The sequence below is a fragment of the Cryptosporangium minutisporangium genome (assembly GCF_039536245.1).
GTDB lineage: Bacteria > Actinomycetota > Actinomycetes > Mycobacteriales > Cryptosporangiaceae > Cryptosporangium > Cryptosporangium minutisporangium.
This window is the reverse complement of record NZ_BAAAYN010000005.1, coordinates 1-57,671: the sequence shown is the minus strand read 5'-3', so window position 1 is coordinate 57,671 and position 57,671 is coordinate 1. Positions and strand designations below refer to the sequence as shown.

Annotated in this window: 50 protein-coding genes and 6 pseudogenes (1 of these 56 running past the window's edge); 25 read left to right on the top strand and 31 right to left on the bottom strand. The window is 68.9% G+C overall.

Annotation, left to right across the window (positions count from 1 at the left end):
• The 4 genes and pseudogenes from ABEB28_RS04355 to ABEB28_RS04335 all read right to left on the bottom strand — a co-directional run.
• Nucleotides 1–174, bottom strand: partial view of a tetratricopeptide repeat protein gene (locus ABEB28_RS04355; protein WP_345726643.1) — the start only. 1,959 nt of this gene lie to the left of the window's left edge; the window shows 174 of its 2,133 coding nt (coding positions 1–174); its start codon is at nt 172–174; its stop codon lies beyond the left edge, outside the window.
• Between the two features lie 1,591 nt (nt 175–1,765).
• Nucleotides 1,766–2,567: pseudogene (locus ABEB28_RS43040) on the bottom strand (IS701 family transposase); the annotation flags it as partial.
• Nucleotides 2,568–2,630: 63 nt separating this feature from the next.
• Nucleotides 2,631–3,437 (bottom strand): SAM-dependent methyltransferase, encoded by an 807-nt coding sequence (locus ABEB28_RS04340; RefSeq protein ID WP_345726641.1) that lies wholly within the window; start codon nt 3,435–3,437, stop codon nt 2,631–2,633.
• A 78-nt stretch (nt 3,438–3,515) separates the two neighbouring features.
• Nucleotides 3,516–5,204, bottom strand: a complete 1,689-nt coding sequence (locus tag ABEB28_RS04335) for a ribonuclease J (protein WP_345726640.1) — start codon at nt 5,202–5,204, stop codon at nt 3,516–3,518.
• A 128-nt stretch (nt 5,205–5,332) separates the two neighbouring features.
• On the opposite strand from ABEB28_RS04335, the gene ABEB28_RS04330 reads away from it, so the two are divergent.
• Nucleotides 5,333–5,527, top strand: coding sequence for a DUF952 domain-containing protein (locus ABEB28_RS04330; RefSeq protein WP_345726639.1), 195 nt, complete (start codon nt 5,333–5,335; stop codon nt 5,525–5,527).
• A 160-nt stretch (nt 5,528–5,687) separates the two neighbouring features.
• Here the strand turns inward: ABEB28_RS04330 and ABEB28_RS04325 are convergent, their stop codons facing one another.
• The 6 genes and pseudogenes from ABEB28_RS04325 to ABEB28_RS04300 all read right to left on the bottom strand — a co-directional run bounded on the left by ABEB28_RS04325 (nt 5,688) and on the right by ABEB28_RS04300 (nt 11,539).
• Nucleotides 5,688–5,927, bottom strand: coding sequence for a transposase (locus ABEB28_RS04325; RefSeq protein ID WP_376980618.1), 240 nt, complete (start codon nt 5,925–5,927; stop codon nt 5,688–5,690).
• A 1,518-nt stretch (nt 5,928–7,445) separates the two neighbouring features.
• Nucleotides 7,446–8,952: pseudogene (locus tag ABEB28_RS04320) on the bottom strand (ISL3 family transposase).
• Between the two features lie 185 nt (nt 8,953–9,137).
• The gene (locus tag ABEB28_RS43035) at nt 9,138–9,635 is read right to left on the bottom strand and encodes a recombinase zinc beta ribbon domain-containing protein (protein ID WP_376980630.1); all 498 of its coding nucleotides are present in this window, start codon (nt 9,633–9,635) and stop codon (nt 9,138–9,140) included.
• A pseudogene (locus ABEB28_RS43030) lies at nt 9,613–9,708 on the bottom strand (recombinase family protein); the annotation flags it as partial. The pseudogene ABEB28_RS43030 and the gene ABEB28_RS43035, both read right to left, overlap by 23 nt.
• Before the next feature lie 230 nt (nt 9,709–9,938).
• Nucleotides 9,939–10,472, bottom strand: a pseudogene (locus ABEB28_RS43025) (recombinase family protein); the annotation flags it as partial.
• Nucleotides 10,473–10,612: 140 nt separating this feature from the next.
• Nucleotides 10,613–11,539, bottom strand: a complete 927-nt coding sequence (locus ABEB28_RS04300; protein WP_345726637.1) for an AraC family transcriptional regulator — start codon at nt 11,537–11,539, stop codon at nt 10,613–10,615.
• A 435-nt stretch (nt 11,540–11,974) separates the two neighbouring features.
• Here ABEB28_RS04300 and ABEB28_RS04295 point away from each other — a divergent pair, with 435 nt between their 5' ends.
• From ABEB28_RS04295 to ABEB28_RS04285, 3 genes are all read left to right on the top strand, one after another.
• The gene (locus tag ABEB28_RS04295; protein ID WP_345726636.1) at nt 11,975–13,105 is read left to right on the top strand and encodes a glycosyl hydrolase 53 family protein; all 1,131 of its coding nucleotides are present in this window, start codon (nt 11,975–11,977) and stop codon (nt 13,103–13,105) included.
• 486 nt (nt 13,106–13,591) lie between these two features.
• Nucleotides 13,592–14,977: an ABC transporter substrate-binding protein gene (locus tag ABEB28_RS04290; RefSeq protein WP_345726635.1), complete on the top strand. Its 1,386-nt coding sequence runs from the start codon at nt 13,592–13,594 to the stop codon at nt 14,975–14,977.
• A 109-nt stretch (nt 14,978–15,086) separates the two neighbouring features.
• Nucleotides 15,087–15,299, top strand: a complete 213-nt coding sequence (locus ABEB28_RS04285) for a flavin reductase family protein (RefSeq protein ID WP_345726634.1) — start codon at nt 15,087–15,089, stop codon at nt 15,297–15,299.
• 561 nt (nt 15,300–15,860) lie between these two features.
• Here ABEB28_RS04285 and ABEB28_RS04280 read toward each other — a convergent pair.
• Entirely contained in the window at nt 15,861–17,957 is a 2,097-nt protein-coding gene (locus ABEB28_RS04280; protein WP_345726633.1) for an NACHT domain-containing protein, read from the bottom strand.
• A gap of 853 nt (nt 17,958–18,810) precedes the next feature.
• Here ABEB28_RS04280 and ABEB28_RS04275 point away from each other — a divergent pair.
• Both ABEB28_RS04275 and ABEB28_RS04270 read left to right on the top strand, forming a co-directional pair.
• A complete protein-coding gene (locus ABEB28_RS04275; RefSeq protein WP_345726632.1) occupies nt 18,811–19,530 on the top strand; it encodes a hypothetical protein in 720 nt (239 codons plus the stop codon).
• Nucleotides 19,527–19,886 carry a hypothetical protein gene (locus ABEB28_RS04270; protein WP_345726631.1) on the top strand — a complete coding sequence of 120 codons (360 nt, stop codon included), beginning with the start codon at nt 19,527–19,529 and terminating at the stop codon, nt 19,884–19,886. The genes ABEB28_RS04275 and ABEB28_RS04270 overlap by 4 nt, the downstream gene beginning before the upstream one ends.
• A 30-nt stretch (nt 19,887–19,916) precedes the next feature.
• On the opposite strand, the gene ABEB28_RS04265 is transcribed toward ABEB28_RS04270, so the two are convergent.
• The 3 genes from ABEB28_RS04265 to ABEB28_RS04255 form a co-directional block, all read right to left on the bottom strand.
• Nucleotides 19,917–20,879: a hypothetical protein gene (locus ABEB28_RS04265; protein WP_345726630.1), complete on the bottom strand. Its 963-nt coding sequence runs from the start codon at nt 20,877–20,879 to the stop codon at nt 19,917–19,919.
• Nucleotides 20,872–21,579, bottom strand: a complete 708-nt coding sequence (locus tag ABEB28_RS04260) for a hypothetical protein (protein WP_345726629.1) — start codon at nt 21,577–21,579, stop codon at nt 20,872–20,874. Before ABEB28_RS04260 ends, ABEB28_RS04265 begins: the two co-directional genes overlap by 8 nt.
• Before the next feature lie 80 nt (nt 21,580–21,659).
• Nucleotides 21,660–22,526, bottom strand: coding sequence for a hypothetical protein (locus tag ABEB28_RS04255; RefSeq protein WP_345726628.1), 867 nt, complete (start codon nt 22,524–22,526; stop codon nt 21,660–21,662).
• 151 nt (nt 22,527–22,677) lie between these two features.
• Here ABEB28_RS04255 and ABEB28_RS43020 point away from each other — a divergent pair.
• Nucleotides 22,678–23,181, top strand: a pseudogene (locus ABEB28_RS43020) (ATP-binding protein); the annotation flags it as partial.
• 12 nt (nt 23,182–23,193) lie between these two features.
• Nucleotides 23,194–25,515, top strand: coding sequence for an ATP-binding protein (locus ABEB28_RS04245; protein WP_345726626.1), 2,322 nt, complete (start codon nt 23,194–23,196; stop codon nt 25,513–25,515).
• Nucleotides 25,516–25,541: 26 nt separating this feature from the next.
• Here the strand turns inward: ABEB28_RS04245 and ABEB28_RS04240 are convergent, their stop codons facing one another.
• From ABEB28_RS04240 to ABEB28_RS04200, 9 genes are all read right to left on the bottom strand, one after another.
• Nucleotides 25,542–25,817 (bottom strand): nickel-binding protein, encoded by a 276-nt coding sequence (locus ABEB28_RS04240; RefSeq protein WP_345726625.1) that lies wholly within the window; start codon nt 25,815–25,817, stop codon nt 25,542–25,544.
• A 198-nt stretch (nt 25,818–26,015) separates the two neighbouring features.
• Complete coding sequence (gene mnhG / locus ABEB28_RS04235) at nt 26,016–26,411, bottom strand: monovalent cation/H(+) antiporter subunit G (protein ID WP_345726624.1); 396 nt, start codon at nt 26,409–26,411, stop codon at nt 26,016–26,018.
• Nucleotides 26,408–26,668 (bottom strand): monovalent cation/H+ antiporter complex subunit F, encoded by a 261-nt coding sequence (locus ABEB28_RS04230; protein ID WP_345726623.1) that lies wholly within the window; start codon nt 26,666–26,668, stop codon nt 26,408–26,410. The genes mnhG and ABEB28_RS04230 overlap by 4 nt, the downstream gene beginning before the upstream one ends.
• On the bottom strand, nt 26,665–27,300 hold the full coding sequence (locus ABEB28_RS04225; RefSeq protein ID WP_345726622.1) for a Na+/H+ antiporter subunit E: 636 nt from the start codon (nt 27,298–27,300) through the stop codon (nt 26,665–26,667). The genes ABEB28_RS04230 and ABEB28_RS04225 overlap by 4 nt, the downstream gene beginning before the upstream one ends.
• Complete coding sequence (locus tag ABEB28_RS04220; protein ID WP_345726621.1) at nt 27,297–28,865, bottom strand: Na+/H+ antiporter subunit D; 1,569 nt, start codon at nt 28,863–28,865, stop codon at nt 27,297–27,299. Before ABEB28_RS04220 ends, ABEB28_RS04225 begins: the two co-directional genes overlap by 4 nt.
• On the bottom strand, nt 28,862–29,311 hold the full coding sequence (locus ABEB28_RS04215; protein ID WP_345726620.1) for a Na(+)/H(+) antiporter subunit C: 450 nt from the start codon (nt 29,309–29,311) through the stop codon (nt 28,862–28,864). The genes ABEB28_RS04220 and ABEB28_RS04215 overlap by 4 nt, the downstream gene beginning before the upstream one ends.
• On the bottom strand, nt 29,308–32,172 hold the full coding sequence (locus tag ABEB28_RS04210) for a Na+/H+ antiporter subunit A (protein ID WP_345726619.1): 2,865 nt from the start codon (nt 32,170–32,172) through the stop codon (nt 29,308–29,310). Before ABEB28_RS04210 ends, ABEB28_RS04215 begins: the two co-directional genes overlap by 4 nt.
• A 90-nt stretch (nt 32,173–32,262) precedes the next feature.
• The gene (locus ABEB28_RS04205) at nt 32,263–32,745 is read right to left on the bottom strand and encodes a cation:proton antiporter regulatory subunit (RefSeq protein ID WP_345726618.1); all 483 of its coding nucleotides are present in this window, start codon (nt 32,743–32,745) and stop codon (nt 32,263–32,265) included.
• A gap of 48 nt (nt 32,746–32,793) precedes the next feature.
• Complete coding sequence (locus tag ABEB28_RS04200) at nt 32,794–33,093, bottom strand: hypothetical protein (RefSeq protein ID WP_345726617.1); 300 nt, start codon at nt 33,091–33,093, stop codon at nt 32,794–32,796.
• 127 nt (nt 33,094–33,220) lie between these two features.
• Between ABEB28_RS04200 and ABEB28_RS04195 the strand changes: the two genes are divergently transcribed.
• Nucleotides 33,221–33,724 (top strand): MarR family winged helix-turn-helix transcriptional regulator, encoded by a 504-nt coding sequence (locus ABEB28_RS04195; protein ID WP_345726616.1) that lies wholly within the window; start codon nt 33,221–33,223, stop codon nt 33,722–33,724.
• On the opposite strand, the gene ABEB28_RS04190 is transcribed toward ABEB28_RS04195, so the two are convergent.
• Nucleotides 33,678–34,016 (bottom strand): MFS transporter, encoded by a 339-nt coding sequence (locus ABEB28_RS04190; protein ID WP_345726721.1) that lies wholly within the window; start codon nt 34,014–34,016, stop codon nt 33,678–33,680. The genes ABEB28_RS04195 and ABEB28_RS04190 overlap by 47 nt on opposite strands.
• Before the next feature lie 11 nt (nt 34,017–34,027).
• Here ABEB28_RS04190 and ABEB28_RS04185 point away from each other — a divergent pair, with 11 nt between their 5' ends.
• From ABEB28_RS04185 to ABEB28_RS04155, 7 genes are all read left to right on the top strand, one after another.
• Nucleotides 34,028–34,366 carry a choice-of-anchor X domain-containing protein gene (locus tag ABEB28_RS04185; RefSeq protein WP_345726720.1) on the top strand — a complete coding sequence of 113 codons (339 nt, stop codon included), beginning with the start codon at nt 34,028–34,030 and terminating at the stop codon, nt 34,364–34,366.
• A gap of 213 nt (nt 34,367–34,579) precedes the next feature.
• On the top strand, nt 34,580–34,939 hold the full coding sequence (locus ABEB28_RS04180) for a hypothetical protein (RefSeq protein WP_345726615.1): 360 nt from the start codon (nt 34,580–34,582) through the stop codon (nt 34,937–34,939).
• Nucleotides 34,940–35,037: 98 nt separating this feature from the next.
• On the top strand, nt 35,038–35,700 hold the full coding sequence (locus ABEB28_RS04175; protein ID WP_345726614.1) for a GntR family transcriptional regulator: 663 nt from the start codon (nt 35,038–35,040) through the stop codon (nt 35,698–35,700).
• Between the two features lie 141 nt (nt 35,701–35,841).
• Complete coding sequence (locus tag ABEB28_RS04170; RefSeq protein ID WP_345726613.1) at nt 35,842–37,200, top strand: MFS transporter; 1,359 nt, start codon at nt 35,842–35,844, stop codon at nt 37,198–37,200.
• Between the two features lie 26 nt (nt 37,201–37,226).
• Nucleotides 37,227–38,078, top strand: coding sequence for a transketolase (locus ABEB28_RS04165; RefSeq protein ID WP_345726612.1), 852 nt, complete (start codon nt 37,227–37,229; stop codon nt 38,076–38,078).
• Nucleotides 38,075–39,064, top strand: coding sequence for a transketolase family protein (locus ABEB28_RS04160; protein WP_345726611.1), 990 nt, complete (start codon nt 38,075–38,077; stop codon nt 39,062–39,064). The genes ABEB28_RS04165 and ABEB28_RS04160 overlap by 4 nt, the downstream gene beginning before the upstream one ends.
• Nucleotides 39,061–39,822 (top strand): SDR family NAD(P)-dependent oxidoreductase, encoded by a 762-nt coding sequence (locus ABEB28_RS04155; RefSeq protein WP_345726610.1) that lies wholly within the window; start codon nt 39,061–39,063, stop codon nt 39,820–39,822. The genes ABEB28_RS04160 and ABEB28_RS04155 overlap by 4 nt, the downstream gene beginning before the upstream one ends.
• Before the next feature lie 203 nt (nt 39,823–40,025).
• Here ABEB28_RS04155 and ABEB28_RS04150 read toward each other — a convergent pair whose 3' ends face one another.
• Entirely contained in the window at nt 40,026–41,030 is a 1,005-nt protein-coding gene (locus tag ABEB28_RS04150) for an NADP-dependent oxidoreductase (protein ID WP_345726609.1), read from the bottom strand.
• Nucleotides 41,031–41,066: 36 nt separating this feature from the next.
• Nucleotides 41,067–41,753, bottom strand: coding sequence for an SDR family oxidoreductase (locus ABEB28_RS04145; RefSeq protein ID WP_345726608.1), 687 nt, complete (start codon nt 41,751–41,753; stop codon nt 41,067–41,069).
• 88 nt (nt 41,754–41,841) lie between these two features.
• On the opposite strand from ABEB28_RS04145, the pseudogene ABEB28_RS04140 reads away from it, so the two are divergent.
• Nucleotides 41,842–42,411 (top strand): annotated as a pseudogene (locus tag ABEB28_RS04140) (TetR/AcrR family transcriptional regulator); the annotation flags it as partial.
• Nucleotides 42,412–42,432: 21 nt separating this feature from the next.
• On the opposite strand, the gene ABEB28_RS43015 reads toward ABEB28_RS04140, so the two are convergent.
• Nucleotides 42,433–42,975, bottom strand: coding sequence for a transposase (locus ABEB28_RS43015; RefSeq protein ID WP_376980614.1), 543 nt, complete (start codon nt 42,973–42,975; stop codon nt 42,433–42,435).
• A gap of 209 nt (nt 42,976–43,184) precedes the next feature.
• Between ABEB28_RS43015 and ABEB28_RS04130 the strand changes: the two genes are divergently transcribed.
• The 4 genes from ABEB28_RS04130 (at nt 43,185) to ABEB28_RS04115 (ending at nt 48,708) form a co-directional block, all read left to right on the top strand.
• Entirely contained in the window at nt 43,185–44,084 is a 900-nt protein-coding gene (locus ABEB28_RS04130) for an ABC transporter ATP-binding protein (protein WP_345726607.1), read from the top strand.
• Entirely contained in the window at nt 44,081–44,905 is an 825-nt protein-coding gene (locus ABEB28_RS04125; protein ID WP_345726606.1) for an ABC transporter permease, read from the top strand. The genes ABEB28_RS04130 and ABEB28_RS04125 overlap by 4 nt, the downstream gene beginning before the upstream one ends.
• A gap of 428 nt (nt 44,906–45,333) precedes the next feature.
• Nucleotides 45,334–47,640, top strand: coding sequence for a hypothetical protein (locus ABEB28_RS04120; RefSeq protein WP_345726605.1), 2,307 nt, complete (start codon nt 45,334–45,336; stop codon nt 47,638–47,640).
• Nucleotides 47,641–48,042: 402 nt separating this feature from the next.
• The gene (locus ABEB28_RS04115; protein WP_345726604.1) at nt 48,043–48,708 is read left to right on the top strand and encodes a response regulator; all 666 of its coding nucleotides are present in this window, start codon (nt 48,043–48,045) and stop codon (nt 48,706–48,708) included.
• Nucleotides 48,709–48,814: 106 nt separating this feature from the next.
• Here the strand turns inward: ABEB28_RS04115 and ABEB28_RS04110 are convergent, their stop codons facing one another.
• Nucleotides 48,815–50,020 (bottom strand): monooxygenase, encoded by a 1,206-nt coding sequence (locus tag ABEB28_RS04110; protein WP_345726603.1) that lies wholly within the window; start codon nt 50,018–50,020, stop codon nt 48,815–48,817.
• Nucleotides 50,021–50,210: 190 nt separating this feature from the next.
• Here ABEB28_RS04110 and ABEB28_RS04105 point away from each other — a divergent pair, with 190 nt between their 5' ends.
• Complete coding sequence (locus ABEB28_RS04105) at nt 50,211–52,358, top strand: MMPL family transporter (protein ID WP_345726602.1); 2,148 nt, start codon at nt 50,211–50,213, stop codon at nt 52,356–52,358.
• A 123-nt stretch (nt 52,359–52,481) separates the two neighbouring features.
• Here the strand turns inward: ABEB28_RS04105 and ABEB28_RS04100 are convergent, their stop codons facing one another.
• From ABEB28_RS04100 to ABEB28_RS04090, 3 genes are all read right to left on the bottom strand, one after another.
• Nucleotides 52,482–53,933, bottom strand: coding sequence for a HAMP domain-containing sensor histidine kinase (locus tag ABEB28_RS04100; protein WP_345726601.1), 1,452 nt, complete (start codon nt 53,931–53,933; stop codon nt 52,482–52,484).
• Nucleotides 53,930–54,622 (bottom strand): response regulator transcription factor, encoded by a 693-nt coding sequence (locus ABEB28_RS04095; RefSeq protein ID WP_345726600.1) that lies wholly within the window; start codon nt 54,620–54,622, stop codon nt 53,930–53,932. The genes ABEB28_RS04100 and ABEB28_RS04095 overlap by 4 nt, the downstream gene beginning before the upstream one ends.
• A gap of 375 nt (nt 54,623–54,997) precedes the next feature.
• The gene (locus ABEB28_RS04090; RefSeq protein ID WP_345726599.1) at nt 54,998–55,636 is read right to left on the bottom strand and encodes a hypothetical protein; all 639 of its coding nucleotides are present in this window, start codon (nt 55,634–55,636) and stop codon (nt 54,998–55,000) included.
• 312 nt (nt 55,637–55,948) lie between these two features.
• On the opposite strand from ABEB28_RS04090, the gene ABEB28_RS04085 reads away from it, so the two are divergent.
• The 3 genes from ABEB28_RS04085 to ABEB28_RS04075 all read left to right on the top strand — a co-directional run bounded on the left by ABEB28_RS04085 (nt 55,949) and on the right by ABEB28_RS04075 (nt 57,617).
• Entirely contained in the window at nt 55,949–56,782 is an 834-nt protein-coding gene (locus tag ABEB28_RS04085; RefSeq protein ID WP_345726598.1) for a hypothetical protein, read from the top strand.
• Between the two features lie 96 nt (nt 56,783–56,878).
• Complete coding sequence (locus tag ABEB28_RS04080; RefSeq protein ID WP_345726597.1) at nt 56,879–57,250, top strand: hypothetical protein; 372 nt, start codon at nt 56,879–56,881, stop codon at nt 57,248–57,250.
• A 154-nt stretch (nt 57,251–57,404) separates the two neighbouring features.
• Nucleotides 57,405–57,617, top strand: a complete 213-nt coding sequence (locus ABEB28_RS04075) for a nitrilase-related carbon-nitrogen hydrolase (RefSeq protein ID WP_345726596.1) — start codon at nt 57,405–57,407, stop codon at nt 57,615–57,617.
• Nucleotides 57,618–57,671: the final 54 nt, after the last annotated feature.

Below are 57,671 nucleotides of genomic sequence, written 5' to 3'. Positions count from 1 at the left end.
CCAGTCCAAGACCATGTCAGGGTCAGCAAGGTCATCCAAGACGACTAGCCAGCTGTGCTCGGTCGTACTCGCCCAGTCGAGGAAGGCGTTCGCGTCGGCTTCGGCGTCGGCAACTTGACCGGTAACATTTGGTGCCTCTACAGCGATCGCTGCACGAGCAAGAGCCGTGACCAACCCGTCAGAGGTCAGGGCGTCAGCCCAGACGACTAGGTCGACACCATCCCGGATGGCTTCCTGAGCATAGGCCGCAGCTAACTGAGTCTTCCCGACCCCACCACCACCGGTAAGAACTTGGGTCAGAACTACGCCCGACGCAGAGGCTCGTGCAGACGCAACGCGATCCCGGACCCCAGAACGGTCTTGGAATGCGCTGGCTAGGGCGGGTACGCGGCCGACTCGCACCGGCCACGCAGGTCCGGCCGGAGCAGCGTGTTGGTGGTATTGAATTGATATGTCACCGTGTTGGATGCCCGTGATCGCAATGCCGCCGTCGCTCGCGATGGCGTCTCCCGAATGCGTAACTCTGGCGCCATCATGCGGTCCCGGATCCCTCGCTAGGGACTCGCCCTTGGGTAGGCCTGGGGAGTTCACGGTCGAGGACGGCGTCGAATACCGGAGATCGCGGTGGAACCGCTACCCCGCGCTTCTGCATCGCCGGAGTCACTAACCTGGGCCGGTCGGGAGTCTGCCTCGCCGAGATCTAGACCAGAGATTGCCTCGCCCCCACCGGTCGCGGTCGCACGGCCCGTGCCGCGCGCAACATCCAATTCCGATGGTTCCGGTGAATCGACGGCGGCCGATGACGGCGCTTTGGGAGTCGGCAACAAGTATGGGGCCAGCAAAGCGACTACGGCGACCACAAGGCCGAGACAACTAGCCAATTTGTCGGCTTCGTCCAGTCCGACATGGAGCATATAGGCCCCTAGTCCAGTGAGGATGGACAGCGCTGTCAGTCGTCCTGCCCATAGCCAAACTCGACTCCGAGGAGGTAAAGCCACCGAGACCCCTTCCCGATCGCGCGATCGCGGCGCATGGGTGAGCGGCATGGCGCTGTCACGCCGCCGTTTCTCCCCGACGACACTAGCCGAACTCGGCGGCATCCCCGTCGACTAACAGCCATCGCGTCCGCGGCTGCGGGGGTTGTTTTCCTACTTTCTCTAATGAGTCTTATAGGCGCGGAATGGTCCAGGCTGTGCTCATGACGCAAGCGCCGACCGCATCGGCATGATAGATCGCCTCCATGCTGGCTGATTGCTCTGGGCAGAACATCCGATCATCGGCAAGAGCGGACGTTGGTGCGCATCCGGGTGACAACGGCTGGTCCGGCCGTGGGTCGTGTTCGATGCGCCTGTTGGCGGAGCTCTGGGGCCCTCGGAAATGGCCAGCTTCGCCAGACGGTGAAGGGGTTGCGGAGGGCGCTCGACCGTGCAATAAAGAGGTCATGGATACCTGCTTAATGCAGGTATGCACGCCGTGGGGGTTCAAGTCCCCCTCGGACACAGGAAGCCCCACGAGGGATCGTTAGAGCAGGTCAGCGGTGGTGCGTTGAGTGATCCGCACCGTGGGGACCTCCTCCGTTCGGTTGATCTTGCTCGGCCCGGCGACCTCGGGGCGGATCTCGTATGCGATCCGGTGTCGCCGCCGCCCAGACGGTGGACTGCCTGGCTGTTGAGCGGGACCTTGAGTTCCTGCCACTCTCCGTCGCTGAAGCCCCACCACCGCCCGTGGTCGCCCCGCGAAGACTCCACGAATACTGGACGCCGTGTTCGTCGCGGGGCAGGCGGTGTCCGGCCGGGCGGGCCCGCGCGAACACGAACTCTGAGGCCAGCACGCCTCGGGAGCCTTCGCGGCAGGCGATCGGCAGTACGCCCTCGCGGCCTGCGGTCAGGACATGCGTGGCCAGGCCGCGGGCTGGGGCGGGGTAGCGCGGGACCGTCGGTGGTCGCCCTCCCGATGGGGCGGCGATCACCGGGACCGCGTCGGTCGGCTGCACAAGAGCGTCGCCCTTGACTTGCAGGATCAGCGGTCAGCACCGGGGGGCGCAGGCCCTGATCGGCCAGGGTGTCTAGCATCTCGATCACCAGCATCCACTTCGGCCGGTGGCCCGCCGTATCGGGGATGGCGCACCGGTCCCGCCGGGCCCCGGACGGCGGCCGCGGTGTCGGTGACCGCGTGGACACTGACCCCGACCTGGCAGTTACCAACCTTCCCCAGCGTGCCGGAGTACTGCCGAGCCACTCCGGGTGAACCCGTCCCGTCCTTCGGGAAACCGGTGTCTTCGACCACCCATGCCAGCGGATCGATCAGCGCGACCGCCCGCGCCGCGAGCCGGGTCCCCACCACCCCGGCGTCCCACGTCGAGGACGTCACGAACTGCTGCAACCCCTGATGATTGACCCCCAGACGACCGCCATCGGCTGCATCGACTTCCGCCGCCCATCCAGCAGCAGCCCACGCAGATACGTCTGCCCCTTCAACCGCTGATCTGTACGCGCCAACGGCGCGAACACCTCCACGCCGAACGACTCCAGCCGTTCCCGCACCGCATCAAGCTCCTCGGGAGTCACCGAGGAAGGAAGCTACCCGACCAGCCGCCAACCACCCCGACACTCCGACCTAACGAAGTACTACTAGGGGACGCGGGCGACGGCGCCGTAGGCGGAGATCTCCCAGGCCTCGGGCAGCGGCAGATCGGCGGTGTCATCGCGCCGCCACTCGCTGAGCACGACGACGCCAGGGTCGACCAGCTCCAGGCCGTCGAAGAACCGCGTGAACTCCGCCCGTTCGCGGCACTGACCGTCGTCCTTTACCGCCGACTCCAGCGCGGCGCGCTTCGTCGCGGGCAGGTAGTCCCAGGTGTTGTGGCTGATCGCGAGATAGGAGCCGGACGGAAGCGCGCCGACGAGCCGCCGCACGATCCCGTGCGGATCCTGCGCGTCGTGGAAGAAGTGCAGGACCGCGATCAGGCTCAGCGCTACGGGCTGGGTGAAGTCGAGGGTGGCAGCGACCTCGTCGCTGTTCAGGATGGCGTCCGGATCGGCGAGATCGGCGTCGAGGTACGCGGTACGCCCCAGCGGGCCGCTGGTCAGCAACGCCCGCGCGTGCGCCAGCACGATCGGGTCGTTGTCGACGTAGAGGACTCGGCTATCCGGAGCGATGTCCTGCACGACCTCGTGCAGGTTCGGGGAGGTCGGGATTCCGGTGCCGATATCCAGGAACTGCCGGATACCGGCCTCGCGCGCGAGGTAGGCCACCACCCGGCGCATGAACCACCGGTTCTCCCGCGCCCACGTCGGAACCAGCGGCGCCAACCGGGCGATGGCATCCGCGGACCGCCGATCCGCAGCGAAGTTGTCCTTCCCGCCCAGCCAGTAGTCGTACCGGCGAGCAGGGTGCGCTGTCGACGTGTCGATGAGCCGCTGAGCGTCCTCTGGCACGTCCCTGCTCCTCGATCGGTCGGCCGTGGCTGCCGATCGTACTGACGCCCGCACGAGACCGATCCCTCGACGTGGAAGTCAGGCGTCGATCACCACCGGAATGACCAGCGGGTTGCTGCGGAGGGCGCGATGAGCCCAGCGGCCGACGGCCCGGCCGATCAGCCGTTCGAGTTGCCGAGGATCACCGACGCCGTCTTCGGCCGCCGCGGCCAGTGCCTTCTCGATCGCCGGGATCACGGCGTCGAAGCTGGTCGCGTCGTGGATGAAGCCGCGGGCGAGGAAGTCCGGTGGCTCGGTCAGCCGGCCGCTCTCGGTGTCGACGATGGCGATGACCGTGATCACGCCTTCCTCGGCGAGCGTCCGACGATCGCGGAGCAGAGCTTCGGTGGCCCCACCGACGGTCTCCCCGTCGACGTAGACGTAGCCCGCGGTGACCTTGCCGGTGATCTGTGCGCGTCCGGCCACCAGATCGACCACGAGACCGTCCTCGGCGACGACGACGCGGTCCTCCGGGACGCCGGTGGCGATGGCCAGATCGGCGTTGGCCCGCAGGTGGCGCCATTCACCGTGAACGGGCATGACGTTGCGTGGCTTGATGATGTTGTAACAGTAAACTAGTTCGCCGGCGCTGGCGTGCCCGGAGACGTGGACCCGGGCGTTGCCTTTGTGTACGACGGTCGCGCCCCACCGGGTCAGCCCGTTGATCACCCGGTAGATGGCGTTCTCGTTGCCGGGGATCAGCGAACTGGCAAGCAGTACGGTGTCTCCCGGGCCGATCCGCACCTGGTGGTGATCGCGGTTGGCCATCCGGGACAGCGCGGCCATCGGTTCGCCTTGCGAGCCGGTACAGACCAGCACGATGTGCTCGTCCGGCAGCTCTGCCAGCTGCTTGGGATCGACGATCAGCCCGTCCGGGACCTTCAGGTAGCCGAGGTCGCGGGCGATTCCCATGTTGCGCACCATCGATCGGCCGACGAACGCGACCTTCCGGCCATGCGCGGCCGCCGCGTCGAGTACCTGCTGGATGCGGTGCACGTGGCTGGCGAAGCTCGACACAATGATCCGCCGCGGGGCGGTCCGGAAGACGGTCTCGATCGCCGGAATCAGGTCGCGTTCGGAGATCGTGAAGCCGGGAACCTCCGCGTTGGTGGAGTCGATGAGCAGCAGATCGACGCCCTCCTGCCCCAGCCGGCCGAACCCTGGCAGGTCGGTGAGCCGCCCGTCCAGCGGGAACTGATCCATCTTGAAGTCCCCGGTGTGCAGCACCATGCCCGCCGGAGTGCGGATCGCGACCGCCAAGCTGTCCGGGATCGAGTGATTCACCGCGAGGAACTCGCAGTTGAACGGCCCGAGCTGTTCGCGCTGGCCCTCGCGCACCTCGGTGGTCACCGGCGTGATGCGGTGCTCGACGAGCTTGGCCTTGATGAACGCCAAGGTCAGCGTCGAGGCCACCAGCGGGATGTCAGGCCGCTCACGGAGCAGGTAGGGCACCGCGCCGATGTGATCCTCGTGGCCGTGGGTGAGGACGATGGCCACCACGTCGTCGAGGCGGTGCCGGATGGAGGTGAAGTCCGGCAGGATGACGTCGATCCCCGGGTGGTGCTCCTCCGGAAACAGCACCCCGCAGTCGACGACGAGTAGCTTCCGGCCGAACTCGAACACGGTCATGTTGCGCCCCACTTCGCCGAGCCCCCCGAGCGCGGTGACGCGGAGTCCCTTTTCCGGCAGCGGGGCGGGCGCAGCGAGGTTGAGGTGCGGATGGCTCATACCAGCACGTTAACCGGGCTCTCGGCGGCCGGTTCAGCCAGTCGGGAGGGCCCGTTCCGGGCGCGACCATCTCGGAGACCGTCCGTCCCGCAGCGGTATAAGCGTGCGCTTAGCGTTGCGCCCGGCGCGTGTTTCCGGCGGAGGCCGCGCTGGTCGTGGTCGTCGCGCTCGATGAACAGAGACTGGACGACGTGCGGTGGGAGCCAGCCCTCAACGGCGGACCCTTTCCGCATGTCTACGGCAGCTTGCCCTGGACCGCGGTTGTTGGCGTCTACCCGGTCGACGGCGCTGCCTACATCGACGACGCACTGCCGACCGAATAGCAACCTGCATCCGCACGCGGCATGAGAGCAAGTTTCAGCGCGCGGCCAACAAGGTGTCCTTTTCATCGGTCGGCGCCGCCGATGTAGGCTCACCATCAACTCCCCCAGTCAATGCGGCACGGAAAGACCCGGAGCCGGGCACCGGGTGCGGCGAGTTCTGTCACGAGCGGGTAGAGCCTTTTCCCGGCAGCTGCGCCTGCGACAAGTACGCCGCGGCCCGTCGGAGGACTTCGTTTTCCTGCTCCAGCAGCCGGTTGCGGCGCCGCAGCTCACGCAGCTCCGCGGCCTGATCGGTGGTGACGCCGGGCTTCACGCCGTCCTCGACGTCGGCCTGACGCATCCACTTCGACAGCGTCATCTCATGGACCCCGAAGTCCCGCACGGCCTGCGCCAGCGTCACACCTGGACCCCGATTCCGGGCGACCCGGACCACGTCCTCACGGAACTCACGCGGATACGGCTTCGGTACAGCAACATCCTTCCAGCCCGGCCGACGGCCAAGCGATCTCACATGTCATAGATCCGTGCAGCAGCCCCATCGCCGAGCCGAAGAACTCCGGGGACAGGGTCACGACCGAGGGCATCAGCATGGCCTTGACGCTGCGGGTCCTCTGACCACCACAGGTCGTAGCTGCTGGCCACGTTGAGCCGCCGGCCGGCTTGGCCGCTCGCGTCGCCTCCAGCGGATCGTCGGCGTGGCCAGGAACAGCCGTTCCATCTGCTTCTTCAACCGTGTGAGGTTCGCCCGGTAGCTCGGAGAGAGCGATCATGGCCAGCGAACCGTGACGAGAGCTCGGTGGCAGTACCACAGAAGTACCCGGACGAGCTGCGCGAGCGCGCGGTGAGGCTCTACTCGGAGTTCGATTCAGCGACATGAGGGTGCCGAACGTGTGTTGGCAGCTAGCCAACCTGGGAGCACAAGCCATCGAGCATGATCGATGACGTGAGCCCCACCTGGTCGGCGGCGAGCGCCCGGATCCGCTGGATCACGGGCGGCCAGGATCGCCGATGCCGGTATTCCACCGAGGAGCGCGGCGGCTTACGAACACATCCACTCCGTCATGACCCTCCGGGCCTCCAGCCAGGGCGCTGATGCTCGCTCGTTCGGCCTCGAGATGCGTCGTCGTGAACGACGCGTCACGTCCAGCTCGCACCAACGCGCGAGCTGCCGACAGCGGGCCTTGCAGCCGAGGGTGGGTTCAGATTTTCGGGTGTTCCCGCTGTTCGCGGCAGCGATGTCTTCCGCACGGCGGAATCGGAATGTCGGAGTCTGTCAGTTCTGTCGTTTTGACAAGCGTCCGGCTCCCCGGTGAGCTGCGCAGCAGCAGCTCAAAGGCCTGTCGCTCCATCTGGGAGCGGTCTGCCTACCTGGAGGACGTTGTGGCTGCTGGTACTGCTCCGGACCTGGGGCTCCATCCCGACGCCATGGTTCGTACTCATCGTCGTCCTGGTTGTCGTCGCGCTCGTGTGCCGCCGATGGCCCCACTGGGCGGTACCGCTCACCGTCGCGTTCGCTGCCGGTGGCCTAGTGGCGGTCCTCTTTGTTCTAGTCCGAGGCGGCTCGGGCGAGCGCGGAGCCTGCTGCCGAGCGGTCGCTGATCCATGTCAGCCGGCAACCGCCAGCTCAACGCGGCATTGAACCGCATGGCGATGACCCAGGCACATTGGCACCCACCGGCCAAAGCGCTAATGCAGCGGCGCAAGGCCGGCGACGACAGCGGCCTCGAAGCGCTCCGCGCCCTGAAGCGACGCCTCTCCGACGTCGTCTACGCAGCGTTACGGACAGACCTCACCGTCAGGCTCCCTACCGCCGTCGTTTGACAGAGGAGCTAGAGACAGTCCCCCGCCGGGCGACGCCCCGCATGTCGGGACTGTCTTTCTAACGGTTCTGGCGCAAAGTCGGTGGTTCGGCTGGTCGTCAGGCCAGCAGGATCCGTTGGCGGAGGAGCGGGAATCCGGCGCGTCCGAACATCTGTCGTTTGAGTAGCTTGACCTTGTTGTTCGCGCCTTCGATCGGCCCGTTGCTGTGGGCCAGCGTCAGACCGGCGATCACTGCCGGAAGGTCGTTGCGTAGCCCGTCGACGTAGCGGTGCAGGGCGGGCAGGTCGTCGGCCAGGACGGCGGTCATCCACGCTTGGAGGTCGCGTCCGCGCCGCTGGGCGAGGATTGCCGCGAACTCGCGGATCCGCGCCGCGAGGGCGGTCATCTGTGGGCAAGCGCCGGTCAGCTCATCGAGATGGCGCTTGCGGTGGTCGGGCAGATCGCCGGGCCGGGTGAGCAACCATCCGACCAACCGCCGCGGTGAAGGCGGTGTCTTCTCGGGGTCGGCCCGGCCTTGCTTGAGATAGCGGACGAGCAGGTTGGCGCTGCCGGGATAGCCCAGCTCCCGGATCTCGGCGAGTAAATGCGTGACCGGCACGCCGGGCTGTTCGGCGAGCCGTTTGCGCAGGTGATCCCGGTAGGGATCAACCATCGTTCGGCGATACTGCGGCGGTCGGGCCAGCGCGTCGGCGGCCTGGACGCGGGCATAGCGTTTGACGGTGTTGAGGCCCCACCCGAGCCGGCGAGCGCATTCCAGCAGCCCAACGCCCTCCTGGAGGAGAGCGTGAACAGCGGTGTGTCGTTCCCGGGTGCGTTTCTCACGGGCGGTCGTCACGCGGTCGGGCCCGTCGTGCCAGCAGGCGCTATGAGCGACGACGGCTTTCCCGGCAGCGACGGCCAGGCCGTGCCAGAGATGCCAGCGGTCGCTGACCTGGATCGCGTCCGGGGCGCCGTCGCGGATCGCTTCGGCATACGTGCTCGAGCCGTCCCGGCACACGATTCGCGTTCCGGGATGTTCGCGCAGCCAGTCGGCCAGGGTGGCCGCGGTCCGGTCGGGCAGGACGTCGATCCGGGCGTGGGTAACCGCGTCGATCAGCAACGTCGCGTACTGGTGACGCGGCGCAACGCGAAGTCGTCCACGCTGAGCACCGCCGGAACCGACCGGTTCGGGACGGGCAGGGCATCAGGTCGCGCAGCACTGTCGAGCGCGATATCTGGACGCCGAACCGGGCGAGCACGGCGGCACCAGCACGGCCGGCGAGCGTGATCGCGATCGAAGCCGCCAAGGCGGTGACCGCCTGGGTCCGGCGCGCGAACCGTGCCGCCACCTGAGGAATCTGCTCTCGGAACGTCCTGCGTGAACAGACGCTGTTCACGCAGGCCAGCCGCCGGATCCGCAGCTCCACCACCACGCCACGCCCACCGACGGGAAGATTAGTTAGACGCCGTCGGTGATACGCATGCACGCGCCCGGTGGCGTGACCACAGACCGGGCACGCCACGTCGTTAGCCGCAGTTCGCGCCTGAACGAGGATCCCGTCGTCCCGCTCCACGACCTCGTCGATCACCAGCGCGGACAGATGCGGAAACAGCACCTTCAGCAGGTCAGCGGCGCACCAGACTCACCTTGCCGCACGGGCAATCTCCACATGCGACCGGCATCGGACCGCCGACTTGCGCCAGAACCGAAAAACGGACACTCCCGCGTAAGGTGCAACTCGATCCTCGGACACGTCAGAACCCCACGGCGTTTGCGCTGGTCAGAGGACCGCGCAGACGCCGTTCGTGTTCAAGGGCGCAGAACGACCCGCCCGGGACTGCAGATGATCACCATTCCGGCGTCTCGCACTCTTTGAGCCAACTGCTTGGGTTCGGCATCGCCTCCGTGAGGGCGGATCGCGGCGAGGATGTGGTCCTCACGTTGGTAGACGGCGATGGGGCGATCGCCGGCGGGCCAGGCGCTGGTGCGGCCGTGCCGGCAGCGGTATGCGGCGCGGTGATGAGCCCAGTAGGGTTCCATCCGTCGGCCGCAGACTTGGCAGCGCACCAGTCCGGTGAGCAGGTAACGACGGCGGGTGTCGCGAGCGGGGCCGGGTGACGCGGCGATGTTCTGGACGGCGAGGAACTCCGCCTCGGAGACCAGCGGCTTGTGAGCGGCTTTGCGGGAGACGACCCAGTCCGCACGGTCGTTGCGGCGCCGTTGGCCGTGCCCGGGGGGAGTGGTCGGTGGTCTCGCGGTTCCAGACCTGGCGGCCGGTGTAGCGGGGGTTGGCCAGGATGCAGGCAACGGTCCGGACGGTCCATCGGCGTGCTCGCCGGTGGCGGTTTCGTTCCGGGTCGGCGCCGGAGGGGCACGGCACGCCGCATCGTTGATTTCACGCGCGATGCTGGCAACGCTGCGCCCGGTCAGCCGCTGGGCGAAGATCCACCGCACGCGCCGCGCGGACTCTGGGGCGGGCTCGAGTCGACGGAGACGCCGTCCCCATCGGGCGTGCGCGAGGTTCGGGTGCGGGCCGGCGTCGGCGAGCCGGTAGCCGTAGAGTGGGCGGCCGCCTTGATAGCGGCCCTGTTCGACGACTTGGGTGCGCATCGCGGCGGAGACCCGGAACCGGGAGCGTTGGGCTTCGCGGGTGGCTTGGGAGCCGAGCAGCAGCATCAATGCCTGGTGCGCCGGATCGGTCCGATTGACGGGGCCGTGGAACTCCGGCAGCCACAGCTGGACTCCATGGCCGGCGAATACCGGCAGGAGATCGCGCAGCTGCTGACCGCAGAAGGCTCGCTCGTACTCACCGACGACGACCGCGTCGAACTGCCGGTTCTGGTCTGCTGCGGCGTCCAGGAGCGCGGCGGCTTCCGGGCGGCTCGTCCAGGAACGGCGGCGGGAGCAGCCGACGTCGATGAACTCCGCGGTGATCCGTCCGTGGCCGGTGCTCAGATCGGTGGCCACCTGCCGCTGCCAGCCGGTCGAAGACTCCGGGTCTGCAACTCTCTTGTGGACATGCGCGCGTAGAACGCGAATCGCAGGCCGCCGCCGTCCTCGGGCTGAGCACGGCTGGACCGGACTGTGCTGCAGCCACGCGCCGAGCGGACGTCTGCCATGGTCGATCGGGTGAGGCGTAGGCACTACGGGATGTGCTCCTCTGGCGGGGCGACAGGCAGAGACCGTAGGTGAAGAGTGGAGACAGGTGCTGCCGTCTTCTTGGGGCCACCGAGAAGGATGCGCTACGCCCCAACACGCTCAGTCCCGCGACACGCCGGAAAGATTCAGTCGACGAGCAGGGGGCGGAGTTTGGCGGCCATCGCTCCAGCATCTGCCCGGAATCGGCGTCGGTACTCGGTGGCGTTGAGCCCGAGGTGCGCGCGGAAGCGCCTGGCGAAGTAGTTGGGATCCGACCAGCCGACAGTTCGGCCGATCTCGGTGACCGGTAGGTCCGTGGTGAGCAGTAACGTGGCAGCGGCTTCCGCGCGCTGTCGCGCCAGGTAAGCCATCGGTGGCATGCCGACGGCCGATCTGAACAGCCGCACCAGGGAACCGGGCGCGAGATGAAGGTCGCGGGCGAGGTCGTCGAGTCGCCATGGGTAGGCGAGCCGCTGTTCGAGCAATCGCATGGCGGCCACGACGGTCGGATGTGCCGACGCTCCGGTCCCGGACGAACCGGCGTCCTGCTCGACCGCACGCGCGAGCTCGTTGAGGAAGAGACACAAGCGGCCGACGACGGCACCTCGGTGCCGTGTCAGAGGCTTGGCGTGCAGTTCGGCGAGCGCGTCCAGGTGTGGTCGGCTGTTCTCGAGGGCTCCCTCGTCGAAGCGGGCTGCCAGCATGCCGTGTCGTCCGCGTGTTTGAGGGCCGGTCCACAGGAGGTGACCCAGCAGCGGATCCTCCCGCGTCCAGGCCAGCTCCCTGTGCAGCAGGTCGGGACTGAAACAGCAGTTGAACAGCACCAGACGACGGCAGTCCCGGTACTCGTGCCATACACCGGGGCGCAACAGGACCGCATCGCCGCGCGAAAGCGGCTGCGCACCTGCCAGCGAGTGGTGGGTCCCCACGCCGTCGAGCACCAGCGCGACCTCGAGGAAACTGTGCGAGTGAACGGGGTAGCCCAGCTCGTGACGGTGCTGACCGGCGTACACGAGTGAGCCCTGCGTGAAGTGGACGAGTCCGTCAGTGTCTTCGACGGGCTGCGCGGTCATCCCGCCACCATAGCCAAAGCAACGGGACTGTTAATTCCGTGCTACATGCTGTCAACTTCGGTCTATTAGTCGGGCGACGGCGGGCGGAACATCCTCTGCACAGCGAGACGCCGGCCCTCACTCGGTGAGCTCCACACCCCAGCCGCAGGCGCGAAGTGTCTCTGCCACGCATGCGTGGCGAGTCTGCGGTGCGTCGGGTCGGTGCACGGCGTGCTCGCGCTCCTGAACCGCGACGAAGGGTTCGAGATCGTGGACAAACCAACCGCTATGAATCGACGCAGCTTCCTGGCCGCCTCGACGGCACTCGGAATCGCCGCCGGTGTCGGAGGGCTTTCCCCGTCCGCCGCGCAGGCCGCGCCGCATCCGGCCGGGAGAACGCGATCCTTTCGCACGGCCCTGTCTGTCAGTCCGTTCACCGAGGCCATGCTGCGAACGGTGTCGTTCACGGATGGACGCCGCGTCGCGCGCACCGTCGACCAGATGCAACAACTATTCGTGGCCCACGGCTCGACCGAAGTGTTCGCGCGCATCGCGACTCGGCGCAGCGCGGCGTCCGGCGACGCTGAGCACGGATTCGCCCGCGGGCTCGAGCGAGCGCGTCTCGCGCGGCGCTTGCGCCTACCGTTCAACCCGGAGCTCGGTCTCTGGGCGGTCTACGGCGACATCGCCTACCAGCCGGAGCCCGACTTCAGGGACTATCCGGGACTCGGCCCGGCTGCACCGTGGACGTCGCTCACGATCGATCAGATGCTTCCGGTGCTCCGTCGCTACGGTGCCGTGGTGGCCACGCAGGTTCTCTCCACGGGGGCGACAGTCAACGTCTGGGACCTGGGCAACGAGATCGAGTTCGGCATGGCCGGCGTCGCGATCCGGGGCGCGGTTACCGAGGCCGACGGGTGGACCTATGCGCCTCCGAACGCGGTGGACCCGGCGATCGGTCAGATGGACTTCGGCGCGCTGCTTGCGATGACCGAGCCGGACCGGATCGCGTGGCTGCGTGCGCATCTCTGGCCGCACCTAGGTCGGATGCTCGCGGCGACCGCGGCCGGCATCCGATCGGTGCACCGCACGGCGAAGTTCAGCGCCCATACCAGCACGATCGCCGCGGGGTCGCCGACCTTGTCGTCGGCGTTCTGGTCGGCGATGCGGACGGCTGGCTTTCTGCCGGACGAGTTGGGCACCTCGTTCTATCCGACCAGCTACGACTACGGCGACCGCATGGCGACCTTCAAGACGCTGGCTACCACTCTGCGCACGACGTTCGGCAAGCCGGTGTTCGTCGCCGAGTCCGGTTACCCGTCGGCCACCATGTCCCCGCCCTACGCGTGGAACAGCCCTCTGCCGGGTTACCCGATCTCGCCCCAGGGCGAAGCGAACTTCTTTCGGGACCTGGTCGCCTGGGGCGCCGGCAGCGGCCCTCTCTCGGGTGTGCGTCCGTGGGCGCCCGACTACTGCGTCGGTGGCTGGCAACCGATGAGCTTCTTCACGGTGTCGGGTGCTACCGCAACGGCCGAACCAGTGTTGGACGCCATCACGGCCGGCCTGAAAGCCGTCCCGGCCAGCTGACCGGTCCGTCCCGCCTGCGGCAGGAGGCGGGGGTGCGCCGGAGTCGCAGGTCGCGGCTCCGGCGCACCTCCGCGCGGAGACGGCGAGTGTGCGGCGCTCGGGAGCGCTCGGGTGGCGATGACCGCGGTCGTACGGAATTGACCGACGTGTCGGCGCGACCACGATCTCGGAGCGCTGGGACGGTTGGACCGCCGATCGGGCTTCCAGACCGCCCAGATGAACTGTTCAGCCACTACAGGCTGGGCTCGGTCGGCGACTGGCTCTACGGCGGCGTCGCCGGAACCGAGCAGGCGCCAGACTCGGTCGACTACCAGGCGCTCATGCTGCGCCCCACCGTTGGTGGCGCTTCACCTGGGCCAGCGCGAGCTAGGAAACGATCCGCGGCCGGGTCGCCTGCGGGTGGCGCCTCGACGGCGACCAGGTCGTCGACGCCGAAATTCCCCGGCGCCACCGCCAAGCCTTGTTCCCGCCGCGGACCCCACCTCCATGCGCGACGAGACCGGCGCATGCGTGCCGGCGGACCCACGCTGCGGCTCGGGTCTGGCTCCTACCCCTTCGCCGCGCCGCACTCCGATAGCCAACCCCACCAGGAGGTCATTGATGTTCCGAAAGCGATTGTTCGCCTCTGCTGCGGCCATGGGAGTCGCGCTCACCGTATTCACCACGGCGTGCTCAGGCGGAACCAACGCCACCGACGGCGGCGGCGAAACGCTGCGGATCGCCTCGGTCGCCAGCGAGCGAGCCGGCACCGAGGCGCTGATCGCCGCGTTCAAGAAGACCCACCCGGACGTGGAGTTCACGACGTCCTACGCTGATACCGACCAGTACCAGGGCACGCTCCGCACGCAGTTGGCCAGCGGCACCGCCCCGGACGTGTTCTTCGCCTGGCCCGGCAACGGCAACCCTGGCGCGATCGAGGTGCTCGCGCCTAGCGGCTATTTGGAGGATCTCTCCGACCGCGCTTGGGTCAAGGACATCCCGAGCGGCATCAAGCCGGTCACCCAGGTGGGCGGGAAGACCTATGTCGTCCCGGAGACATTCGCCGGTATTGGCGCGCTTTACAACAAGAAGACCATGCGAGAAATCGGTGCCACCGAGCCGAAGACCTGGTCGGAGATGCTGAAGTTCTGCGACATAGCCAAGTCGAAGGGCAAGGTCGCGTTCGCGCTCGGTAACCAGACCAACTGGGTCACCCAGCTCGCCGACTATGCATTGGCCGCGACGCTGGTTTATGGGAAGACTCCGGACTTCGCCGACCGGATGCGCGACGGCAAGGTCACGTTCGCCGGTTCGGAGTGGGAGACCGCGCTGAACAAGTACTTGGAGATGAACGAGCGCGGCTGCTTCTCGGCCAACCCGCTCGGCACGTCGGTGGAGAACTCGATCTCGCAAGTCGCCAGCGGCAAGGCGGTCGGCACGATCCAGGTCACCGCGACGTTCAACCAGCTGCAGTCCGAGGCGCCCAGCGGGACCGAGTTCGGCATGTTCGCGGTGCCCGCTACTGACAACGCGGCCGACACCCGGATGCCCGGCGCCGCCGGCGGTTCGTACGCGGTGAACGCGAAGGCGAAAGACAAGAAGCTCGCGTTGGAGTTCATCGACTTCTTGGGAACTGCAGAGGCGATTAACGCGTACGCTCAGGCAACCGGCAGCCTGCCAGCGATCCCCAACGACCAGTTCAAGTCCAATCCGGCGCTTCAGCCGCTGGTCGACGCGCAGAAGGTCGGCCAGACGGTGCCGTTCATGGACCAACTCTGGCCCAACCCCAAGGTGCAGAACGTGCACTTCGCAGCTATCCAGGACATGTTCGCCGGTAAGGCCACGCCGGATCAGGTACTGACCCGGATGGACGAGGCGTACAAGGCTGGCTGACCGGCGGTCGACACAGGCGGGACGGCGCCCGGAGGGCGCCGTCCCGCCGACGACTCCCGTTCGCCGAGCTGGTCGGGCGCCCCCGGCGCAGTGTCCCGGTGACCGGGAGGTGACCTCGATATCGCTGCGATCCCGCTCGCAGCATGCGTTCGTGCTGGGCGGGGCGATCGCCTGGGTGGACTGCGACATCCACGCCGTCCACGACGGCGGCGACCACCACATCGTCGTCGGGGCCGTGCGCGAGCTCGCGGTTACCCGCGATCATCCGCCGCTGCTGTTCTTCCGCGGTGCCTACGGCGGACCGGGCGCCGACCCGGCGTGAGGTCGACCGCACTCGTCGGACTGGACACCTTGGACCATGGGCACACCTCGCACGCACCGCTGAGCCCGGCAGGCTCGACGCGTCGGTCCTCACCGGGAGGTCGCCGCCGACGCCACCAACCAGCCAACCCGACGGCGATCCCTGGAGATCGGGGCCGCGCGCACTGGCGGCTCGCGGTGCTCTGCCGGCGATGATTTTGACTCGCTTCTATCCAGATGAATGGACCTCGGCACCACCCCTCGTCCCGGTGAGTGGGAACCGTATCGATGCAATATTTCTGCCTTTCCGCGACTACTTAAAGAATGTCTGAAGACGTTATTGCCAGTGCTTGACGGCAACGTTTCAGGACTCCTATCCTCCGCCCAGTAGGGCGGAGGAGAAACGTTTCATGGCGCGCGATGTTCGCGGCCCGGTCCGCCCTCGATCGGATCGGTGACGTGGATTCGCTTGGAGCCGTGCGAAGCGCCGATTTCGGAGAAAGGTTCGTATCTGCGATGCGCCGATGTGGTGGGGGCGGGCTCGCAGCTGACCGGCCTGATCGCGATCGGCGGATAGATCCACCTAAGCGGGCTCTGCGGGTGCCGGACGGTAGTGCTCTTGGTCGGCCGAGGCTTCGCTCGTCGGTTCGGTGCTCGCGAGACGGTCCCGCAACAAGGCATGTCGGAACTGATAGACCGCGCCTGCCTGCTGCAGGACGCCGCGCCGGTGTGCGTCTGCGAGGAAAGCCATGAGCCGCCAGGGCAGCTCTTGTCTGCCGCTCCACCACAGCCTGGCCATCTGGAGCCAGCCCCATCCGCTTCGTCCGAGAGCGCTGACCAGCGGTCCCGCAACGGCATAGGCCAGACCTGCCGTCAGTCCGACGGTTGGCTCGACCCAGATGCCCAGGGGGACGCCTAGGACGAGGGCGCCGAGCAGGCCTCCGACCATGCCCATGCTCAGGTGGCGGCGCCGGTCGCTTCGGAGGAGGTCGGCGGGGGCGAGAACGACTGGTCGTTCGGCGTCGTCTTCGCGCGAGAGGGTGGTGAACTCGCCGACCAAGCCGATGCCTGCTGTCGCCATGAGTCCGTAGACCAAGCCCGCCATCGCTCCAATGTGGAACCCACCAGCAATTCCGGCCGCGAGTCCGATCGCCAGGCCGCCCGCGATTCCTGCAGGAAGAGCCTCGGCGAGGCCCGCGAGTACACGGACCGGCAGCCGTCGATGGGTCCGGCGCCAGCGCAGCCGATGGCGAGACGGCTGGGGCACAGTCCGGCGCCAGGACAAAATCCCTCCCACGAGTCCGACGCAAAGCCCGAGCACGACTGCAGTCAGCGAGTTGGTCGCTAGTCCGAGCACCAGGCCGACGGCCAGGCCACCAGCAATGCCGACCGTCAGCAGGTAACAGGCGCGGACGAATCGCGGGACCGCGGTGGCCAGCTCCCACCACGCGATGTCCTGGGTGCGGCGTGCGCACATGTCAGCCGCGAGGAACCGCAGCCATCGCTCGGCATGGGTGCGATGCCACCGGTCTCCGTCGGAAGGGTTACTGGAGGGATCGACATAGAGCGCAGGGACCAAGCGATCGAGCAGGCGAGCGTGAACGGCTTCCCGATTCGGGAGTGTGAGCAACTCGGCCAGCTCGTCACCTGCCTGACTCGGTCGGTTGTAAGCCTCGCGGGCCAGGTCCACCCAGAGTGGTTGGTCCAGGGCGGCAGCCAGGTGCCCTCCGTTCTCTGCATCGCGCCGGAACAGTTGGTGCCAAGCGACACCGTGGTGTCCGGTGTGCTGCAGGTAGCGCCGAACCAGCGCCGCTGGCAACGGTGTGAGCTCCACGATCGCCGCAGCCGCGAGAGGACGCGGCCTGGCTACGCCCAGTGCCTCGCAGAACTCGCGCGTCCGACTGGTCAGGAGGAGCGGTGCGTCCGGGTCGAAGGTGTTACTGATCGCGGCCAGTGCACGAGGTCGTCGCGCGGTGGGCATCTCGTCCAGACCGTCGAGCAGTGGGAGGAGAAGCCGACGAGGAATCCGTGCGCGTTGGCCGTAGTCGACCTCGAGCCGTGCGGCGATCCACTGGTCCAGGGACTGCTGGTCGGGATCCCAGGTCGACAGGCGCAACAGGACCGGCACGCGGTCAGTCGCCGCCCGCTCGTCGATGAGTCGCACGACGGCGCGCAGCATCAGTGCGGTCTTGCCTGATCCTGGCTCGCCGAGGACGACGATTCGGCCACGAAGCCGTGTGTCTCGGACAATCCGATGCAGGGCGTCAGGATGGTCTCGGTCGACCACACCGTCGAGATCAAGCGATTCCTCGCGGCCGTCGCTGCGGATGTTGGCCCAATGGTCGGAAAGCGGCGGTCCGAGCGTGTTCCAGGCCGTCGGAAGCGGGTGGGGATGGTGAAGGCGGCGTCGCCGTAGCTCGGGTTCCCATACCACTTGGACTGCGGCGGCCAGTGCCTTCAGCGTCTCGGCTTGGTCTGCGGGTCTGGCCTGGGCATTGGATTGCTCGGCTCGCAGGTTCTGGGGCCACGTGAGATATCCGCCGACCATCGCGACCGCGACTGCGAACAGTAGCCACACCCATTTGATGCCATCGCCGTCGAGAACTTGGTTGATCGCGACACCGGCGGCAACTGTCAGGGCTGCGGTGGCTGCAAGGCGGCCCCAGTCGGGCCGAGTCACCGCGTTCCGCCGCTGAGCAGCCTGTCCCGTCTGATGTTCCGGGAGCGCACGCAGAGGGGGGTGCTGTCGGTTAGCGCTCGGCGTTCGCCGGAGCAGGTCGGTCGCTGAGTCCGATGGTCTTCCGCGGAGTCAGATCGTTCGCCCGTCATGTCAGGGCACCGTAGTCAGTCTGTGGCGCGTCAAACAGCCCGGAAGTAACTGATCTCCCGGAAGGTCTGGAGACCCCTTCCAGCCCGGCACATAGCCCAGCGATCCCACATGTCACAGATCCCTGCAGCAGCCCCCGGAAATTACGTGGCCCTGGGCGCGCAGCGCCCCTCCGAGGCACCTGGTCCCGTTGTCCCGGTGGTCACGGGTCCAGCGCGTGCCCGCGCGGCTGGATGCGGTGTCCCCTGGTGTCCGAGGTGCTAGCCGCACCACCTTCCCTCGCGTAGCGGAGAGCCGGAACGTTCAGGGGCGCAGGCGAGGGCCGTGCCCGGGGGTCTGCCAGGGTCGCGGGAGTTTCATGAGCGGCGCCGGTGTACGCCGTGGTTGGTCGGCTGGCTTACGCGAACGGCCGGTCACGGTATCGGCACGTGCCCGCTGGCGACCGTCGTCGGCCGGCGCGCCGCGGGAACCGGTCCGGCCACGAGCCGGTGGGTCCGCTGTTGCGTCAACTCGTGCGGCCAGGTGTCCGCGCTGGGCGAGCGCGCTTCGCAGATTGGCGGCGTAGATCGGCTGGGTGACAAATGCCGAGAGCGCCGTCGCTGGCGTGAGATCGCCACGCACACCGTGAAGGCAGGCCTCCCAGGCAGGTAGCGGGACTGCCCCAAGTTCGGATCCTCGGTGTGACTGCGTTGATACGTTCGCGATTGTGTTCAGCCGACCGCGGCGGTCGCTGCTGCTGGTTCACCGAGGCCGCTCGGTGCCGTTGGGCCTGCTCAAGATGGTCCTCGGACTCGCGATGACGGCCGCGGCGATCGCCGGAGGGTTCGTTATCCATGCCGCCGGCGGCGGCATCCCGGCGATGTTGCTGTGGGCCTTGCCCGGGCTTTACCTGGTCGATTGGGGCGCGCCGATGATCGCGGACGGCGCCACCGACCTGTGGACTCGGTACGGGTGGCGGGAGCTCCGGAGCGGCCGCGCGCTCGAATTGCGCCCCGACGGCGTCCGATACACCGCGGCGCTTCCGCTCGACGCGGGCGCGGACGTCCCGCCGCCGGACGTCGTCGCCGGCTGGGACCAGGTCTCGGCAGCGGCGTTCCGGCCGGGCGCGGCGCAGTCGTGGTGGTTCTGCCTCGACCTCGCTGACGGCGTCTGGCCGGCCGAACGAACGCACGCGCTCGTCGCCACCTACCGCGCGGGCGGCGGCGACTCCCGTCCCAGCCGGGCGACCGCCGATCGGCGACTCGGCGAGACCCTCGACTGGTTCGGAACCCCGCTCGCCGTGAACACACTGATCTGCCCCGGTGGACATGTGCGCCGCATCGACCGGGCGCTGCGCAAATGGACTGGCGGACGACTCCGCTGCCGGGCCGCTGAACCGCCGTGGTGGCGGCCGCCGCACGTGCCCGGCGGCTGGAAGACGCGGTGACAGAGGTCGCGCGAACACCGGCGCTCGACGTGGCATGGGAACACGACGGTGAGGACAACCCGCTGACGGGCAGCCGGGCGTCGGGCTGGCCGGCCGCGCCTACGCCCAGCAACGCCCGGACTGGATTCCCGATCTGGCCGCCGACCTTCGCTCGGTCCAAAGCGCTGCTGCCCGCGGTCGCTGAGCAACCTGATTCGTTCTTCGTCGTCGAGCTTCACTACCGCAGGGTGGCGCTGCTGCGGCCACGGTCCGGGAGCATCGAGTTCGGCCGGCAGAACTTCCGGGGGACGCTCCGAGCGGAGCACGTCGGCGCGCTGCTGGAGTTGCATCCACACGATCCGTGGGATGCGTGGTGAGCAGGTCACCGCGCCCGGCACTATCGGATCTCAGGGGGCATCGTTCTGGAACTGGAACTGCATCCGCATGGACTCGTCGATCGGGACGATGATCGTTGAGTTGCTCGCTGACCAGACGTCGGGTACCAGGAGCATTCGGTCCTCGCCGATTACCAGCAGCCGCAGTCGTCGGTAGCGGTAACGGAACTCCTGGTGTTCCGCGTTGGGCAGTTGTGTCTCCTCGACGATGCCGTTGCGCAGGTAGAGCCGCTCCCGTGTGTCGAGAATGACGCGGGGGAGGCGTTCGGGGTCGGCCGCCACCTCGCGGGCCAGACCACGGCCGGTCAGCTGGGCGACCGTGGCCGTTGCCCAGAAGATCGCGGTCACCAGGAGCAGGTACACGAGGAAGCGCGCGGAGCGACGGAGCCCCGGTGCGGGGTCGGCGTCGACAGGTGCTGGTGCTTCGGAAGCCGGGGCTGCGGCCGTGATCAGGTCGGCGAAGCGCCACGCGTACGCGACGAGGCTCGCGCCGCAGATCAGCAGTGCCGGCGTAACCAACGCGTAGGCTGGCCATTCCTGGAGCGTCTCGTACGCGAACAGCAGTGCGATGCCGGATGTCAGCAGGAACGCACCCAGCGTGATCGCCGCACGGGTGATCCGGCGAGCCTGGTGGGCTCGCCGCGTTCGGACGACGTCGCTGACGGAAGGCGAGGCCAGCACTGCCAGGACGCGTCGATGCAACAGCAGGTGCACCAGCAGGCCGCCCGCGCCAAGGAGCGTCAGGGTTAGCAAGGGCACGAGCAATGGCTGAGGGCTGCGCATGATGTAGTCCCGTGTACCGAGCCCGATGACGTCTACGTCGACACCGAAGTACTCGTACTGGGCACGCGAGGAGACGTACCCGAAGTAGAACAGCACCGCGCTGATCAGGGTCACCGGTCCGATCGCCGCAGCCCACGCCGGCAGCCAGCGGGGGAACCCACCGGGTTCCGGCTCGGTGCCGGCGTCAATCATCGGAGGCCGAACTGTGGTCGCTCGGGGTAGGCGGGGAACCCTCGGGGTGGGGGTCGTCGTCAGGCTCGGGGCTCACGTCCTCCCGCGGCGCGTCCAGCCCCACAGTGGCTTCGCGCGTCCTCGCGTCCTCGATCCAACGCGCGCAGGCCTCTCGGGCGTCGGGGCTGCACGAGACGTGCCCGGCCAGGGTCAACTGCGCGTCCGAGCCGTCTTTCGTTCGGTCGTGGAGCGACCTCGCGACCACCTTCACCACGCATCGGCCACCCTCGGCGGTGAACGTGTAACCGCGGCAGGACGGCGGGCCTCCGCAGGCGCCGCGCCGTAACTCGATCACGTTGGTGGGAGCCAGCCCGATCTCGGTCACCGTGGCGGTGAGTCCAGCAGGTACCTCCTCGAGCATGGTGATCGAGACACAGTGGGCGACGTCGATCGCGGGCAGATCCGTGCGGCGGCCGCCGGCGGGCAGTTGAGGGACGTTGACGTAGGGCCTCTCTTCCTCACCCGCCGGTTTTTCCGGCCCTTGCCCCTCGGTGTTCGGCTCGTCGCCGTCGCTCTCAGTCTCCGGCGTCGGATCGCCCCACGAGGCCGCCGTGGTTGTGTCCGATTCCGGGGGCGGCTGATCGCCGTTGTCGCCGCAGCCGAACGTGGCGACGAGGACCAGGCCGATCAGACATAGGAGATGATGAGTTCGGTGCGGCATGAATGACTCCTCGGTCGGCCGGACGGCGATGCCACCGGGCGAAGCGCCGCCCGGTGGCGTCCTCGTTGAGGACCGATCTCTCAGTCGATGTCCGGATCGGTCGGGGGCATCCGGCGCAGCAGAACGTGGAGTCGGTAGAAGCCGCGGTTGTCGTCGAACTTGTGATCCCACGGGTAGATGAGGAAATCGCCGTCCGAGGTGGCGCGCCGTTTGTGGTGCGGGCGCGGCCGCAAATAGAAGGCGTTGCGCACGTGGCTGGGGCGGTGGGCGTCGTCCCGTGTTCCCGGTTCCTTGATCCAGCGATTGCGGTGGTCACTATCGCCGCTGTAGAAGGCTCGACCGGCTGCGGGAAGGCTGATCAGGACGCCGCCCTCCTGCTTCGCCTTGTGGCCGTCGGACGGCTGTTCGCCGAACGGATCGCGGATTCCGGTGCGGACCTGCTTCTCCTTGAATCGGTCTTGGGCGTAGGCGCTCGCCGCGCTGATCGCCGGGGCGAGTTGCGGCGCACCGAACGCTGCCGCCGTGACGCTGGCGCCTGCCGCGACCAGGCCGATGAGCGATGCGACTCCTTCGTTCTGGACGCTCTCTTTGAACGACGCCAGGCCGGTGGCGCTCGCGAGTTCGATCTGGTCGCCATCGGTGACGCCGCTGATCATCAAGCCGATGGGATCGGCCGCGTTGAGGAAGATGACCAACGCGAGACTCGTGTCCTGGCTCGCCCATTGCACGGAGTTACCGAAGCCGTCGGGCTGCTGTCCGGCCGTCGTGACGGTGGAGCGCGCCTTGGCGTTACCGGGCAGAACGAAGCGGGATGCGAGCGTGCGCTCCGCAGGAATGACCTTTCGCGGCCCGAAGAGAGCGGTGCTCCGCTTGTCGAACTGGTTCTTGTCGAGGGCGAGTGCCGCGCGATTGGCAATGATCTGTGGCAGGTCGAGGGGCAGGACCATGAATCTCTCCTGAATGTAGGTTTCTTTACCTTCTCGACGGTAGGAAGCACCGGGCATGTGCACATGACATGATTCCGCCGACATTCGCCCTCGGCTTCCTAGTGATTTCTTGTCATCGACATCGCGGCGTGCCGGCGCGTAGCGTCGGAATGTGTCGTTGTCGTGGGAACGGCCGGCGTTGCCGGGACAGTGGTCGGCCACCCGGCGTCCGGTGTTCGTGGGGCGGACGCCTGAGCTGGCGGTGATCGAGGAGGCGTGGACCTCAGCCGTTGGCGGCGCTCGGCAGGCTATTTTTATCGGCGGCGAGCCTGGCGCGGGGAAGACGCGGCTGATGACTGAGATCGCGCTCGAAACGCACCGGCTCGGCGCCGCGGTCCTTCATGGTCGTTGCGTGGCGGACCTCGGCGTTCCGTATCAGCCTTTCGACGGGCCGGCCCGCGTGCTGGGGGACGCTGTGACGTCCGGCGCGCTGCGGGCCGAAGGCGCCGCGCGTCATCTGGCGGTGCTCGCGGACGACGCGGAGCCGGCCGCGGCTGCCGAGCCCCGGATCGACGAGCGTCGCGCTCGCTACGAGGCGTTCCTGTGTTGCCTGCGCGCCGTCGCAGAGCACCAGCCGCTCGTCCTTCTGCTCGATGACCTGCATCGGGCCGGAACGACGGCGCTGCAGTTGCTGGACTACGTCATCGAGCACAGCGAGAGCCTGCCGCTGGTCGTCCTGGGGGCGCACCGAACCACGATGCCGGACCGCTCGCAGGCGCTGGTCGATCTGATCGCCGGGCAGTACCGACTCGACGGCGTGCGTCGGCTCGACCTGGCGCCGCTGGACACGGAGAGCATCGCCGACTATCTCGTCGCGACGTCCGGTGTACCGGTTCCGCGCGCGATGCGGACCGCCGTTCTGCTCCGCGACCGCACCGGGGGAAACCCGTTCTATCTGCGCGAGCTGTGCCGTGAGGCCGGTGCTGTCGAAGCGCGCGCCCCGCAGGCGGTGACCGACGCGCTCGGACAGCGGATCCGTGGGCTGTCGGCGCAGCAACGGACGACGCTGACCGTCGCCGCTGTCCTCGGGGAGGAGGTCGACGCGAGCGAAGTTGTGCCGCTGGTGCGTGGTGCCGACGGCCTTCCTGCGTTGGACGATTTGGTGGACGCCGGGCTGCTCGACGTGGCGCGGGACCGGACCGAGGTCTACCGCTTCGTCCACGAGCTGGTCCGGCAGGCGGCTCTGGACGCGCTCCCGTCGCTCGAACGCGCCGAGCACCACGAACGTGCCGCGCTCTTGCTTGAGGCTCGGGGTGCCCCCGTCCGCCGCTTGGCGCATCACTTCGCCGGGGCGAGCCTGCTCGGGCACGGCGACGCCGCGGTGCGGTACCTCGCCGAGGCGGCCGACATCGCCGATCGCTGCCTCGCGCACGCGGAAGCCGCCGGGTTGTTCGAGCAGGCAGCCGCGCACAGCACGGACGCGCCGCGGCGCGACGCGTTGCTTGCCAGGGCGGCGCACAGCCATCTGCTCGCCTGCGAGTTCGCGGAGGCCCGTGACCTGTACCGGCGCCTGACCGACGCGGGTGACCCGGAGCGGCGGCTGGTAGCTACGATGCTGTTCGAGGAGGTGGCCTGGTACACCGCCGACTCCGGCCCCGCCGTCCTGGCGCTATTGCGCCGCGCGATCGCGGACGCACAGGTGGACGAAGCGCATCCCCAGTACGTGGCCGCGCTGGCCAGCCTCGCCCGTGCGACGTCCCAGAGCGGAGCCGCGGACGCCGCCGAGGCGCTCGCGGCCCAGGCCATCACGGCTGCGCGTGCCGCCGGTGACCCAGTGCGACTCGGCACGGCCCTCGCCGCGTCGGTACAGATCGGCAACCATCCCACGGTCAACGACGTCAAGCAGGCCCGCGCGGAGGAACTCGCCGACGTCGCCGCGCAGACCGGGCAGTGGCTTCTGCTGGGCCCGTCGGCGTACCACCGTTGTACGCTGGCCTACCAGCGAGGGGACGCGGGCGAACTGGCCGCCGCCCGCGTCGACGTCGAGCGGACGGCGGTCGCCGCGGGACATCGCTACTGGAGCCACATCGCCGGGTGCGCCGCGTACGGCGTCGCGGTCATCGAGGCCCGCTTCGACGACGCGATCCGGTTGACCGAGGACCTGCTCGCGCTCAGCGGCACGTTCACCGGCTCCGAGGCGGACGGGCTGTACGGCGTCCAGTCATTCGTGGTCCGGCGGGAGACCGGCGGGGTGGAGCCGGCGCGCGCGTTCGTCACCGGTCGTGAGTCCTGGGAGGAACACTGGCCGCCTGCGCTGCTCGCCCTCTACGTCGAGCTGGGTTTGGACGACGCCGCCCGCCGGATGCTGACCCACCTGCGGAACATGTCCGCGGAACATCGAGACTCCGCCCGGCGCCCGGCGACGTTGGCGTTCGTTGCGGAGGCCGCGTTAGCGCTGCAGGACCCGGACGCTGCCGCGTGGGTGCGGCCGCTGCTGGCCGACTACGCGGGGCTCAATCTCCTGATGGGCCCGTTCGCCGCAGTGTTCGGCGCCGCCGACCGGTACCTCGGCGCGCTCGAGAGCCTGCTGGGCAAGGAGTCCGCCGGACGGCGGTTCGAGGCGGCGCTCGACCTCGACGACCGGACCGGCAGCGTCCTGCACCGCGCCTACACGCTCGCCGCGTGGTCGGCCCACGCGCGGTCCCGAGGTGACGGAGCCCTCGCGGTCCGGCTCCACCGGGAAGCCGCAGCCCTCGCCGACCAGCACGGAATGGTGCGGCTGCGGTCCCGGCTGGCCCAGCGCGTCGGGCGTCCGGCCGGTCTCACTCGGCGCGAGCAGGAGGTACTGCGGCTGGTCGGAACCGGCTGCAGCAACCGCGAGATCGCCAGGGCACTGACGCTCAGCGAGCACACCGCCGCGAATCACGTGCGGAACATCATGACGAAGACCGGCTGTGGGAATCGGACGCAGGTGGCCATGTTCGCCTCGGCGCACGGGCTGCTCGACTAACGGCCGGGTGGAATCGGCAGGCCGGCTCAGGACTCCACCGGCACCATGCGACCGGTCGCTTCGATCCGGTCACCGAGCTCGACGACGACGTCCGCGGGCAGCCCCGCGCGAGCCGCTGCCCGCCGGATCGCCTCGGCCGACTCCGCCTCGTAGAGGCAGTAGGTTTTGCGTTTGTCGGCCGCGAGGAACGAGTACAGCCAGCGCACTTTTTCTTCGTCGTTGATCAGGTTCACTTCCGCGGCCCCGTGGAGCGTCGGCTCGAACTCCTCGGCGAAGCGTCGTTCGATCATGAAGATGGGCATCATGCCCTCCAGGTCGAGTCTCGACGGTAAACGCTCGGCTACGCTTCGCCGCGGCCAGGTTATCGTCTGCTCGCGACAGGAGTACTCAGCGCGCCGGCGGGGACGAGCAACCACGCCGACTCGGTGACCGCACCGAAACACTGATTCCGCACCCCTCTAGGACTCCGCGGCCAGCACAGCGAACGTGGGCGCTGTCGTTCAGTCGTCCCTGGTCGAGGGCTCGCGAGGGGCGGGATCCGGCTCGGAGACCTGATCACTGGTGTGATCGGTCAGCTCGTCGAGAATCAGGACGTCCTGGCGTACCCGCCCGGCACGGTAGACCGCCCGGCCGACCATGTGGGCGCTGACGGGAGCCGTCGCGAGTTGGAACACGCCGACGAGGACGAGGGTGGTGATGTCGATCGTGTTCTGCAGCCGCAGGGCGGCGCCGGTGAGGATCAGCAGCAGCCCGAGCACCTGGGGCTTGGTCGCGGAGTGCATCCGGGACAGCAGATCCGGAAAGCGGAGGAGACCGACCCCGGCCGCCACGCTGAGGACGGCGCCGGAGATCAGACAGGTGGCGGCGAGGACGTCGGCGACGGTTTGAATGGTCATCGCCTGCTCCCCGGGGCGAACCGGCCGACGCTGACCGAGCCGATGAAGCCGAGGATCGACAGTCCGACCAGGATCGGCAGTGAGGTGGCGTCGCGCGTGTAGGCCGCTTCGGTGGCGATCGCGCAGACCACGATGGCGAGTAGCACGTCGGCGGCGACGATGCGGTCCAGCGTCGAGGGGCCGCGGACCAGTCGTATCAGCACCAGCACGGCCCCTGCGGCAAGAAGTGCCGTGACGGCCGCCGCGACGATGATCATGTGGGGTCTCCCTGGCTCGCGGTGGGCGGGGTGTCCAGCTGACGTATCTCGGCGTCGGAGCCGATGGCCCGCACGATGCGGGCCTCGACCTCGTACACGGTTCGGCGGAAACGCTCCACCTCCGCGCGATCGGCGACACCGATGACGTGGATGTAGAGGGCAGTACTGGCCTGGTCGGTGTCGACGATCAGGCTGCCGGGGACCAACGAGACGACCTCGCCGGTGAGAGTGAGAACGAGGTCGGAGCGCACTCGCAGCGGTACGCGAATGATGGCGCTTCGTGGCTGGCGGCCGGGCCGGAAGGCCATCCAACTCAGCTGTGCGCTCGCGCGCACGAGATCGACGAAGAACTGCAGCGAGAAGCGTGCCAGCCCCAGTGGCCGTAGCCGGCCGGCGAAAGTGACCGGCGGCAGGGGGAAGACGGTCAGCACGACGGCTGAGACCAGCAGCCCGCTCAGGAGATTCGCCCAGGACAACACGCCCCACAGCAGAGTCCACACGGTGACCAGGACGGCGACCGCGACCGCCCGGTCTCGCCAGCGGATCCGCCGAGACAGCCCACCGGGCGCGGCCGAAGTGGTGTCGGAGCGGACGTCGTCCGGAGTTTCGATCCGGTCGTTGCCCGCCGTCACGGCGCACCGTCCGGGAAAACGGCCCGAACGTACGGTTGGCGATCCAGCAACTGGGTGGCGGCGTCGGTGCTGATGTCGAACAAGGGCCCGGCAACCACGGTCAGGCCGACCCCGAGCACGACCAGCGCGAGCGTTGCCGCGACCATCAGCCGCGGCAGTCGCGGACCGGTTTCACTGTCCACCGCTGTGCTAGCCGGCGACGCCTCGCCTTCGCTGGACGCCTCGGGGCCGCTGGTGAGCGTGGTAATCGGGGTGCGCCAGAAGGCCAGATTCCACACCCGGGACACCGCGTAGAGAGTCAGCAGGCTGGTGAGCACTCCGCCGGCGACCAGTAGCCAGCCGAGCGTCCCACCGTCGCTGACTCCGGCTTGCAGCAGCCCGAGTTTGCCGAGGAAGCCGGAGAACGGCGGGATGCCGGCGAGGTTGAGCGCCGGGATGAAGAACAAAACGCCGAGCAACGGTGCCAGCCGGGCCAGGCCACCGAGGTGCTCCAGATTGGTCGTGCCTTCTCGTCGCTCGATCAGGCCGGCGGCGAGGAACAGCGTCGTCTGGATGACGATGTGGTGCACCACGTAGAAGATGGCCGCGGCGAGCCCGGCAGTGGAGGCGAGCCCGATCCCGAAGAGCATGTAGCCGATGTGGCTGACGAGCGTGAACGACAGCAGCCGTTTGATGTCCGACTGGGCCACCGCGCCGAGGATGCCTACGAGCATGGTCAGCAGGGCGGCGATCAGGAGCACATCCGCGCCCCTGCCCCCGGGGAACAGCAGCGTCTCCGTTCGGATGATCGCGTAGACGCCGACCTTGGTGAGCAGGCCGGCGAAGACAGCGGTGACCGGGGCGATGGCCGTCGGGTAGCTGTCGGGCAACCAGGCCGACAGGGGGAACACGGCGGCCTTGATGCCGAACGCCAGCAGCAGCGTGCTCTGGAGCACCAATCGCACGCCGTCGGGCAGGGCGTCGAGGCGGCCCGCCAACTGGGCCAGGTTGAGGGTGCCGGTGGCCGCGTACACCAGGCCGATGCCGATCAGGAAGACGAGCGACGACAAGAGACTGACCACCACGTAAGTGGTGCCGTCGCGGATGCGGCCCTCGGTGGCGCCGAGGGTGATCAGGACGTAGCTGGCGGCGAGCAGGATCTCGAAGCCGACGTAGAGGTTGAACAGGTCACCGGCGAGGAACGCGTTGGTGACACCGGCCGTGAGGATCAGGTACGTCGGATGGTAGACCGACACCGGCGTGACTCGGTCGTCGCCCTGGGTCACGCCCTGACCGATCGAGTACACCAGCACGCTCAGCGTCACCGCGGAGGAGACCACGAGCATCAAAGCCGCGAGCTGGTCGGCGACGAGCACGACGCCGATCGGGGCGGCCCATCCGCCCACGGAGACGACCATTGGACCGTCTGCGGTGGTCAGCGCCAGGAGCGCCACTGCGACGGCGAGCGTGGCGGCCAGCACGACCAGGCTGACCGCCCGCTGAACCACCGGCCGTCGGACGATCACCAGGATCAGTGCCGCGCCGAGCAGCGGCATCACCACCGGCAGCGGGACGAGCCACGTCATCGCGGTCTTCCCTCCTCGTCGGCGGTCGGCACCGGAGCCACGAGCGCGGACTCGCCCTCCGTGTCGTCCTGGCCCTCCGGGCCCTGGTCCTGTTCGGCGCGCTGCCTGATCCGACGGTCCTCGATGTCGTCCTGCACCTCGTCGTGTCCGGTCAAGACCCAGCTGCGATAGGCCATCGCCAGGAGCAGGGCGGTCATGCCGAGCGTGATCACGATGGCGGTCAGGATCATGGCCTGGGCGAGAGGATCGCTCATCTCGGACTCGGGAGTGACCCCCACGATCGGCGGTCCGCCGTACCCGCCGCCCAACAGAATCAGCAGATTCGCTCCGTTGCCGAGCAGGGTCACCCCGAGGATCACCCGAGTCAGAGTGCGCTCGAGCAGCAGGGTCACACCGCAGGCGAAGAGCACTCCGATGACGATCACCAAGAGCAGATTCGGCCTCACACCAGCTCCTCCTCGTCGCGCCGGGCGACGGCCTCGGTTTGGGCCCACTCGGCCTGCTCCTGGCGGTCCACCTCGCTGCCGAGGCTGCGCAGGATTTCCAGGATCACGCCGATCACGACCAGGTAGACGCCGACGTCGAAGATCATGGACGTGACGAAGTGGACGTGCCCGAGCACCGGCACGTGCGCGTCCAGCAGTGTGCTCTGCAGTACCTCACCGCCGAAGAGCATGGCCGTCACGCCGGTGCCGACGGCGATGAGCAGGCCGGTGCCGAGCATCAGACCGGCGTCGACCGGTGCGGCCACGTTCAGCTCGTGGCGGCCGCCCGCGAGGTACCGCAGGACCAGGGCCAGCCCGACCACGAGTCCGCCCGCGAAACCACCGCCGGGGGCGTTGTGACCGGAGAACAGCAAGTAGACGGAGAACAGCACGATGGTGTGGAACAGCAGCCGTGTGACCACCTCGAGGATGGGTGAGCGCAGTCCGGCCTGGACGGTGTGCCCGGCCATCAGCCAGATTCGCCCCGGCGGTGGCGCCAGCGGCGGTGGTCGGAGGAGCCCGCGGCGCAGCTGTCCCGAACCGGCGAAGACGAGGCTGGCCAAGCCGGTGGCGGCAGCCACCAGCACCGAGATCTCACCCATGGTGTCCCAGGCCCGGATGTCGACGAGGGTCACGTTGACCACGTTCCGGCCGCCGCCGTAGGAGACGGCGGGCTCCGGAAAGCCGGTAGCGATGGACGTCGCCTGACGGGCGCCGGTTGCCACGTATGCCATGCCGGCGACCACCGTGCCCACCGCGACGCCGATGGCAACTCGCATCCATCGGCTGGCCACCCACGGTCGGCGGGAGAAGTGCCCGGGCAGCCTGCGCAGCACCAGCACGAACATCACCAGGGTGCACGTCTCGACCAGGAACTGGGTCATGGCCAGGTCCGGTGCGCCGTGCAGGACGAACAGCATCGCCGTCGAGTAGCCCGTCACTCCCACCAAGACGACGGCGGTCAACCGGCGATGGGCCCGCACCGCGAAGACCGCAGCGATGACCAGAGCACCCGCCGGAACAAGCTGTAGCGGCGTGTCCCATAGCCGGCCCTGGGCCGGAAAGGGTCCGCCCAGGAGCAACGCGCTGCTGCCCAGCGCCGTCAGGACCAGGAGGATCGTGCCCAGATAGAACGGCAGTGAGCCGCGTTGGGTAGCCCCGGTCACCTCGACGGCGAGCCGCCCCACCCAGCCGATGATTCGCTCGTATGCGGTGCTGCCCGTCACCGGCAGCCGCAGCCGCTGCCACCCGCCCGGCCGGACCGTCCACTTGAACACCACGGCGCCCGCGGCGAGCGCGAGCGCGGACAATCCCAGCGCGGGCGTCAGGCCGTGCCACAGTGCGAGGTGATATCCGTCCGTGTCCGGGAAAGCGTCGGCGTATCCGGCAAACAGTCGGTCCAGCCCTGATGCGCCGAGCCCGGCGGCGAGACCGGCCACCGCGAGCAGCGCCGCCGGGAGGAGAAAGACGACCGACACCCGGTGGGCAGGAGGCTTGGCGAACGCACCGCCGCTGGCCGTCCTCGTTGGTGCTTTGTCGGCGAACGCGCCCCAGAGAAACCGCAGGCTGTACGCGACCGTCAGGGCCGACCCGGCCACAACGCCGACCAAGGTCACCCATCGCCAGCGGTCAGCTGCGAAGAACGCCTCGAAGGTCGCCTCCTTGCCGACGAATCCGGCCAGCGGCGGTACGCCTGCCATCGACGCCGATGCGAGGACGGCCACCGCGAACAACAGCGGCTCTCGGCGCCGGAGCCCGGTGATCCGGCGCAGATCCCGGGTGCCCGCGGTGTGGTCGATGATGCCGACGACGAAGAACAGCGCGGCCTTGAACAGCGCGTGCGCCAGCAGCATCATCACCCCGGCCAGCGCGGCGGCCCGGAAACCGGCGCCGAGCACGACGAACAGCAGCCCGAGCTGGCTGACCGTGCCGTACGCGAGAAGCAATTTCAGGTCGTGCTGGCGCAACGCCGTCCACCCACCGAAGAGCATCGTCAGGATTCCGGCGATCAGGACGACCGGTCGCCAGATCGCAGCGTCGGCGTAGACCGGCGCGACCAGAGCAAGTAGGAAGACACCCGCCTTGACCATTGCGGCAGCGTGCAGATAAGCGCTGACCGGCGTGGGAGCGGCCATCGCGGCGGGAAGCCAGAAACTGAACGGGAAGATCGCGGACTTGGACAGCGCACCGGCCAGCAGGAGGACCAGCGCGATCGAGAGGTAGCCGCCGGTCGGCGGGTCGGCGGCCATCTGCGACCACCGATAGCTGCCGGCGTGTTCGCCGAGCATGATGATCCCGACCAACATGGCCAGGCCGCCCAACGTGGTGAGGATCAAGGCCTGGGTGGCGGCCGTCCGGCTGGTTCGGCTGGCTGGGTTGTGCCCGATCAGCAGGTAGGACAGTACGGTCGTCAGTTCCCAGAACGTGTACATCACGAGCAGGTTGTCGGAGACGACCAGGCCGAGCATCGCGCCGGCGAATCCCACGAAGACGCCGGCGAAGAGGGCCAGGCCCGGCTCGTCAGCAGTGAAGTACCGGACGCAGTAGACGAGTGCCAGGGCTCCGACCGCACCGACGAGCAGCACCATCAACCACGAGAGCGTGGTCATTCGCAGCGCCAGGTCGATTTGCAGCTGGCGTACCCAGGGGTACACCTCGACCACCGCGCGACCGTCGAGCATCCCGGCCGTGTGCGCCAGCGCCCACGCGACCGCCGCCGCCGGAACCGTGGCCAGCAGATAGAAGGCGCGCAGCCCTAGCCGTTGAACCAGGAGGGGAGCGAGCGAGGCGGCGATCAGATGGACAACCAGCAGGACCAGCACTCGCCCCTCCTAGGAGTTCCGGCCGGGGGACCTACGCGAGGCGTGCCGTATCCGGCCCCGCGACGGAACAACCACCCTGAGGCTCACTGCTCAGCCGGTGATGAGCAACTCACGGATGCCCGCTATGCCTGGATCATCGCCCACCACCACTACCGAATCACCGTGCTGGAGTACGAAGTCCGGTGCGGGCCCCATCACCGTCTGTCCGTCCCGCAGCACCGCGACGATGGACGCGCCGGTACGGGTCCGCGCCCGGGTCTCGCCGAGTGCACGTCCAGCGCACGGCGAGCCGACCGGCAGTGGGATGCGCACGGCGTTCATCCCGTCCATCCCCGGCACCACGTTCGCGACCCGGTCGGCGACCAGGGGCAGACCCAGTAGCTCAGCAACCGTCCGTGCTTCTGCTTCCTCCAGGTCCAGCGCGTGCAGCACCTGCTCGGAGTCGTCGGACTCGTAGACGACGAGGGAACGATCACCGGATCCGTGCACGATCACCGCGGCGCGCTGCCCGCTGGCGGTGACGAAGGAGTAGGAAACTCCTATCGAGAGAAGAACTGTCCGCTCCAGATTCATGCCCCACCTCCGATGGGTGTCGCGGGACGTGCCGGTCGGGTCCTGCGGTCAAGCTGCCTCGTCCTGGGACGCCCGCGGGGCGCGAGCAGCGGCTGCGCGGGTGTTCGAGGCCGGGATGCGCTTCACCGGGGCCGGGCGCGGCTCAGAGGCATAGATCGTGTGCTGCCGTGCCCATTGCTCGAGCCGATAACTGCCGATCAAAACGCCGACCAGCAGTGCGCCGACGATGGCGGCGGTGAGGCCGCCGGTCGTGAGGAGCACGATGACGAATGCGGCCAGCAGGACGTAGATGCTGAACCAGGAGAGTGCCTGCAGGCGATCGGTTGACGTGGACGGACGTTTTCGCATCTTAGGTTCCTTCCGTGGGAGCCACGACTGTGGCTGTGCTAGTTTGGTCCGACGAACCAAACTATATCCTGCTGGTTGGTTTGATGCAACAAACCAATTGGCGAGGGTCGCTGTGGAGGGAACGATCGTGGTGGATTCGACCGAGGTGGCGGCCGCTGCCGCTCGAGTGCAGCAGGCAACGGCGCGACTGACCTGGTGGACCAGCCGAGGCGACGTGCGCCGCCGCCTGCTCGGCGCTGCGGGAAAGCTGTCGCCCAACGACGCATGGCTGGTCAGGACGATCGTCGCGGCGGGCACCGTGCGCGTCTCGGATGCCGCCCGCATGCAGGGCGTGGACAAGTCCACGATCTCGCCGCAGCTCCGGCGCCTGGAAGCGCACGGGCTGCTCACGAGAGAACCCGATCCCTCGGACGGCAGGGCGACCCTGCTGCGCGCCACCGACGAGGGCTGTCAATGGCAGCGTGAGTTCGATGCCGGCGGCGCAGCCGTTTTCGCTGACGTCCTGAGCGAATGGTCACCCGACGACGTAGCGACTCTCGCCACGCTGCTGACGCGGTTCACTGATCAGCTCACGCTCGACGGCGTCATGGAAACCCCCGGCTCGGGTGGCTCGCAGGATCCGAAAAGCTGAAACCTCGCCCTGATCTTCGAGGCTTGGCGCCCGTCGGCGATCGAGGCCGAGGACGCCGGGTTATTGGGTGGTGGTGACGGCCCAGGCGACCCGCGGGCTCATCGCGGCCGCCAGGCCGGCGAACTGTTGGCACTGCTCGACCACCGTGTCGTCCCCAGATCAGGATCAGGAGGAACAGCGTTCCGGCCGCCGCCGCGCTGATTCCCACCACGTCGGTGTAGTAGATCAGCAGGAAGAACGACGTTATCGAGAACGCCAGGTTGTTCGCCGCGTCACCTACGGCGTAGCCCAGGTCTCTATGCGCTGGCCGTCTGGCAGGCGCCGGGCGGGCGGCTTTTCCAAATCCCGATCACTGACGACGGCATCGGAGCCGATCAGCAGGCGGGCGACGGGGTGTACACCGGCTCGCTCGACCTAGTGCAAGCGGCGAACGAGCTGCGGGAGCTCGGGGAGGAGATCGCCGGCCTCTGGAAAGTGCTCGTCTTCGCGCAGGAGGTCAACCGGACCGCACCGGGAACACCTCCGGAAATTGCCGCCCAGACCATCGGCGGTCAGCTGGTGGTGAGTGCCGTGTCGATCACGTTCGATCCCACGCTCCCGTGCCCGGTGAATGCTCAGTCGACGACGGTCGTTGACGCCTGACCCTTGCTCGCTCCGCGTTCGACCGGGATCCCGGGAGATCGAGCCGCTTCTGACTACGGTCGTGCTGCTCGCAGAGCCTGCCGAGACGCGCGGCTTGCCGATGCGGATCGTGCTGACGCCCGGCCAGGGGACAACCCGCGGTTGCTGCCGCTGATCGATTCCCTTCGGGTCGCCCGGATCGGGCGGGGCCGGCCCCGCATACGTCCGGACCGGGTGATCGCCGACAAGGCCTCCTCACACGATCCGACCCGGGCCGCGATGCGGGTTCGGGCTGACCGTGGTCGTGCTCGACATCACTGTCCTCGGCTGCGTGTACAACGGGCAGCGCGGGCGCGTCATCGCCTCGAGTTCGACAAGAATTTCGACTACGTGGCGATCGCGGCGGCGATCGGCTGTATGGCGGTCAGGGTGAGCACCGTCGATGATTTCCGACGGGCGATCATCGACTCGCGATCCCGCGTCGGTGTCTCCGTGGTGGTGGCCGCTACCACTCCGGTAGATCGCTATCAGGACACCATTGCTTCGCTGCACTCCCACGACGTCTACGCGGTGCGGGAGCATCCCGAGAGCTGAGGACCGTTTGCCGTTCCGGCCCGCGCACGAATGGCGGAAGGCAACCCGAAGGGCTCTTCCTGACCGCGGGTAGTCTGTGATCAGTCGGAGGGAGCCCCGTGTCCGTCGAGCCGTTGCCGAACATCGATCGCAGCACGTTGCGGGAACGGTCTCTTCAGGCGCTGCGGTCGGCGATCACGTCGGGCGCGTACCGGCCGGGAGACCACCTCGGTGAGGTGGAGCTCGCGGGGCGTCTGGGTGTCAGCCGCGGCACCGTGCGAGAGGCGCTGCGCCACCTCCAGCAGGAAGGTCTAGTGACGGTCAGTCACCGGTCGATGTTGCGGGTGAATTCGCTCTCCGAGGACGAGATCCGCGGCCTGTTCCGGGTTCGGGCGGCTCTGGAGGGCCTCGCGGTCCGGGAGATCATCGCGCTACCGGACCGATCGGCGGCCGTAGCCGCGCTGGAGGTGGCGATCGAGGCGATCGCGGCGGCCGGGGACGATTTCTCGGCCCGTGTGGAGGCCGACCTCGGTTTCCACGTGCGGCTCTGTGAGCTGTCAGGGAACGCGATGCTCGTCGAGTCGTGGCGGCATCTGGAGGGTCGGATCCGGGTGACGATCATGAACCGTGATCCGGAGGATGCGCCGACGATGATGACGCCGGGTCGCCATGCCCTGATCGTCGAGGCGATCGAGCGGGGAGAGGCCGACGCGGCGGTCGCGGTCGTCGAGGAACACATGGCGGGTGCTGCCGAGCACTTCGCCGCGGCTCCCGCGCGCTGATTCGATCCAGGGGGAGATCCCCCAGGCCACCTGTTGACAGTCCGCGGATCTCGGGTCACCGTGTTGGGACTGTCGACTGTTAACAGTCAACAGTCAGCACCGCCACCGTCTCTATCACGACGACGATCCGCGGAGATCCTCATGTCCGGACTGCACACCCCCCGTGCCGCGGTGCACGGCACGCCCGCGCGACGCCGAGTCGCGATCGGGTCCTCGGTCGGCGCGACGATCGAGACATACGACTTCATCGGCTTCGGCACCGCCGCAGCGCTCTACTTCAACGAGGTCTTCTTCCCCTCGTCCGACCCCCTGTCCGGCACGCTGCTGTCGTTCGCGACCCTCGGGATCGGATTCGCGGTCCGGCCGCTCGGTGGTCTCGTGGGTGGCTACCTCGGGGACCGCATCGGCCGCAAGCCGGTGCTCGTAGGCTCGCTCCTGCTGATGGGGGTCGCCACTGTCCTGATCGGCCTCTTACCCACCTATCAGCAGATCGGCGTCTGGGCCGCAGTACTGCTGGTCGCGGTCCGGGTCGTACAAGGCCTGGCGTTCGGCGCCGAGTGGGGTGGCGCGATCCTGATGACCTTCGAGCACGCGCCGTGGCGTAAACGTGGCCTCTACACCGGCATCACCCAGGCCGGGTTCCCGCTCGGACTGCTCCTGGCCAACACCGCGTTCCTGGTCAGCGTCCCCCTCGGTAACCAATGGGCGTGGCGGGTGCCGTTCCTGCTCAGCGCGGTGCTGATCGTCGTCGGCATCGTCATCCGGCTGAAGGTCGAGGAGTCGCCGGAGTTCGAGGAGCTGAAGGCCGAGGGCGACGTCTCGCACAATCCGCTGCTCGAGGTGCTGCGCACCGGGTGGCGCGAGATCGTCCGCGCGTTCTGCCTGCGGGTCACCGAGACCGCCGGCTACGCGATCTCGGTGACGTTCGTCCTGTCGTACCTGGCGAGTGAGGAACTCGCGGATCGGTCGCTGACGCTGTTCTCGCTGATGCTCGCCGCCGGGATCGGCATTTTCGCGACGACGGCGTGGGGCGCTCTGACCGACCGGGTCGGGCGTCGTCCGGTGTACCTGTTCGGGACCGCGATCACCGTGGCATGGGGCGTGCCGCTGTTCCTGATGCTCAACACCGGTGCGGCGTTCGCGATCGTGCTGGCCTTCGTCATCAGCTACGCGATCTGCCAGAACTGCCTGGCCGGCGTGCAGGGTGCCTGGTTCTCCGAGCTGTTCGCCGCCCGCACCCGCACGACCGGTGCGTCGCTGGCGTACCAGCTCTCCGCGGTCGTCTCCGGGTTCACGCCGTTGATCGCCACCGCGTTGTTCGCCGGGGTCGGCTGGATCGGCCCGGCGCTGCTGTTCACCGGGTACGGCGTCCTGGGCCTGATCGCCGCCCTGCTGACGCCGGAGACCTGGGGCGCGGCCAAGCGCGCCGAGATCGCGGCTCTGGAGCAGGCGGCGGCCGCACCGGACTTCGTGCGGCCGAACTCCGTGACCAGCGCATGAGCCTTGCCGACCCAGGAGAAACCGCCATGACGACAACGATCATCGAGACGAAGGCGACTCGGATCGCCCAGGCCGCGACCCGCATCCGCCGCAGCGCTCTGCTGATGGGGGAGGTGCAGGGCCAGGGCTACATCGGCCAAGCCCTCGGCGTCGCCGACGTCCTCGCGGTCTTCTACGCCCGCGACGACGGCGAGCTGCGGCTGCGCCCGGACGACCCGGGCTGGGACGGCCGCGACAGGTTCCTGCTCTCGATCGGCCACTACGCGATCGCGCTGTACGCCGCACTCGCCGAGGCGGGCACGATCCCGCTCGAGGAGCTGGAAACCTACGGGGCGGACGAGTCCCGGTTGCCGATGTCGGGTATGGCCTCCTACACGCCCGGCATGGAGATCTCCGGGGGCTCACTCGGCCACGGGCTCGGCGTCGCCTGCGGAATGGGCCTGGGCCTCCGGCACCGCGGGAACCCCGCGCGGGTCTTCAACCTGCTCTCCGACGGAGAGCTCGACGAGGGCTCTACCTGGGAGGCCGCTCTGGCCTGCGCCCACCACCGCCTGTCCAACGTCACCGCGATCGTCGACGTCAACGGCCTGCAGGCCGATGGCCCGACCACAGGCGTGCTGCGCACCGAACCGGTGACCGCCAAGTGGGAAGCGTTCGGTTGGCACGCGGTCCGGGTCGACGGCAACGACGTTCCGGCGCTGCTCGCCGGGGTGGACGAGATCCGGTCCCACCTCGACGGGCCGTCGGTGCTGATCTGCGACACCCGCATCGGCCGCGGTGTGCCGTTCCTGGAGACCCGCGAGAAGGCGCATTTCATGCCGGTCGCCGAACACGAATGGCAGGCCGCCCGCCACGCCCTGGAAGGAGACCGATCATGAGCGCACCGGTCAAGCGGCTGACCACGTCGGCGATGATCGCCTCGTTCGCCGACGCGGACCAGCGCACGAATTCCGTCCCGTTCGGTCACGCGCTCGCCCGGCTCGCCGACGAGCGTCCGGAGATCGTCGGACTCTCCGCCGACCTGGCCAAATACACCGACATGCACGTCTTCCGCGACGCCCACCCCGAGCGGTTCTTCCAGATGGGCATGGCCGAGCAGGCGATGCTCGGGGCCGCCGCCGGACTCGCCGAGGTCGGACTGGTCCCGTTCGCGTCCACCTACTCGGTGTTCGCCACCCGCCGGGCCTACGACTTCCTCTGCCTGGACATCGCCGAACCGAACCTCAACGTCAACGTCGTCGGCGCGCTACCCGGCCTGACCACCGGCTACGGCCCCAGCCACCAGGCCACCGAGGATCTGGCGATCCTCCGAGCTTGCCCGAACCTGACGATCGTCGACCCCTGCGATTCGGTCGACATCGAGCAGGCGGTCCCAGCGCTCGCCGACCACCCCGGGCCCACGTACCTGCGCCTCCTGCGCGGCAAGGTGCCCACGGTCCTCGACGAGTACGACTACCGCTTCGAGCTCGGCCGCGCCGCTTCGCTGCGCGGCGGCAACGACGTCGTCTTCATCTCCACCGGGCTGATGACGATGCGCGCGCTGCAGGCCGCGGAGCGTCTGCAGAAAGACCATGTCGACGTCGCGGTCCTGCACGTCCCGACGATCAAACCACTCGATACGGACGCCATCCTGAACGCGGTACGCGGTGACCGGCTCGTCGTCACCTGCGAGAACCACACCCGGATCGGTGGCCTGTCCGAGGCCGTCGCGGCCACCGTCGCCTACGCCGGAATCGCCACCCGGATCGTGCCCGCCGCACTGCCCGACGAGTTCCTCGCCGCCGGCGCCCTCCCCACCCTGCACGACCGCTACGGCCTGTCCACCGACGCGCTCTGCGCTCGGGTGAAGAAGGAGTTGTCATGACGGTCCGCGACTACACCGCCGTCGTCACCGGTGCCGCCTCGCGCCGGGGCATCGGCCGGGCCACCGCCCAAGCCCTTGCGTCGGCCGGCTGGAACGTCGCGATCCTCGATCTCGACGAGGCTGCCGCGAAAGCCACCGCCGACGAGATCGCCGTCGAGAGCGGCGCACAGACCTGCGGGCTCTCGTGTGACGTCACCGACGAGGACGCGGTCGCCGCGGCGGTCGACGCGCTGGTCGCCGGCGCACCACCGGTCGGGGCGCTGATCAACAACGCAGGCGTCACCTCGCCGACCCGATTCCTGGACGTCGAGGGCGCGGAGTGGGATCGCATCTTCGCGGTCAACGTCCGAGGCGCTTTCAACATCACCAGGCGCCTCGCGCCCGGGATGGTCGAGCGGGGTTACGGCCGCATCGTCTTCCTGTCGTCGGTGTCGGCCGAACGCGGCGGGGGAGTGTTCGGGGGTGTCGCCTACTCCGCGGCCAAAGCGGCCCAGCTCGGCTTCGCGCGGGCTCTGGCCCGCGAACTCGGCCCGAACGGTGTCACGGTCAACTGCGTGGCGCCCGGTCTGATCGACACCGACATCACCGGCGGAGCCCTGGAGGGCGACCGCAAGGACGCTCTGATCGCCGGTATCCCGGTCGGGCGCAACGGCCGGGTCGCCGACGTCGCGGACCTGATCACCTACCTCTGCCGCGAAGAATCCGGCTACATCACGGGTGCCACGTACGACGTCAACGGCGGCTCCCACATCCACTAGCGGGCGCACTCCTCTAGCCGAGGGCGGTCAGGGCTTCGTGCGTCTCCAGGTCGTCGAACGCCGCCGCGTAGCGCTCGACCAGGAGCTACGCGTCGACGAGGTCGAGGCCGACCTGTGGGTCCGCCCAGCGAGAAACCGAACAGGTCCAACCTGTCGTTCCGGGTCGGGTTTCGGCCGGGAGGGTCCGCGGGGTCGCGACGTTCTCAGGACATGGCGATGACGACCTTGCCAGACTTCGCGCGGCCGTCCTCGGCATAGTCCAGGGCGTCCAGGGTCTGGTCGAAGGGGAACACGCGGTCGACGACCGGACGGATCCTTCCGGCGTCGACGAGGGCGGTGATCTCGCGGAGCTGTGCGCCGCTCGCCTTCATGAAGAGGAAGGAGTACGTCGCGCCGCGGCGTTTGGCGTGGCGGCGTGTGGTCAGGCTCATCGCGTTCATGATCTGGCGGAGGACGAGGCCCGCGCCCAGGTCGCGGGCGAAGTCGGCGTCGGGTGGGCCGGCGATGCTGATGGCCTTGCCGTCCGGCTTGAGGATCCGGAGGGACTTCTCCAGGTTGTCGCCGCCGAGGGTGTCGAGGACGACGTCGTAGCCGGTGAGTTCCTGTTCGAAATCCTGGGTTCGGTAGTCGATGACGACGTCGGCGCCGAGTTCCTTGACGAGGGCGGCACTGGTGGCGCTCGCGGTGGTGGCGACATAGGCGCCCAGATGCTTGGCGAGCTGGACGGCGATGCTGCCGACGCCGCCGGAGCCGGAGTGGACCAGGACCTTCTGGCCGGGCTCGACCCGGGCCTTCTCGACCAGGGCCTGCCAGGCGGTGAGGGCGACCAAGGGGAGGGAGGCTGCCTCGGCCATGGTGAGGGAGGCGGGTTTGGGTGCCAGGTCGTCCTGGTGGACGGCGATCTGTTCGGCGAAGGTGCCGATGCGATCTTTATTGGGGCGGGAGTAGACCTCGTCACCGACGGCGAAGCGCGTAACCGAGGCCCCGGTGGCGGTCACGGTGCCGGCAAAATCGTTGCCCAAGGTGAGGGGAAGACGGTACGGGAGGATCCTCTTGAAGGCGCCGTCGCGGATCTTGAAGTCGAGCGGGTTGACGCTCGCGGCGTGGATGTGGACTACGACGTCGGCGGGGCCCGGCTGCGGGGTGGGGGTCTCTGCGGCGTGCACCACGGACCGGTCACCGTACCGCTCGATCAGGTAGCTCTTCATGGTCCTTCTGCTCCTACGGGAGAGGGCCGGGTGCGCTCAGGCCATGCTCGGCGCGGCGGACAGGGCCTGCTTGACCTGGCGGGTCAGCGCGTCGGCGAGGATCTCGGGCAGGCCGGACTCGATGCCGGACAGGGCTTGGGCGGCGACCTCGGCAGGATCGGACTTCATCTCGGCCGGAACGCCTTCGGCCATGTCGGTGTCCATGTAGCCGACGTACAGGCCGGAGACGGTGATCCCGTGCGGAGCGAGTTCCTCGCGGGTGGCGTCGGTCAGGGCCCAGGCGGCGGCCTTGGAGGCTGAGTACGAGCCGGCGGCGGCCGGGTGGGCCCAGGACAGGACGGAGAGGATGTTGAGGATGGCACCACCGCCGTTGGCGGCGATCACGGGGGCGAAAGCCCTAGTCGTGGCTAGCGGGCCGTAGAAGTTGGTTTCCATCTCGCGGCGGATGGCGTCGGTTGCGCCCGCGACCAGTGTGGCGCCGGTGAAGATGCCCGCGTTGTTGACCAGGATCGTCGCGTCGGAGGCGATCCGGGCGGCGGCGTGTATCGAGTGCTCGTCGGTGACGTCGAGAAGGAGGGGGACAACCCCCGGAAGATCGATCGTCTCGGGTCGGCGGGCAGCCGCGTAGACCTTGGCGCCGCGCTCGGTGAGTTGAGCGGCAAGGTGGCGGCCGAGGCCCCGGTTGCCTCCGGTGATCACGGCGGTGGCGTGGCTGAGGTCCATGTTCGGCTCCCGTTCGAATTTAGATGTCGTTCAAAATCTAATTGAAGACTAGGATAGATTTGATCCGACATCCATATGGAGGTGGCTGATGGGTCGCGTGTCACAGGCCCAGGCGCAGGAGAATCGCCGCCGGGTGGTGGAGACGGCCTCCCGGCTCTTCCGGGAGCAGGGGACGCACGTCAGCGTGGCCGACCTCATGAAGGCGGCCGGGCTGACCCACGGCGGCTTCTACAAGCAGTTCGCTTCGAAGGACGCGCTGGTCGACGAGGCCACCGCGCTCGCGTTGAAAGAGCTCGCCCGGCACCACGGTGAGGAACTGGAGCGGCACGGTGGGGAGCGGGCCGCGGCGCAGCGGGAACTGATCAACACGTATCTTTCGCCTGCCCACCGGGACGGCCGGGCGGACGGATGCCCGGTCGCGGCGCTGGTCACCGACATCGCGCGGGAGCCGGAGGGGCGCGAGGCCCGACGGGTCTACGCACGGGGGGTCCGGGACTTCGCCGCGCACCTCACCACCGGCGACGGGGAGGACGGCATCGCTCGGCTGAGCACCCTGGTCGGCGCGCTCGTTCTGGCGCGCGCGACCAGCGGTGACCCGCTCTCCCAGGAGATCCTCGACGCGGCCCGTGCGGCGCTGGGGACCACCACTGAACCGGGCCGTGCGGAAACGGAGGCCGGCTCAGGGGGCGCCGAGGTCCGGCGGGACCATCGCGGCGTGCGGCCCGGGTCCGATCCCGGCCAGCCCGAGCACACGTAGCCCCGCGCGTGAACCGGGTGCCGGGTTCTCGGTTCGTGTCGCCGAACTCGGCCGCTCTGGCACTGAAGTCCGCGCCGACGACACCGGTCGGCGTCCTGGAGCCGGCGAAGGCGTGCGAGGCCGTGGGCTCTCTGCCGGGCGTCCGCAACGTCGTCCACGGCGACGTCGAAGCCGGTAGTGCGCGCCGCGCATCCGGGCGTCGACTTCATCAGTTTGACCGGTAGTTCGGGCGTAACCGGCACGGTGATAGCCGCGGCGGCGGCGAGCCTGACGCTGAAGTGGCTGAGCGCGGTGGGTGGGCAGGCCGTGGTCGGCCTGGTCCCGGCGGATCCAGTTGCGCAACGCCTCCGGATGCACCCCGAGCTGTTCGGCGAGTCGCCTGATCACCGGCTTCGGGTCTGCCTCCCGATACAGCCGGACCGCACGGGCCCGCAGCTCATCGGGGCACTTCTTCGGTGCCGCCACAGATGCTTCGTTCCCGCGGTCATCTGACCACGCTCAGAACCCTCCGTAAAAGCGGGGGAAGCTCGGATCGACTGGAACACCCAGTCAGGGAACAGCACGGTCAGGGTGACCCCGAGCCCGACTCAGGGTTGGGCGGGGGGTCGGTTGGGGGCAGCGTGGGGGGTGACACCCGATGTGCCGACCGGTGTCGAGCGGCGAGGGTTGGAGCCATGATCGCCGTTGACTCACTGACCCGGAGGTACGCCGGCTTCACCGCCGTCGACAACGTCTCCTTCACCGCCCAGCCCGGCCGCGTGACCGGCTTCCTCGGTCCGAACGGCGCTGGCAAGTCCACCACCTTGCGCGTCATGGTCGGTCTCACCGCCCCGACGTCCGGCTCGGCCACCATCGACGGGGTCCGGTTCGCCGACCTCCCCAACCCCGGCCTCGAGGTCGGCGTCCTCCTCGACGCCTCCGCGCAGCACGCCGGCCGCACCGGCCGCGAGATCCTCACCATCGCCGCCGACACGATGGGGCTCCCGCGCACCCGCGTCGACGAGATGCTCGAACTCGTCAGTCTGACGCCGAACGAGGCCAAGCGCCGGGTCCGCAACTACTCACTCGGTATGCGCCAGCGACTCGGCATCGCCACAGCGCTGCTGGGCGACCCGCGCGTGCTGATCCTCGACGAGCCCGCCAACGGCCTCGACCCGGCCGGCATCCGCTGGATGCGCGACCTGCTGCGCGGTTATGCCAACAAGGGCGGCACCGTGCTGCTGTCGTCGCACCTCCTGCACGAGATCGAGGTCATCGCCGATGACCTGGTCGTGATCGGCAACGGCAAGATCGTCGCGTCCGGCACCAAGGAGGAATTGCTCGCGGCTGCCGGCACCCTCGCTCGCTCCACGTCGCCGCGCGATCTCGCGCACGCCCTCGAGCAGGCCGGGATGGCCAGCACGCTCGCCGGCGACGGTTCGGTGCGCACCGACGCAGATCCCGCCCAGGTGGGCGCGGTGGCTCTGGCCGCCGGCATCGCCCTCACCGAGCTCCGCTCTGCCGAAGGCGCGGGCCTCGAAGACATGTTCCTGTCGCTCACTGCCGACACTCAACGCGAAGGAGTTGCGGCGTGACCGCCACGACCGTCTCCCCCACGATCAGCACCGCCAAGACGGCGGCCGTCCAGGCTCGTCAGCCCGCCCGCGCCATACCGACAACACGCTTGATCAAGGTCGAGCTCCGCAAGATGTTCAACACTCGCTCGGGCTTCTGGATGCTGCTCAGCATCGGCGTCCTCTCGGTCGTGGCCACCGGCGCTGTCATCATCTTCGCGCCCGACGATGCGGTCACCTACGAGAACTTCGCGACCGCGATCGGCTTCCCGATGTCGGTGATCCTGCCGATGATCGCGATCCTCGGCGTCACCAGCGAATGGAGCCAGCGCAGCGGGCTCACGACCTTCACCCTCGTGCCGAGTCGAGGCCGGGTGATCGGGGCCAAGGCGATCGCGACCTTCCTGGTCGGCATCGTCTCGATGGCCGTCGCCTTCGCCGTCGGGGCCCTCGGCAACCTGGCGGGCTCCGCGCTCGCCGGCGTCGACACAGTTTGGGACATCTCGCTCTCGACCGCGCCACAGATCGTGCTCGGCAACCTCGTCGGTATGGCGATCGGGTTCACCCTCGGCGTCGTGCTGCGCAACTCCGCTGCGGCGATCGTCGGCTACTTCGTCGTGTCACTCGTGCTGCCGGGCATCCTCGCCCTGCTCGCCCAGGTGCGCGACTGGTTCTACGACCTGCAGCCGTGGATCGACTGGAACTACACCCAGGTCAACCTCTTCGGGGGCGCCACGAACACTGGCGAGGAGTGGGCCATGCTCGGCTCGACCACCGCGATCTGGATCGTGCTGCCGCTGACCATCGGGCTGCTGTTCCTGCGCCGCTCCGAAGTGAAGTGACCGGGCAGAAAAGCAAGTGAAATTGTCGCTGACCGGGCAAAGTTTCGAACGTTGTGCCCGGTCAGCAGCGATTGGAGCGACTTCGTGACCGCTCAGCGTGCGGCCCTGGCGAGCAGAACTGCCCTCGGTGTGGTCCGAGGCTTCCTGCTTCCACGCGAAGTGGGAGCGCAGGGTCTTGCCGGTCGACCGCGACCGACCACAAGTGCTCCGCACCGAGTTCAGCCGCCGGGCGACGATGGCGTAAGGCAGCGTTCTAGGCACCTACGCCGGTGGCCGCCGAATGCCTCACCGCCGTCCGACGGGAGACGGAGGCGCAGCGCGACGCCCGGCTGCGATGCCCCACCTTTCGCGAACGCGAAGCCTTGGCGGTTTTGCGAGGGCCGGCCTCCGCGCTTCTATCGGCTGGACGTGCGCGATAGGAAGAACGAATGAGGAACTCCGCCAAGCGGATCAGCACCCGGGTGCGGATCGCGGGGTTGACGGCCAAGGTGCGGCGGATCCGGGCCCGTGAGGGCACCGGCTCGGCAGCGGAGTCACCGGCGTTCGCCGAGCTGTGCGCAGCCCTCGCGGAGCCTGAGGTCAGGGCGCTCCTGCTGCGGGCGTTGGGTGATCTCGTCGCCGATCCCGGAGATCCGGGGGCGTTGCGTGACCGGATCTGGCGGGTGGCCTTGGACTACGGGGACGACGCGCTCTGGACGCTGCTGATGAGCCAGGGCGTGCCGGCGCCGGCGAAGTACGACCGCGGTGTTACGAGCAGGCTGGCGGTGGCCGATCCCAGCCTGGACCCGAACGACCCCCGCACGGTCGCGGACGCGCTGTCGATGGTGACCCACCGCTGCGCACCGGTCAGGGCGGTGGCGCGGGACTTCGTCGAGATCCACATGAGCCCGACGCTCGCGGAGAGACTCTGCGTCCAGGTCATGGAGGCGCCAGGCGATCTCCCCGCGGACGTCGCCGACTGGTGCATGGAAAAAGGTTTCGCCCCCGCCGACCCGTCCGCGGCCGCGATCTTCTACCTGCGGCTCGGCTGGCTGGACGCCTACTACGCGAAGGATCCGGACGGCGCGCTGCTCACCGCCGCCTACCGGGCGGCATCGCCTCTCGACAAGGCTCGGCTGCGCGCCGCGATGGCCGGGGCAGGCGACCTCGACCTGCTGAAGGTCCTAGCTGGCGCGCACGGGTCGCTGCGTGTCCTGGAGCCGACGGACCAGGCGTATCTGATCGAGCAACTGGCCGCGCGATCGGAAGAGGCCCGCCTCTGGCGTCACGCGGTGACCTGGCGCCTGACGGACGCCGTGCGCGCCGCCCAGAGGATCGCCGGCTGGCAGAGCCCGCCGGGCGACCGCGAGTTCCTCGCCGCGCTGGCCGCCGCGGATCCGGACGAGCTCACGGAGGCCATCCACGGGCTCCGGGCCACGGCCCCAGTCAGCGCGCTGTTCGGCCCCGCGGTGGCCGACGCCGACCATCTCACCAGGCGAGCGGCCACCGACGCCGGATACGACGCCACGCGAGTCTCGTTCAGTCCGGACGGACGGTCCGTGGTCGCGCGCTCGTCCAGGGAGAACCGCCTGGTCGAGGTCGGGCTCGACCGCGGGTTCGGCGACTCCACCAGCTGGACGCCGGGGCGCTGGCCAGCGCTGGGTGCCCGGCCGGAGGTCTTCCTGCACCTGGGCGGGGCCGTCGTCGTCCGGGCCGGCGGGGAACTGCTGCGGCTGTCCGGCGACGCCACCGAGACGCTGGCCGCCGGCCTCGGCACGGCGGTCCGGATCGCGCGCCACCCCCGGGGGTTCGTCGCCGACATCGGGGGCGGTCGCCTGCTGGTCGGGAGTGCCACGCCCGGCAGCACAGTGGAGGAGATGCGGCTGCCCGTGACCGCCGGGGCCCCCGACCGGCTCACGCTGATGGCCGCGGACGCCGATCTCGACGTGATAGCCGCCGATCTGGAGGGCGTGGCGGTGCTCGACGCGCACACCGGCGCGGTCCTCGCGCGCTGGGGGAAGCGGACGTTACCCGGCCGCTACGCGCTGCTCGGCCAGGATCGTCTCGTCAGCACTCACCGGATCGGCGACGTTCACCGCGTCACCAGTTGGGTGGGGGACGGCGAGACGGTCTCCGTCGCGCGGACCGCCGACCTCGGCAGCGAGCGGTACGACATCACCGCGGTGCGCTCTGCCGGCCAGATCGTCCACTTCGGTGCGAAGAGCGCCGTAGTACGGGACGCGGAGACCCTGGCGGCGGTGCCGGACAGGTTCTTGTGCTACCGCCCGTACGGAGGCGCGTGGTTCGACGATTCGCGACCACCGGCCTGGGGTGCCGACCCGACGCTCGGACAGTTCGAGTTCGATCCGCTCGACTCCACGCAGCGCCCGAGGTGGTCGAATCTTCTGGGCGAGTGGCCCTCGAGGGTGCCGTCGGGGGCGTCGTCCGCGGACTCGTTGCAGGCCGAGGCGTCCGGGCGGTTCGCCTGGGTGCGGTCGGGTTCGGCGCACCTGTTCAGTCCCGCGTGCAACCTCGCAGGCGACAAGGCCGGGCGGACGCTGACCGATTTCGGCCCGTCTGACCGTTTTCTCCTCCAGGACGCGCGCCGAACGCTCGTCACCGGCGCGCCGGGGGCAGCGGTCACCGTGATCGATCTCCTGCTCGCCTACCTGGAGTGGCGTCACGGCAACGAGACCGCCCTCGGGACGGCGATGCCCGTCACCGGGGAGGACGACATCGCGCTCGGCGGAGGCTGACCGTCGGCACTCCTGCGGTCACCCGGCGCCTCCGCCGCGGACTACGCGGCGCGACCTCCTGCGGACGGAGCAGCAGCGGCGGCGCCGCCGGAATCGTGCAGGTGGCGGCCTCGTCGATGATGACGAAGTCGAACAGCGCGGGAGTGGGCGGCAGCCTGCGGGCGGGGAACGCGGTCACCCCCCACGCGGGCAACACCGCCAGCAAGTCGCGAGCCCGCGCCCCCGGCCAACCGGCCTGAGCGCCGCTTTAACAGTCGTCTCAGGATCGCTCGGTACGAAGTAGGCATCGCCGGGCGACGCGGGTCTCGGCCTCGCCGGCATGGCCGAACGCGCCGCGCTTCACAGCGGCACGGTCAGCGCCGGCCCCTACCGGACGGCCGCGACCCTGAAAGGCAGCCACTCATGATCTCTGTGCTCGTGGCGGACGCCCACCCGCTGCAGCGCTTCGGTTTCCGCATGCTGCTGGAGAACACCCCCGACACCGAGATCGTCGGCGAGGCCGAGAACGGCGCCGAGGCCGTTCGGCGGATCGCCGAACTGCGTCCCGACGTGGTGCTGATGGACATCCGCATGCCGGGCGTCGACGGGATCGAGGCCACCCGGCGCATCGTCGCCACCGGTGGGCGTTCGCGGGTCCTGGTGCTGACGACGTTCGACTCGGATCGGTACGCGTTCGCCGCACTGCGGGCCGGGGCGAGCGGCTTCCTGCTCAAGGACATCCGCCCCGAGGAACTGCTCGCCGGCATCCGGGCCGTCGCCGCCGGGGACGCGGTGATCGCGCCGGCGCTGACTCGGCGGCTGCTCGACGCGTTCGCCGACCACCTCGACGATGACCTCTGCGGGCCCGTGCGGGAGGATCCCCGGCTGGAATTCCTGACCGACCGGGAGCGCGAGGTCCTCGTCGCCATCGGCCACGGCCTCACCAACGGCGAGATCGCGCAACGGTTCACGCTGTCGGAGTCGACGGTGAAGACCCACGTCGGGCGGGTCCTCGCCAAGGTCGGCGCCCGGGACCGGATCCAGGCCGTCATCCTCGCCTACAACCTGAGACTCACCCGGCCGGTTTAGCGCTTCATCTCGCGCGTCCGTCGAGGGCGCGACCGTACACGTGTGTGAGCTCAGAGGTGTTTTCGGCTCGTCGACCCCGCTGCGCTCACACACGTTCAACGCTTCCTCAGGACGTGCGGGGGGAGACCGTCATGATGCCCGTGCACATCTCGTCGCTGGTGCCGTCGCCCCACACCACGTAGCGCGGCGGCAGCTTCTTCAGCTGCGGCAGCTGTTTGCGCAGCCCCGCGTCGTGCGTACACGTGACCCGCAGCGTGTCCCCCGGACCGACCTCCACCGGCGACGGCAGCTTCATCAGCCGCTGGTTGTCGAAGTCGAACTGCGGCACGTCCAGCACGACCTTGGCCTTCGGCGTGCCCGGGTTGAGTTCGACCTTCAAGGCCCGCCCGAGCATGTGCATGTGGCCGAAACCGGCGAACAGCGTCATCGGCTCCTCCACCTCGTGGTCGCAGGTCTGGGTGTTACCGGGCTTCGGCGTGCCTCCGCTGCACTCCTCCACCTGACGGTCCGCCATTTCGCCGACGTCCGGCCCGAACCGCTTCGTCACGTCCGCGATCGAGGCCGCTCGATCACAGAGCGGACCCGACTCGTCGGCGGCGCAGGGCAGGTCGGTCGGCCCGTCGACCGACCACGTTTCGAGTTCCCGGGTCTGCGGCGTCCCGTCCGTCAGCCGCAGCCGCACCGCCGAGCGGTCCGACCCGCCCGGCTTGCCGTCGGTCGCGAGCAGGTTGTAGTGGATCTGGAGGACGAGCAGGCTGCCCGGCTCCAGCTTGTAGCCGGCGTCGTGGTCGAGCAGCGTCTCCGTGGCGCCCGGCGCCCAGGTGTCCACCCACGCCGCGTCCCCCTCTTCGACCTCGGCGCCGGCCACACCGGTTCCGCCGAAACACTGCCAGCCGAGACCAGGGGTCTTCGCGTCCTGCTTGCGCACCGCGGCGGCACCGCCCGGAGGCACCGCATACACGATGGCGTGGTGCGCGATGGCGACGTTCTCCGGCATGACTTGGGTCCCGGTCAGGAATTCCGCCTTGGTCAGGCCCGGATCGATCACCTGGCACCGGTACTCGTCCGTGCCGCCCTCCGGCGGCGTGGGCGTGTAGGCCTCGGCCATCTTCAGGTCCAGGAACCGCTCGCCGGCGCGTAGCGGCTGCGGTGGACCCGACGACCCGCCCGAGTGCGCGCTGTGCGGGCCGGCCGCTGGGGGCGACGCGCTGTTGTCGGCGTCCGACCCGCAGGCGGTGACGGCAGCGAACGCCGCCACCAGCGTCATGGTGGCCGCACCGAACTTCCACCGTGGACTGTCAGGTGTCCTCATAGCCCGAACGCTAGGACCGGTTCCGTCCGGTTTCGTCGTACCGCGGTCGTCATCCTCGGGAGGTGAGCGGTACCGCGGTACCACGCCTGGAGAGCCGTACCGCGCCCGAGCGCAGGATTAACGATCGTCTCAGATTCGCTCGGTACGAAGTGGCCTCGGACAAGCGATGCAACTCGTCAGGAGGCTTTTGATGTCAATCAACGAAGCGTTGCCCGGAGCAGCGCCGCCCGCTCGGTTGGCCGGCCGGTGGGTGCCGTGGCTGGTGATCGGCTTGTGGGTGGCGCTGTCGGTGGTCATGGTGCCGTTCAGCGGAAAGTTGAGCTCGGTCACCACCGACAAGGCCGTGGACACCCTGCCGGCCGGCGCCGAGTCCACCAAGGTGGCGGTGCTGGAGGACAGTCGCCCCGGCGGCGAGGACAACACGTTCGTCTTCGTGTATCACCGCGCCAGCGGGTTGACCGACGCCGACCGCGCGACGGTCGAGCGCCAGTACGACACCCTTGCCAAGCGGTACCCGCCGAAGACGGCGGCGGCCGGCGAGGACGACGACGGCCCACCGACGAGGGTGTCCAAGGACGGCAAGGCGATGATGTTCACCCTCGATCTGAGCACCACCTACGGCGCACCGGAGGCCATCGTCGGCCCGTTGCGTGACGCCGCGAAGGACCGCCCCGCCGGTCTGGAACTCAACGTGACCGGCCCGGCCGCGATCGACGGCGACATGGACGCCGTCTTCGACGGCATCGACCTGCAGGTATTGCTCACCACCATCATCGTCGTCACGGTCCTGCTCATCCTCACCTACCGCAGCCCGGTGTTGTGGTTCGTCCCGCTGGTGGCCGTGGGCGCGGCCGCGCTGACCGCGATGGCCACCGTCTACCTGCTCGTCAAGGGCTTCGGCATCGTGGTCAACGACCAGAACTCGGCGCTGCTGACGATCCTGGTGTTCGGCGTCGGCACGGACTACGCGCTGTTGCTGATCGCTCGATATCGGGAGAGTCTGCATCACCACGAGAACGTCCGGGTCGCGATGGTTCACGCGCTACGCGGCGCGGCGCCGGCCATCGTCGCGTCCGCGGCCACCGTGGTCGCCGGCCTGCTCTGCCTGCTCGTCGCGGACCTCAACAGCACCAGCGGTTTGGGCCCGATCGGTGCGGCCGGCATCCTGTGCGCGCTGGTGGCCATGCTGACGCTGTTCCCGGCGGTGCTCGTGGTGCTCGGCCGGCGGATCTTCTGGCCGGCCATCCCGCGGTTGAGCGCGGCGGTGGCGGAGAAGCCGGGCCTGTGGGGACGGCTCGGCACCGCCATCGGCCGCCGCCGATGGGTGGCGACGCTCGGCTCGCTCGGAATCCTCGGCGTGCTCGTCCTCGGGCTGTCGGGCAACACGGGTGCCCTGCGGGAACAGGACCAGTTCCTGAACGCCCCGGAGTCGGTCACCGGCTTCACCGTTCTGCGCCAGCACTTCCCGGAGCTCGGCGGTCAGCCGATGACGATCTACGCGCGGCCGGCATCCCAGGAGCGGGTGCTCGACGTCGTCAAGGGCACTCGCGGCGTGGCCATGGCCGCCCCGGGTCAGACCAGCGGCGGCTGGACCGAAATCTCGGTGTTCCCGAAGGACGCGCCGGACACCCCCGCCGAGTACGACACGATCAAGCGGGTCCGTACTGCCGTGCATGCGGTGGACGGGGCGGAAGCGATCGTCGGCGGGCCGAGTGCGGAGCACCTCGACACCGAGGTGACCACCAGCCGCGACGAGAAGCTGGTGATCCCGCTAGTGCTCGCCGTGGTCCTGATCATCCTCGGGCTGCTGCTGCGGGCGATCGTAGCCCCGCTGGTCCTGATGATCACCGTGATCATCTCGTTCGCCGCAGCCTTCGGCGGCAGTGTGTTCGTCTTCGACTCGATCCTCGGCTTCAAGGGGGTCGACTATTCGGTGCCGCTGCTGGCGTTCCTGTTCCTGGTGGCGCTCGGCGTCGACTACAACATCTTCCTGGCCAGCCGGGCCCGGGAAGAGACCGTGCGTCTCGGCACCAGGGAGGGCACGCTCAAAGCCCTTTCCGCCACCGGTGGCGTGATCACCTCGGCCGGCCTGGTCCTGGCGGCCACGTTCGCGGTCCTCGTTTCGCTTCCGCTGGTGATGCTGATCGAGGTCGGTTTCCTGGTCGCCTTCGGCGTGCTGCTCGACGCCCTGCTGGTGCGGTCGGTCCTGGTGCCCGCCCTCACCCTGCTGATCGGTCGGCGGATCTGGTGGCCGAGCCGGCTGTCCCGTCCAGCGGCTGAGCTGCCGGACGGTCAACGGTCGCTCGCCGACGACAAGGAGCCCGCGCTGCAACGGTGAGCGCGGCGGCACGGACGAGATCCGGGACGGGGACCCAGCCCGTCCCGGATCCTTCATGGGCCAGACGGTCGCCGCTCTGTGGTTCTGCGCCGCGGTGGTTCTGCGCCGCGCCGCCGGGGCGGGTCAGCGGGCCGCGGTGTCTTCCCCGGCGGTGAGCCGCGAGATCAGGGCGGGCGGAGCCGCGGCCGGAAGGTCGACCCGAAGCAGTGCTCCACCGCGTGCGGAGCGGCCGACGGTGGCCCGTCCGCCGTGGGCGTAGACCACCCGCTGCACGATCGACAGCCCCAGACCGGATCCCGGCAACGCCCGGGCGCTGTCGGCACGGTAGAACCGGTCGAACACCCGCGGTACGTCGGCGTCGTCGATGCCTGGCCCGGCGTCGTCGACCTCGAGCAGCGCCGACGTGCCCTCGGCACGGAGCCGGACCTGGACCGGCTGGTCCGCGGGGGACCACTTGGCGGCGTTGTCGATGAGGTTGAGCACCGCCCGCTGGAGCGCAGCGGGACGCCCGCTCACCCACACCGAGGTCACGTCGAGCGCGACCTCGATGTCGGGCACGCGGGACCGCGCCTGGGTCGTGGCGGCCAGCACCACGTCGGCGACGTCGAGCAGCTCGGCGCTCTCGTCGCTGACGTCACCGCGTGCCAGGTCGGTCAGCTCGGCGGCGAGGGTGCTCAACTCGGCCACCTGGGCGCCGAGATCGTTGAGCAGCCGGGTCCGGCTCTCCGCCGAGAGGGCAGTGTCGAGCGTGCCGCGCCGGTCGAGCCGGACCAGCAGCTCGATGTTGAGGCGCAGGCTGGTGAGCGGGGTCTTGAGCTCGTGGGCGGCGTCCTCGGCGAGTAACCGCTGGGCCCGCCGGGAGTCCCGGAGCGCGGCAAGCATGTCGTTGATCGCCTGGATCAGCCGCTGGATCTCCCCACCGCCCTCATCCGGGATGTCGGCGTCGAGATTCCGGGTGTGCGCGACACGGACCGCGGCGGCGGTCAGCCGGTCGATCGGTGCCAGCCCGGTCCGCGCCACGGTCCGCCCGACCAGGGCGCCGCCGACCACGCAGAGCAGCCCGATCACGAACATGCCGAACCCGAACTGGTTGATCGGGCTGTCGTCGGCCGCGCGGGCCACCTGGACCGCGCCGTCGCCCGCCCGCAACGTGTAGATGAGGTAGCCGTCCTCGTCGCTGTCGCTCGACTCCATCAGGTCGTTCGACGCACCCTGCGCAACCCGTCCGGCGCGCTTGCTGACCGGGGGCAGCGCGGGTTGGCCGGCCGGCGTCCGGGTCGAGCCGTCGGGCAGGATGACCCGCACCAGCCGACCGGATCCGGAATACGGCGGTAGTCGGAGCTGCGCCAGACCGGCGCGCTCCGCGTCCGTCGCCAGAACGCGGGAGTCGGCGCGTAGCTGATGCTCGGTGGCGTCTCGCAGCTGCCCGTCCATGAGCTCGCTGGCCACTTGGAAGGCCACGAACACGCTGACCGCGATGGCCGTCGCCGCGATCACCGTCATCCTGGTCCGCAGGGACCGCCGGCGCCACCACCGGGTCAGCCGGCGCGGTTCCCGGCGGGCGAGCCTGCTCACGGAGGAGTCTCCCGCATCGTGTATCCCAGCCCGCGCAGCGTGTAGATCAAACGCGGCTCACCCGCGGCCTCCATCTTGCGGCGCAGGTAGCTCACGTACACCTGCAGGTTGTTGGCGGTGGCGCTCATGTCGAAGCCCCAGATCGCCTCGAACAGCGCGTCGCGGGTCAAGACCCGAGTCGCGTTGCGCACGAGGACTTGCAGGAGGGAGAACTCGGTACGGGTCAGGTGCAGCGGCCGCCCGCCGCGCCACGCCTCGAACCGGTCGGGATCGATCCGGACGTCGGCGAACGACAGGATCTGCGGCTCCTCGTCGGTCGGCGTGCGCCGGCGCAGCAGGGCCCGCACTCGGGCCAGCAATTCCTCGGTGGCGAACGGCTTGGGCAGGTAGTCGTCTGCGCCCGCGTCCAGCCCCGCGACCCGGTCCGAGACCTGGTCACGGGCGGTCAGCATCAGCACCGGCAGATCCCGGCCCGCGGCCCGCAACCGCCGGCAGGTCTCCAACCCGCCGAGGCGGGGCATCATCACGTCGAGGATCACCAGATCCAGCGTCGCACCGTCGGCCCCACCGATCCCGTCGAGTACGGCGAGACCGTTGGCGACGGTGGTGGTGTCGTAACCCTCGACCTGGAGCACCCGCTCCAGCGACTCCCGGATGGCAGCCTCGTCATCCGCGATCATGATCCGCACGCGGCCCCCTCCAGTCGATGCTTTTGCCGCTCACTCTCCCTGATCAACCTGAAGCCAGTGTTAGAGCCGTCGCCGCTGTGGTGCCCGCGAGCCGTGCTCTTACGGATACCTGAGCGTGGCGCCGGCCCTTCGCGGGTCGTCGCCTAATCGAGGGAACAGACCAGCGCACCTACAGACGCCCATCAGCACCGGAGGATGGCCGCCGGGGCCGATTCCTTCCACCAGCAGGGTTCAGGAAGGGCTCGGCCTCGATCCGGCCGCCGCTCTCGACACAGGTGCGTTTCGCGAGCGCTTAGGAGCGGAGGCCTCTGAGGCCGTGCGGATGTCGCTGATCAGGATTTCGGGCTGGGGGCTGCTGCCCGTGCCGGTGCGTTGTTACTTGCGGACGGTGTTCGAGGTCGCTGACCAGGCCGTGCCTGACTCCGCGGCCACGGCCTTGTAGGTGTGGGAACCCTTGGTGTCCGCGACGCTGACCGTCGCCACACCGGCGGAGGTGGTCTTCGTTGACGTGAGGACCTTGTTGTCACGGTAGATGGTGACCGTTGCGGCACCGAGGCCTGCCGACCCGAACCGGGTGTACCGGCGCACCTGGGTGCTGAGTCTGGTCACCGGTTTACCGGTGACGGTCGATCGGACCACCTGCAGCGCGGTCGTGGTCCGGTACTTCGCGACGACCACGTTGGCCGAAAGCGACACCGTCGGGCAATCCGCGGAGTCCGGTTGGCAGAAGTGGTCCGATCCGGCCGCGCTGAACCGGTACGTGCCGGGAACCTCGGCCCCGTAGATGTCGGTCAGGCCCCCCGTCGGGTTGGTTGCGGCGGCGTCCCGGGAGAACCACAGCGTGTCGTCCGCTGACGCCCGCAGCACCCAGGACAGATATCCCGACAGCGCCGCAGCGGGGCAAGCGGCGACGGTCGCGGTCACCGTTGCCCCCACGTTGACCTTCGCGGGTACCCGCAACACGCACGATTCACCCCGCGCCACGGTGCCGGCGTCGGTCGCTACCGCAGCCACGAGCACAGCCGCCACCGCCGACGTAGCGATCAGGGCACGACGACTGTGGTTCCACATCAACGGTTGTCTCCGGCCCTTCAGTTCATGGCCCCACGGGGCGAGCCTGCCAGACCATCGGTCACCCGCGCTGTCGGTGAAGGAGAACCGGCGATTCCGACAGGGTGGCGGCCGCGGTCGTCGAAAGGACCGGCTGCCCCGACCGGCCCACCAGCCTTGTACGGGCCGATCGACGCTGGTCAGACAGGTTGCGGGTAAGGTGCAACTCCCCGCTCGCGCTTCCGTCGCGGATCACCGCATTCCATACTCCGTCGGGTGACGATCGACCCGGTGACCCGCCGCAGCCGACCAGTCGCGCTACTCTTCGGCGCCCTGGCCGCCGCCAGTGTTGCCGCTCTCCAACTCGTGTCGATCGAGCACCTACGGGAGTTACCCGGCTGGCTCATCGCCGCGCCGATCGGCTTCTGCGTCCTTCTGGTCATCGCCTACGTCGCCGTGTTCTGGTCCGCGCACCGTCGGCCGCCAACCTACTTCCAGGTCAGCCGACGCCGCGGCAAGCCGACGTTCGCGGCGCCGAACACCCCACTGCTCCGCGGACTGGTGATCGTCCTGGCCGCCCCGAGCATCGCGGCGGTAGCGACGTCCCGCCTCTACGCCGAACTGTTCGCCAACGCCACTCTCATCCTGGTCCGCACAGTGGTCGTGCTCTTCACGGTTGGCTGCGTCGCAGCCCACATCTGGACGCTCTACCGATTAGCGCCGCTCCGCCTCACGTCCGACGCCGTCGTCCTCACGCTCCGACGCACCATTCCTTGGGACGCCCTCGCACCCGACGGCCCTAGCACCACATCGATCCAGGGTGACACCCTCTGGCTCCTCGTCCGCCACGCCACCCCAGGCGGCCGCCCCTACACCGGACCGGCTCTGGCCGGGCATTCGATGCCGCCCTACGAGTGGTACCCGCTCGACCTACGCGGCATCTACATCGACCAGGTGTTCCTCGCAGCCGCCCTGCGCCACTACCGCGAACACCCCGACGCCCGCCCGACAATCGGAACACCAGCCGGCCACCAGCACCTACTCACCGCACTCTCCAGCCGGCCAGCGGCAGCCGGCTCGGCTTCCCTCGCCGCGCACAGCGCGTCGTAATGGGTCAGCTGCGGCAGGGTGCGCTGCAAGCAGGTGCCCTGGCGGCGGCACGAGAAGACGTCGCATCAGGTGGCGCCTTGGCATACCTTCACGGGCATGGCCGACGACCGTTCCATCTGGCCGTTGGACAAAGCTTCGACCTTGAGGCTCGGCCGGCGTTTGGCGGCCGAGGTTCCGAGCTCGGGCACCGCCCGGCGGGCGTTTGTCAGCATCACCCCCAGCAAGGCCCCGGTTGACGAATACGCCCGCCGTGAGGGGTGGGTCCACAGCGATCACGGACGTAGTTTTCGCGTTGAGCACTGGGAGTACGACGCCGATCGGATCGACGGATTCGACTACGACGTGGGTGCCATGCTCATGAGAAGCGCGCTGGCGGTGGACGAGTCGCAGTTGCTCGCGGTGCTCCGACTCTGGCGGCTTAGCCCCGGGCAGTTCCGATACGCGTGGGAAACCGACGACCCCCGGTAGCGGATCAAAGCTTGCCGTCAGCGCGTGTCAGCCCTCCGAGACCGATCCGCGCAGCTGCATAGGACGTTCGTGTGGTTGCCGCGCGCGGTCCCGCCGGGGGCTAATGGAGGCCATGCGGGAAGGCGCGTGTCAGACGGCGGAGATCCTCGGTGACGTGGACGCAGCGGTGCGCGTCGTTCACGAGGAGTCGCTGTTCACCGCGGGCGATGCCTTTCCTACGTTCGTGTGCCGCGGGGTGAGGTTCGGGATCAACATCTGCTCCGACACCCAGGTCTCGGCGGCAGCTGCAGCGATCGCCCGAGCCGGCGCGCGACTGCTGCTGGTCCCGGCGCAGAACATGATGCGTCGGGAAACGGTTTTCTACTAGCAGGAGCGGCACAACAAGGTCCGACGCGAACGCGGGTCTTGCCCCTTGATCCTG

Bases quoted from the DNA above. Each gene is read 5' to 3' on its own strand.
- ABEB28_RS04335 (WP_345726640.1), bottom strand. From the start codon at position 5,204: ATGAGCCATCCGCACCTCAACCTCGCTGCGCCCGCCCCGCTGCCGGAA.
- ABEB28_RS04300 (WP_345726637.1), bottom strand. From the start codon at position 11,539: ATGACCGCGCAGCCCGTCGAAGACACTGACGGACTCGTCCACTTCACG.
- ABEB28_RS04290 (WP_345726635.1), top strand. From the start codon at position 13,592: ATGCGCGACGAGACCGGCGCATGCGTGCCGGCGGACCCACGCTGCGGC.
- ABEB28_RS04265 (WP_345726630.1), bottom strand. From the start codon at position 20,879: ATGATTGACGCCGGCACCGAGCCGGAACCCGGTGGGTTCCCCCGCTGG.
- ABEB28_RS04260 (WP_345726629.1), bottom strand. From the start codon at position 21,579: ATGCCGCACCGAACTCATCATCTCCTATGTCTGATCGGCCTGGTCCTC.
- ABEB28_RS04255 (WP_345726628.1), bottom strand. From the start codon at position 22,526: ATGGTCCTGCCCCTCGACCTGCCACAGATCATTGCCAATCGCGCGGCA.
- ABEB28_RS04240 (WP_345726625.1), bottom strand. From the start codon at position 25,817: ATGCCCATCTTCATGATCGAACGACGCTTCGCCGAGGAGTTCGAGCCG.
- mnhG (WP_345726624.1), bottom strand. From the start codon at position 26,411: ATGACCATTCAAACCGTCGCCGACGTCCTCGCCGCCACCTGTCTGATC.
- ABEB28_RS04230 (WP_345726623.1), bottom strand. From the start codon at position 26,668: ATGATCATCGTCGCGGCGGCCGTCACGGCACTTCTTGCCGCAGGGGCC.
- ABEB28_RS04220 (WP_345726621.1), bottom strand. From the start codon at position 28,865: ATGACGTGGCTCGTCCCGCTGCCGGTGGTGATGCCGCTGCTCGGCGCG.
- ABEB28_RS04205 (WP_345726618.1), bottom strand. From the start codon at position 32,745: ATGAATCTGGAGCGGACAGTTCTTCTCTCGATAGGAGTTTCCTACTCC.
- ABEB28_RS04200 (WP_345726617.1), bottom strand. From the start codon at position 33,093: ATGCGAAAACGTCCGTCCACGTCAACCGATCGCCTGCAGGCACTCTCC.
- ABEB28_RS04170 (WP_345726613.1), top strand. From the start codon at position 35,842: ATGTCCGGACTGCACACCCCCCGTGCCGCGGTGCACGGCACGCCCGCG.
- ABEB28_RS04165 (WP_345726612.1), top strand. From the start codon at position 37,227: ATGACGACAACGATCATCGAGACGAAGGCGACTCGGATCGCCCAGGCC.
- ABEB28_RS04160 (WP_345726611.1), top strand. From the start codon at position 38,075: ATGAGCGCACCGGTCAAGCGGCTGACCACGTCGGCGATGATCGCCTCG.
- ABEB28_RS04155 (WP_345726610.1), top strand. From the start codon at position 39,061: ATGACGGTCCGCGACTACACCGCCGTCGTCACCGGTGCCGCCTCGCGC.
- ABEB28_RS04150 (WP_345726609.1), bottom strand. From the start codon at position 41,030: ATGAAGAGCTACCTGATCGAGCGGTACGGTGACCGGTCCGTGGTGCAC.
- ABEB28_RS04145 (WP_345726608.1), bottom strand. From the start codon at position 41,753: ATGGACCTCAGCCACGCCACCGCCGTGATCACCGGAGGCAACCGGGGC.
- ABEB28_RS04130 (WP_345726607.1), top strand. From the start codon at position 43,185: ATGATCGCCGTTGACTCACTGACCCGGAGGTACGCCGGCTTCACCGCC.
- ABEB28_RS04120 (WP_345726605.1), top strand. From the start codon at position 45,334: ATGAGGAACTCCGCCAAGCGGATCAGCACCCGGGTGCGGATCGCGGGG.
- ABEB28_RS04115 (WP_345726604.1), top strand. From the start codon at position 48,043: ATGATCTCTGTGCTCGTGGCGGACGCCCACCCGCTGCAGCGCTTCGGT.
- ABEB28_RS04110 (WP_345726603.1), bottom strand. From the start codon at position 50,020: ATGAGGACACCTGACAGTCCACGGTGGAAGTTCGGTGCGGCCACCATG.
- ABEB28_RS04105 (WP_345726602.1), top strand. From the start codon at position 50,211: ATGTCAATCAACGAAGCGTTGCCCGGAGCAGCGCCGCCCGCTCGGTTG.
- ABEB28_RS04080 (WP_345726597.1), top strand. From the start codon at position 56,879: ATGGCCGACGACCGTTCCATCTGGCCGTTGGACAAAGCTTCGACCTTG.